Source organism: Vibrio sp. YQ_11 (assembly GCF_043103065.1).
Lineage (GTDB): Bacteria > Pseudomonadota > Gammaproteobacteria > Enterobacterales > Vibrionaceae > Vibrio > Vibrio parahaemolyticus.
In genome coordinates this window covers 230,686-288,356 of the sequence record NZ_JBICJM010000049.1, presented here as the reverse complement: position 1 = coordinate 288,356, position 57,671 = coordinate 230,686, and the positions used below count along the sequence as shown (strand labels likewise).

The following is a 57,671-nucleotide window of genomic DNA, read 5'->3' as shown; positions in this document are numbered from 1 at the left end:
GATCATGCTACTTTCCTTTACTGTGTTGTGTTGAGCCCGAGATTCTAGCCTAAGTTATAACGCATTAAAAACTCAGGAAGAGTAAATTCTTCGTTTTGTGCTTGAAGTTTAGCCGATTATCGTTTTATCGGTTAATTGCTATTACCTAATAAGGTCGGACTTGATATACTCGACGTTCTTGTATTCATTCACAATCATAGATAGAGATCATGTTAAAGATATATAACACACTCACAAGACAGAAAGAGGAATTCAAACCAATTACAGCCGGTAAAGTTGGCATGTATGTCTGTGGGGTAACCATCTACGATCTCTGTCACATCGGCCACGGCCGCACCTTCGTTTCTTTTGACGTAGTATCACGTTATCTGCGCTACCTTGGTTACGACCTAACGTTTGTTCGCAATATCACAGATATTGATGACAAAATCATCAAACGTGCAGCAGAAAACGGCGAATCTTGTGAATCACTTACAGAACGTTTGATTGGCGACATGCACGCAGACTTTGATGCATTGAACATGAAGCGTCCTGACGTTGAGCCGCGCGCAACACAATTTATCGCAGAAATCATCGAATTGGTTGAAAAGCTTATCGAACGTGGTTTCGCATACGTTGCAGACAACGGCGACGTCATGTTTGAAGTAGGTAAGTTTGACGAGTACGGCAAGCTTTCTAAGCAAGATCTTGATCAGCTTCAAGCTGGTGCGCGCGTTGATATCGAAACAGCAAAACGTAGCCCACTAGACTTCGTTCTTTGGAAAATGTCTAAACCAGGCGAGCCAACATGGGAATCTCCATGGGGTCCAGGTCGTCCAGGTTGGCACATTGAATGTTCAGCAATGAACTCTACAATCCTAGGCGATCATTTCGATATTCACGGCGGTGGCTCTGATCTACAGTTCCCACACCACGAAAACGAAATCGCACAATCTTGCTGTGCTCACGACACTAAGTACGTAAATACTTGGATGCACAGTGGCATGGTGATGGTAGATCGCGAAAAGATGTCTAAATCTTTAGGCAACTTCTTCACTATTCGTGACGTTCTTGGTCACTACGATGCTGAAACCGTGCGTTACTTCCTAATGTCTGGTCACTACCGTAGCCAATTGAACTACAGTGAAGATAACCTAAACCAAGCACGCGCTTCTCTTGAGCGTCTATACACTTCTCTGCGTGGTCTGGATTTAAATGCAGCACCAGCGGGTGGTGAGGAGTATGTATCTCGCTTTACTGCTGCGATGAACGACGATTTCAACACACCAGAAGCATACTCAGTTCTGTTTGATATGGCGCGCGAAGTTAACCGCCTTAAGACTGAAAGCGTAGAGAAAGCGAGTGAACTTGGTGCGCTAATGCGCGAACTAGCAGACGTGATTGGTATTCTTTATCAAGATCCTGAAGCTTTCCTAAAAGGTAATGCTGGCAACGATGATGAAGTCGCTGAAATTGAAGCGCTAATCAAACTGCGTAACGACTCGCGTGCTTCGAAAGATTGGGCAAACGCCGACATGGCACGTGATAAGCTGACGGAAATGGGCATCGTCCTTGAGGATGGCCCAGAAGGCACAACGTGGCGTCGTAAGTAATTGAATCTTTTAAAAGGGCTGATGATTCAGCCCTTTTATTTTCCAATTTCATCAATAAAATTTTAACTTTAGGTAATGCTCTGTGGCTCAGATGTATTTCTATTACTCAGCAATGAATGCGGGTAAATCGACAACTCTTCTTCAATCTTCATTTAACTACCAAGAACGCGGTATGACGCCAGTGATTTTCACTGCGGCGTTGGACGACCGCTATGGTGTAGGCAAAGTAAGTTCTCGTATTGGTCTACAGTCGGACGCGCATTTGTTCCGTCCAGATACGAACCTATACCAAGAGATTGCAGCCCTGCATGAAGTCGAAAAACGTCACTGTATTCTTATTGACGAGTGTCAGTTCCTATCGAAAGAGCAGGTTTACCAACTTACAGAGGTAGTGGATAAGCTGCATATTCCAGTACTTTGCTATGGTCTTCGTACCGATTTTCTTGGCGAACTTTTTGAAGGCAGTAAGTACCTACTCTCTTGGGCTGATAAGCTGGTTGAGTTGAAGACGATTTGCCACTGTGGCCGAAAAGCAAACATGGTTATCCGCACCGACGAACACGGAGTCGCAATCAAAGAAGGTGACCAAGTGGCGATTGGTGGCAACGACCGTTATGTCTCGGTTTGCCGTCAGCACTACAAAGAAGCCCTAGGTAAATAAACCTATCCATTCAGCTTCAAAGCAGTACAGAAAAGCCACCGAATTCGGTGGCTTTTTAATTGTTCATTTCGCTCAGACGAGATCAAAACCGAATCGCTCTAACAAGACTTGATAAGATGAATCCACTTGATTTGGAATGTCTTGCTTAGTTTGAAATCCTTTTTCGGGATAGCTTTTGACGCGGGAAAAATCTTCCATCAGCGCTTCTAACACCATCATTAGCGGCATGTCTTCGTTGATGTATTCGAAGAATGGATGAGCGGTAGAACTGACTTGCACTTGCGAGTAGGGCGATTGCCATTGCTTCTCAAACGTAGCGATGGCGCGGCGTTCCATAAATGGCTTTTGCACTAAAATAATAGATTCGCATTGGATGCCTTTCTCTTTAAATAACTGCTCGGTGAAACGGACGTTTTCTCCACTATTGGTTGAACGTGTTTCTACTAAGATGGCATCGCTTGGTACGCCAGCTAAACGCGCAATGTCTGCAAATGTTTCTGCTTCACTTTTTTCAAACAAACCATCCGTAAAACGGCCTTCACCACCGGAGAACACAATCAATGGTGCGAGTTTTTGGTGGTAAAGCGCAGCGGCGTGCTCAGCAACTCGCACGTCGTTACTGCACATAACAAACAAGCAGTCGGCAGGCTTTAAATCCTGTTTGAGCTGCATGTAATCCCAAAGCGTTTCTATATGTTGATATAACTTCATAGTGCATCCAGCGTTGAATTGAATCGGAATTGATACCCAAGTGAAACCAGCTTGTCCGCTAAGATGCGTTTATCGGCATCTTCTGTGACGGGAGGTAGCGAAATCTCTGCGCCACTTTTGGTGATTGCTGCTTGGTAAAACTCAGCTTTGCTCACGGTGTGAGGCGTTGTGACATTAATGATCTGGTTACTCAGGTGATCCAATGCAAATTGTGCCACAGCGACTGCGTCACTTTGATGAAGCATGTTGGCTGGGGCTTTACGGCTGACTTGTTTTAGGCGCATGGCAAAGCGAGCGGGGTGTCTGTCTGGGCCAATCAAACCACTGCAACGTAAGATGGCGTAGTGTATGCCAGAGTCGATGACGGATTGCTCCGCTTCGAGCATGATTTTCGCATTGTCAGAAAAGTGAGGGTGGGTTTGCGCGAGAGCGAGCGATGCGGATTCTTCTTTCATATCCGTTGGTAAATTAGGGTAGACCGTTGTAGAGCTGATCATGACGAGCTTTTCAATCGCATTCTGTTTTGCCGCTTTAACTAACGTTGACCATTGCTGCGCATACTCTCGACCAGACCCTTTACGAAAACCAGGTGGAAACGCACCAACAATACGTTCAATATGATTCGACTGAATTATTTCATCCAGTTTTTGCGCTGCGTTTTCATCGTTGAGATCAAGCAGGGCGGCGTTAGCAATAGTGGATGGCCGTTCATCTAACCGAGCTTGGCTACGACGCGTAATAACTACATCATGTCCCTCGACTAACAAGGCTTGCGCTAGTGGAGTACCAAGCCAACCTGCACCTACAATCAATGTGTTTGCCATTATTTATCCTACTTAACTGTTTTGCTCAAAGAGAGTAATGAGCTCTGCTTTGGCTTGTTGATGGAGGGGATCAGAATGCCATTTTTGATGTTGAATCAGGTCAACATTGACTTGCCAAGCCAGCTTTGTGAAATCATCCCCAACTTTTTTTAACGTGTTTGGTGAGTCTGCGACTAAGTGCTCCGGCAGGAAGCACCATCCAAACCCTTTGTTCGCTAATTCCAACAAAATGTAGTAGTTATCAGCGTACCAGATATCTGGGCTCAATGCTTGGTTGAGGCTACCTGGCTCTGCACTCTTTGAGCGTATCACCAGTTGGCGATATTGTTTGAGTTGATCGATATGGGTAATTCGCTGAGCCGCTAATGGGTGATCGGAAGAGACATACACATCGAATGCGATATTACCAAGATTGGTGAAATCGATATGCCTAGGCATTTGCAGATCGCTCAGAATAATTCCGGTGGTTGCACGTTCAGATTTCACCAGTTCAATAATGTCTGGGCTAGATGCCGTTAAACATTCGACTTGTAGTTGCGGAAATTGTTGCTCTAGGTTTTTAAGCACATCCGGTAATCGAGTCAGCGGAATCCCTTCATCAATCGCGAGAACAAGCTCGCTCGCCTGCGCAGAAAAGAGCTGAGTCGCTTTATTGTTTAATCGGTCGAGTTGACTGATCGCCGCTTGCGCGTAAGGCATCAGAGCATGGCCGTTCTCGGTCAGTTTGGGATAACGGCCGGAGCGATCAAACAGATCGACACCACAGTCGAGTTCCATGTTCATAATGTGTTGGCTTATCACGGATTGGGCTCGACCTAACTTTCTCGCTGCTGCGGAAAATGAGCCGGATTCGGATGTGGCAACAAACGCCTGCAATTGTTCGATAGTAAACATATCGTTTTTACCGATGGTATCTAACTTTTTATTATCTCAATCATAGATAAAATTTCAGTCATTGAGTAGAACAAATGGGTAGATAATCATGACTCGTAACGAACGAATTTTCCACGCAGTACTTTTTGAATTGATGGCGTTAGCGATCATTGTGCCTGCAGCTGCGTTGATCACAGGCAAAGGTTCAAGTGATTTGGCGTTAGTAGGGATCGGTTTGAGTTTGTACACCGTAGTTTGGAACTACATTTACAACTTGTACTTCGATAAGTGGTTTGGCAGCAACCGAGCAGACAGAAGTCTATCAATGCGCCTTGGTCACACCGTTGGGTTTGAAGGTGGGTTGATCTTTATTTCTATACCTGTGATCGCATGGTTCTTGGAGATTACGCTCCTTCAAGCATTGATGCTCGAAGCAGGGTTTCTAGTATTCTTCTTGTTTTACGCCACTGGCTTTAACTGGTTGTACGATAAAGTTCAACCGTTTGGGAAAATGAGAAAGTTACTGGTGTAGCCGAGTGAGATTCCCCAAATGCGATTGAAGTAACTAGAAAAAAGCCACCGTATTTCGGTGGCTTTATTGGTCAGTGGGCGGTAGTTATTCTGCAGAAAGTACGCGTAAGATTTTGTCTGCGTGTTCTGCAACTTCAATACCTTCGTCGGTTAGATAACCACCATCAGGTTGCGTACACAATTGCTTTTGGTAAAGACGCGCAACTGCTGTTTGCATCTCTTCTGAGGCATCTGAATGGACTTTAATGCCTGTCGCTGCACTGCTTAAATCGAATTGAAGAAGAAGGTTCAGTTCGGCGATGTGTTCAGCTGAATATTTCATAGATAATTCCTTTGCGCTTTTTTATCCAAGCTAGTCTTAAAACCAGTGTTGAGCAACACAAAACAACAAGAAGTGTTAACTGCATTGCTATCAGACTGATATAACGTGGAATTTTTGTTCGAACGCTGAGTGTCTTGTTTAATATCAATGATAGTTAAGACAACAAACTATAGTTGAGTTTTATCGATTTCCGTCTCACCAACAACATTTTTAGTAAACATGAAAAATAGCCCTTGAAAAAGTCAGGAAATGGAGCGATTATCCGCGCCTCTTTAATTGTTTCTAAATGTTACACTTCCATGAACTTCAATCAGTTTGACTCTTTATTGCCACCTCAGGCTGCTGAACGTGCCGCCGAAGTAGGTGTAGGCAAAGCAACGAAAGCTCCAATCAAATCTTTTCTGCTCGCCATTTCTGCGGGGCTTCATATTGGTATTGCTTTCATTTTCTATACCACAGTAACGACAGGCGCGGGCGATCTGCCTTGGGGCATCACACGACTCATTGGCGGTCTAGCATTTAGCCTTGGTTTGATTTTGGTGGTGGTTACTGGCGGCGAGCTTTTTACCAGTTCGGTTCTGACTCTGGTTGCGCGTGCGAGTGGCAAAATTTCATGGAAAACGCTGGTTAAAAACTGGTTTGTGGTTTATTTCGGCAATATGGTTGGCGCTATTTTGCTGGTGGCGTGTATGTTGGTGACAAAGCAATACATGTTCGATCACGGCCAAGTTGGTTTGAATGCCATGGCCATTTCACAACATAAATTGCACCATGGTTTTTTTGCGGCGGTTGCACTTGGCATCATGTGTAACGTGTTAGTTTGTATTGCGGTTTGGATGACATTCAGTGGCCGTACATTAACAGACAAAATCGCGGTAATGATTTTGCCAGTAGCGATGTTCGTCTCCGCTGGTTTTGAGCACTGTATTGCGAACATGTTCCAAGTTCCAATGGCTATTGGTATCAAATACTTTGCGCCAGAAGCCTTCTGGCAAATGACAGGTGCTGATATCGCAAATTATGCGGACTTGAACATGATGGGCTTTATCGTTAACAACCTTATCCCAGTCACGATCGGTAACATCATCGGCGGTGGTGTATTCGTCGGTATGTGGTACTGGATGATCTATCTACGTGATGAAGACAAGCATCTGCGATAGAGACCAAAGAAAGAGAAAGGCGAGCTAGGTAGCTCGCCTTTTTTGTGCATTGTAGTTGGCTTAAAGTGCTTTCTAAATCAGCTCTTCATTGATTCCAAACTCGTTTGGCAACCAGTGAGATGTGATCTCTTGTGGCTCTTGCACAAGCCATTCAACCGGCAAGTCAGACAGTAACTCATCGTGTTTTTCCGCCATGATCAATACGTCCATGATATCTGCTCCATTTTGTCTCTAAGCACAATGTAGAAGCCGAAGATGTCATTGAGTTGACTAAAATATGACCATTGTATGCTGATAAGACAGGAGACTCAGAAATGTGGCTATGTTTCTAGTTGCGTATATCTTTTGGTGGCTTATCCACATTTTCTGTGGATAACCTGTATCAAAGATCGTGAGTATCTCTGAAGATCCAGAAAATTTCATAAAATTAGGGGGTTATGTGGCCAATTACTGACCTCGCTTCATTCCATCAACTGGGCGTACTTTGACCGTAACACGGCCTTCTTTTGTTTGTACAAAGCTCAATGTCATTTCAAGTGTGATGGCAACAGAGACGCTCATCATGACAAAAATAGCTAGCATGATGACCAGTTGATATTTAATGGCAACCAATGGGCTTGCGCCCCCTAGGATTTGCCCCGTCATCATACCAGGAAGCGTGACAAGGCCCATCGTGGTCATTGAGGCTAGCGTTGGCGCTAACGATTTTCTCAGAGCTTCCTGAACGAAAGGAAAAGAAGCGTATTTAGGGGCGGCACCCAGTGAGATGGCAGCTTCGTACTCAGATTTACGCTCTTCAAAAGCAGAGAATAGGTTTTGTAGCGCGATGATATTACTGCTAAGACTATTGCCTAATAGCATGCCTGCCAATGGGATCATATATTGTGCATTGTAAAGCGGAGTAGGGCGCACCAAGCCAGCGGTGATCGCAATTAGTAATGGAAACAAGCCACATATAAGCCCGGTGAGAAGTGGCAGCATGAGCGGCTTTTTCGGTAAACGTGCTTTCCCTGCAATGGAACTTGCTCCTACGACGAGCATAATCGCAAGCCAAAGTAAGTTGATGATCAAGCTGTTTAATTGAAAGAGATATTCAAGATAAACCCCGATCAGAACGAGCTGTAAAGTCATACGCACAACGCTGATTGATGCATCTTTCGCGATGCCTAATCTATAGCGTGCATTGATCGCAAATGGCACTAATAGAATCAAACTGAAAGCCGCTAATTTTGCCCAACTAATGTCCACCACACTGTTCATAATCACTCCTTGAAATTGCCGCTTAGAATTGTAACCAACCCCATTCTCTATATGAATCTCAATGGATATTTTTTGCTTTTTTCATGGTGGAAATTGCGAGAGGTTTTATAAAATGTTTTTTATCATTTTTTTTACAAGTCATTATCTTTCTCAGGAATTTGAGTAATTTTTCGGCACGAATTTTACCGCTCAAATGTAATTTATGTTTTGTAAATGTTGTAAGCTTAACAAGTCTTTAAAAGACTTATTTTTTCATATCTGTTCATGTTTTTTAATAAATAATATCAATCCCACACAACTCTGGATGAGCTCAAAAAAGTGTTGAATTACAAGGCGTGAAGGGAGTTATTTGATTGAACCTTACTATTAGTATGGTCTAGTATTTTCAATTAGAGATTGTAAAAACTTAAGCTTGGTTACACGGGCTTTTCAATAACACTAGATACAAAATAGGCAAATGTATGAGTGATGTTAATAAAATTGAGAGTGGCGAAAAACGCTCACTGGAGTGGAAGTCTTTCCTCTTCATTGCAGTTGTTCTCTTCCCAATTCTGAGTGTGGCTTTCGTAGGCGGCTACGGATTTATCGTTTGGGCACTACAAGTGTTCTTCTTTGGTCCTCCAGGCGCACACGGCATGTAAGCCAGTGAGCTCACAACCACACTTTTGAAAAGATTTTAAGAGAGCAAATAATGAAATCATTAATCATTAAACTGTGGCGTACGATGACGCGCCCGGCAGTTCATATCAGCCTTGGCGTGCTGACTATGGGCGGTTTCATCGCTGGTGTTATTTTCTGGGGTGGCTTTAACACCGCGCTAGAAGCAACCAACACTGAAGAATTCTGTATTAGCTGTCACACCATGCGTGACAACGTATACGTTGAGCTGCAAGACACGGTTCACTGGAAAAACCATTCTGGTGTTCGTGCTACTTGTCCTGACTGTCACGTTCCTCACAACTGGACTGACAAAATCGCTCGTAAAATGCAGGCTTCTAAAGAAGTATTTGCGCAAGTTTTTGGCAACTACTCTGAACCTGGCGTTTTCGAAGAGCGTCGTATCGAACTTGCTAAACACGAATGGGATCGTTTCTCTGCAAACAAATCTCTAGAGTGTAAAAACTGTCACAACTACGAGTCTATGGACTTCGAGCAAATGTCTCCAACCGCTCGTATCCAGATGAAGCAAGCGGCAGAAAAAGATCAAAGCTGTGTTGACTGTCATAAAGGTATCGCGCACAACCTACCAGCAGGTATGGATAGCATCGGCGGCATCGTGGGTGATCTAGAGCAAATGACATCAGGTACTGACTACGCAGTAGGTCAAGAGCTCGTAAGTATTCGTCACCTTCCAATTTACTTTGACGCGCAAGGTGCGAAAGAAGCGGGTCTTCTAAACCCTGCATCAACAGTAAAAGTTCTGGAAGATAAAGGTGACTTCATCGAAATCGAAATTGACGGCTGGCGTAAAGCGAAAGGCTTTGGTCGCGTAATTCAAGAAGATTTCGGTAAGAACATTGCAACTGCGTCTCTACTTAAAGAAGCGTCTACAGACAGCAACATCGTTACGACTGGTGAAAAACGAGTGGACGAGCTGACTGGTCTTCCTTGGGAGAAAGTGGCAGCGAAAGTATGGATCAAGAAAGAGTCTATGCTGAACGACATCAACCCTGTATGGGAAAAATCGAAAGAAGCATACAAAACAAACTGTTCTGTATGTCATACACAACCAGCTGAAGCGCACTTCGATGCGAACACCTGGCCAGGTATGTTCGACGGCATGCTTGCGTTCGTTAACCTAGATACAGACAGTGAAGCACTGATCTTGAAATATCTACAGAAGCACTCTTCAGATTATGCTGAAGGCCACCACTAATAAGCGCGGATTGGAGTAATTTAAATGGCTATTACACGAAGAAGTTTTCTTAAAGGTGTAGCAACCACAAGTGCAGCGTCAGTTATCGGTCCAAGCTTATTGGCGTCAGCTTCTGCAAACGCAGCTGAGTCGACTGGTACTTGGAAAGTAACAGGCTCACACTGGGGCGCGTTCCGCGCCCACATCTATGCGGGTAAAGTTCAAGAGATCAAACCGCTAGAACTAGACAAAAACCCAACAGAAATGTTGAACGGCATCAAGGGTATTATCTACAGCCCTTCACGTGTTCGTTACCCAATGGTTCGTCTAGATTGGTTGAAGAAACACAAATACAGCGCGGATACTCGCGGTAACAACCGTTTCATCCGTGTGACTTGGGATGAAGCTCTAGACTTGTTCTACCGTGAGCTAGAACGTGTTCAAAAAGAATACGGTCCTTGGGCTCTGCATGCTGGTCAAACTGGTTGGAACCAAACAGGTTCATTCAACAACTGTACCGCGCACATGCAACGTGCAGTAGGTATGCACGGTAACTTCATCACTAAAGTAGGCGACTACTCGACTGGTGCAGGTCAAACCATCATGCCTTACGTACTTGGTTCAACTGAAGTTTACGCACAAGGTACGTCTTGGTCTGAAATCCTTGAGAACTCAGACAACATCATTCTGTGGGCAAACGACCCAGTGAAAAACCTACAAGTAGGTTGGAACTGTGAAACTCACGAATCATTCAAGTACCTTGCAGAGCTAAAAGAAAAAGTAGCGAAAGGCGAGATCAACGTTCTGTCTGTTGACCCAGTTAAGAACAAAACGCAACGCTACCTAGAGAACGATCACCTGTACATCAACCCGATGACAGACGTAGCGTTCATGCTGGCTGTGGCTCATGTTCTGTACAACGAAAACCTGTACGACAAGAAGTTCATTGATACTTACTGTCTAGGCTTTGAAGAGTTCATCCAATACGTTCAAGGTAAGACAAAAGACAAAGTAGAGAAGACACCAGAATGGGCAGCGGCTATCTGTGGTGTGAAAGCGGACAAGATTCGTGAATTCGCACGCATGCTAGTAAGCGGCCGTACACAGATCCTGATGGGTTGGTGTATCCAGCGTCAAGAGCACGGTGAGCAGCCATACTGGGCGGCGGCTGTGGTTGCGGCAATGGTTGGTCAAATCGGTCTACCTGGTGGTGGTATCTCTTACGGTCACCACTACTCAAGTATCGGTGTGCCTTCCACTGGTTTCGCGGGCCCTGGTGGTTTCCCTCGTAACCTTGACCAAGGTATGAAGCCGAAGTGGGACAACAACGACTTTAACGGTTACAGCCGTACTATCCCAGTTGCACGTTGGATCGACTGTCTGCTTGAGCCAGGCAAAGAGATCAACTACAACGGCGGTAAAGTGAAACTGCCAGACTTCAAGATGATGGTTATCTCGGGTTGTAACCCATGGCACCACCATCAAGATCGTAACCGCATGAAGAAAGCGTTCCGCAAACTTCAAACGGTTGTAACGATCGAGTTTGCTTGGACTGCAACATGTCGTTTCTCTGACATCGTTCTACCTGCGTGTACGCAATGGGAACGTAACGACATCGACGTGTACGGTTCATACTCGAACAAAGGTCTGATCGCGATGCATCGTCTCGTCGATCCATTGTTCCAATCTAAGCCTGACTTCCAAATCATGAGTGAATTAACTCAGCGTTTTGGTCGCCGCGAAGAATACACTCGTGGTATGAGCGAGATGGAGTGGATCGAAAGCCTATACAACGATTGTAAGAAAGCGAACGAAGGTAAGTTCGAAATGCCAGAATTCAATGAGTTCTGGGAGAAGAGCGTACTAGACTTCGGTGAAGGTAAACCTTGGGTTCGTCACGCGGACTTCCGTAAAGACCCTGAGCTTAACCCTCTAGGTACACCGTCTGGCTTCATCGAGATTACATCACGTAAGATCGGCCGTTACGGTTACGAACATTGTCAAGAGCACCCAATGTGGTTCGAAAAATCAGAGCGTTCACACGGTGGCCCTGGTTCAGACAAATACCCATTCTGGTTGCAGTCTTGTCACCCAGACAAGCGTCTGCACTCTCAAATGTGTGAGTCTGAAGAGTTCCGCGCGACATACGCGGTGCAAGGTCGTGAGCCTGTTTACATCAACCCAATCGATGCAAAAGCAAAAGGCATTAAAGACGGTGACTTGGTACGCGTATTCAACGGCCGCGGTCAGCTACTAGCTGGTGCTGTTCTAACTGACAGCTACCCACGTGGCGTTATCCGTATCGAAGAAGGCGCATGGTACGGCCCTCTAAACGAGAAAGAAGGCGCAATCTGTACTTACGGTGACCCTAATACGCTAACGCAGGACATCGGCTCTTCTGAGCTTGCTCAAGCGACTTCTGCGAACACATGTATCGTAGACTTCGAGAAGTTCACAGGCAAAGTACCGCCAGTAACTTCATTCGGTGGTCCAATCGAAGTTGCTTAATTAGTGCAATTTGCATAAATCGAAATACCAGCCTTCGGGCTGGTATTTTTTTAACCAAAATTTCAGTGAGCGTTATCTCAATAACCGTTTTTGAGCGTCAGAGTGCATGGATTCGTGACGAAAATAACGAATTGCTCGCATCATTCACAGGATAATGAAGTCATATTCAAAAGGCTTCACGCGCAACCAAGCATCGTGGGGTCAATTGGACACAAAACAATAATAATCAGTGAGTAGATGCAATATGGCTCAGACCATTCAGTTAGCCAACCATTCCGAAATGACGATCATCGATAACGATCTGCACGTGGATGTGATTGGTAATCAAGCCCATTTCTCCTTCTCTGGGCTTCACAACAAAACCTTTACTGACCGTGAAGTGCTGTTCGAAATGCCGTTTTTATACGAGCACGAAGCCAACGTGATTGGTGATGGTTTTCAAATGTTGGCACAAACGTCAGGAACGATCACGCATCCTCTTGAAATAGGTCGCTGCCCCGACAACATTCCCCCATACCGCGTGTACTCGCAACATGCATCCAAGCGTTACTACAACTATCTAGTGATTGAGGATTCTGCTGGTTACACCTTGTTTGGCTTCACGACGTGCCGTCGATTTGCTGGTTACTTTGATATACAACAGCGAAATGGGCAGTGGATACTGACCGCAGCAATCGATGGCGAACACACGCAAGTGGCGGATTGGGAACACAATCAACTTGAGTCCATTACGATTTTAACTGGCAACTCGCTATCCGATCTGTATCAAGAGTTCAGCGAGATGATTGCCGTGCATCATCCTATTCGCAACGGTGTTACGCAGGATGCACCGATAGGCTGGTGTTCTTGGTATGCGTACTATGCCGATGTGACCGAGCAAAATGTTTTAGAAAATGTCGATTGCATGCAAGACAAGCTCGAAGACTTAGAATGGGTACTTCTGGATGATGGCTATCAAGCGTTCATGGGGGATTGGCTTACGCCGTCGGATAAATTCTCTGGCGGTGTGAAGGAGCTGATTCAAAACATTCGCGCAAAAGGCAAAAAGCCGGCGATTTGGATGGCTCCTTTCATAGCGCAGCCAGAATCTGAGGTCTTTAAGCAACATCCTGAATGGTTTGTTCGTCATCCTGACGGTCAGCTCCTTAAAGCCGAAGATGTTACCTACGGCGGCTGGCGTTGCACGCCTTGGTATATTCTCGATACGTCTAACCCCGAAGTGCAAGATCATCTAACGCACGTTGTGTCAGTGATGAGGCTAGAGTGGGGCGTAGAGCTGTTTAAGCTCGATGCAAACTACTGGGGAACACTAAAAGGAAAACGTAGTCAGTCTGGTATTACGGGTGTCGAAGCGTATCGATTAGGGATGGAGGCGATCGCCAGAGGCGCAGGAGACGCTTGGTTGCTTGGCTGCAACGCGCCAATGTGGCCATCTTTGGGGCTGGTGGATGCGATGCGCGTGTCTGATGACGTCGAGCGCCATAGCCACCGTTTTGAACAGATCGCTAAAGAGACGTTTTTCCGTAGTTGGCAGCACCGTAAGTTGTGGCAAATTGACCCAGACTGCGCGACGTTTACTTCTCTTGCTAATCAAGCTGCATCACGTGAAGACTACGAGTTTCACCGTACCGTATTATTGGCGTCTGGCGGCTTGCTTTTGTCTGGCGACCCTCTCCCGGAAATCACGCCATTTGCGAGTAAAACCTTGGCGAAGCTGATGTTGCGACAACGACGCAGCCAAGAATCTGCTAAGTTCACGGCGTTAAGTTTGAGCCATGCTTTTTTGAAACTGACGGACAAGAATGATCTACATTGTTTGTTCAATTACGCGAATCACAATGCGACTGAATTTACTCTCACAGCGGATCAGCCCGTTGATTGGTATGACTACTGGACCGGAGAAAAGCTCAACCAAGATCCTTGTCAGTTGCTTCTAGTGAGTGTCGATAGAGGTCTGAATGCCAAAGCAATAGTGACCGCGTAAAGGTCATTGAAAACGACGTACTAAACGAAAAGAGCCACTTGGGCTCTTTTCTTGTTTTTACGCGTTCTTTTTTGAGAGCGGAATAACTAAAACTCAAACATAAAGTAATAGCCATAGCCCACAATGAATGCAGGGATAGAAGAATAGACCGTTGCCATCAATGCCGCTTTGGGAGCCATGGCAATCGCGGGGAACAGTGCATCACCATCGTTAGAAATCGCATTCGCAATCTGCGCGGATAATGGTGCGGCACCAGTAATGTACAAACTGGTGACGAGAATCTGTGGGCCGCAGCCTGGTAGCATACCGATGGCTAAGCCAGCCAATGGCATCCATATGCCCCAATTTGAGAAGGTAGCAGCCAAATCGATGCCTGAAAAATAGGTCGTTAATTCAAACGCAAGAAACGCCACGATAACCCACGCGCTGACAAAGTTTGTGTCTTGAGCTGCTTTTTGAATCGGGTGTGAATCAACGATTTTTTCATCTTCTGACACCGTCGATTGATAATCTCCCAGCTCTTTTGTCATTGCCCACAACGACATGGAGACCACCGCAAATATCGCTCCTAACCATTCAATGCTACTTGGACTCAAATTCAGTAGCTGATTGATATCCACTTGGAATGAGGTCAGTACGGCAACGATGCTCGCAGGGACTATCAACCACTTCCAGAATGCACCTTGAAGATTAATCGCACGTTGCTCTAAAGGCGTGTATCGCTCGCTTTGATGCTGACAACAATGGTGGTGAGCGCTCGCTTGCTTTGGCTCGGGGCGTAGAAAATCATCAGGATGAAATGCGTTGACGCTCAAACCCGAAATCGTACCTACCACAATGCCAAGTGCGACGACGCCAACGCCGACGGACGGTTTTGCCGCGAGTAACAAGAATGCCGCATCGCCCATGGTTGATGTCAGTACGGCTACGATTGCGCCAAATCCTACTCGTCCACTAATAAATTGAGTCGTAACAACAATAGCTCCGCCACAGCCTGGAAGCGCACCGAGTAGGGCTGCAAAAAACACCTGATGATGACGAGAGCGATGATAGAGTTGAGTGATGCGATTCGTCTTCGACATAAAGTTGGAGAGGTAATGATAAATCGCCAAGGTTGCTGCGACATAACAAGATACTGCCCAGAAAGAATCGGAAAGCGTGGTCACTGTGATCTCTCGGGTGTTCTCATTCGCTAATAAGACAAGCATGATAATGGGGATAAACAGTCGCTTATAAGCTAACTGGAACTGAGTTGGCTGAAATAGCTGCTGTGCGGAGTGCAAAAATCGGGTCGCGTTCATCGTTAACTCAAATGCAAATGGTAATAATTATCATTATATGTAAATGAGATTTATTCGCAATAGGGTTGTGAACTTTTCTTCGTGTCAAATTCCCTCAAATCAGGTAAAGTATCGGCCTTTGTGAGCAAACAGCTTCCACGGCACACCGTGCCATTGTTCGGAAGCGTATCAAATTGACTTGGATAGGAAGAAACATGATTCTAGTTGTAGGTCATAAGAACCCAGACAGTGACAGTATTTGTAGTGCACTAGTTGCAACAGAACTTCTAAAGGCGCGTGGCGTTGAAGCAATGCCAATTCGTCAGGGCGAAATCAACCGTGAAACTCAGCACATTCTTGAAGTAGCTGGCGCAGAAGTTCCAGAACTTCGCACTTCAGTAGCGGGTGAAACCGTTTGGCTAGTAGACTACTCAGATCTAGCGCAAGCACCAGACGACATCGCTGAAGCTGAAATCGCGGGTATCGTTGACCACCACCGTCTAGGTGACGTGATGACAGTGAACCCAATGGAAGCATGGATCTGGCCTGTTGGCTGTACTAACACAGTACTATTCAACATGTTCAAGATTGAAGGTCACGAGATCAAGCCTCAAATCGCTAAGCTAATGATGTCAGCAATCCTATCTGACACAGTAGGCTTCGCTTCTCCAACTTGTACACAAAAAGACAAAGATGCTGTTGCTGAGCTAGCTGCAATCGCTGACGTACAAGATGTGGATGCATTCACGAAAGATCTTCTAATTGCTAAGACAAACATCGAAGGTCTATCTGCGGCTCAACTCGTTGAAAAGGACCTTAAAGGTTACCCATTCAACGGTCGTGACGTAGTGGTTGGTCAGGTTGAACTTGCAACTCTTGAGCAAGTTGACGGTATGATCGAAGCACTAGAAGCAGACCTAGAATCTCGTTGTGAGAAAGATAACCTAGCGTTCGCTGCTGTTATGCTAACAGACATCACAACTGCTCAAACTCGTCTTCTATACAAAGGTGAGTGGGCTGAGAAACTTGTTAAGCACGAGAAAGACGGCATGCTAATGATGGAAAATACACTAAGCCGTAAGAAGCAAGGTTGGCCTTGGCTTCAAACTGAGCTAGCGTAATTTCATTATTACCAGCATATACTGTAAATGCCCGCTTAGCTGCGGGCATTTTTCTATGGGAAACAGGAGACTGATATGTCTGAGCAACTCACCCAAGAACAAATTGATACGATTAATCGCTACAACGAAGAGCAGCGCCTAAAGTATTGTGTCAAAGAGATTGTCGCGAATCGTAAAGTTTGGATTCTTAAAGATGAGCACGGCTGTGTCATGTTAAACACAGAAGACGATGATTGCGTTCCTGTGTGGCCAAATGAAGAATTTGCCAAGCAGTGGGCAACGGGTGACTGGGAAGAGTGTGAACCAGAAGCGATCTCTCTTAACAAATGGCATAGCCGTTGGACTACTGGCCTAGAAGATGATGAGCTATCGGTTGTTGTATTCCCGAATCAAAACGAAGAAGGCGTGGTGTTGTTTCCCGACGAGTTTGATTTCGAACTGCGTAAACAAGCAAGCCGTCGTTAATCTGACTGTACTCGCTTCACCCAATAGAAAAAGCCTGCATGAAAGCAGGCTTTTTGTTTTTCGTGAGTCGTCTGTTTAGTGGCTTGGCGCTTTGTAGAAATGGCTTTCTACCAAGCGCTGGGTAATTGCATGTTCTGGATTAGTAAGGACTTGGTTTGTCTCTCCAAACTCAACCACTTCGCCTTCGTGCATTACCATCACTTTGTCGGTGATGTGTTTTACGATACCGATATGCTGAGACACGTACACAAACGACAAGCCCATCTCTTCTTGCAGCTCCAAGAACAAGTTGATGATCTGTGAGCGCATCGCCATATCCAAACCGTTTAGCGCTTCATCCGCCACAATGATTGATGGCTGAAGGATGAGTGCACGAGCCAAACAGACACGCTGTTTTTGACCAGCAGCAAGCATTTGAGGATAGAAGTAGGCGTGCTCCGGCAGAAGCCCTACGCGAAGCAACGTCTCTTTTACACGTTTCATTCGTGCATCTGGCGGCATGTTGGTGTTTCGTTTCAACGGACCTTCCAAGATTCGTCCAATTTGAATACGAGGATTCAATGACGTGTTTGGGTCTTGGAAAATCATGCGAATCAACTTACATCGCGTTGCGTAATCTTTGTGTTCTAAACGCTCACCATTGACTCGGATCTCACCAGAGCTCGGTTCAACAACGCCTGCGAGCATACGTGCAAGTGTTGATTTACCGGAGCCATTCTGGCCAATAAAGCCAATAGTTTGCCCCGGTTCCAGCGTAAAGCTCACGGGTTTAACCGCTTCATTAACTTGACGTCTGAATAGTCGAGAACGCGTGACAAACTGCTTCGATAAGTTATCGACTTCGAGTAACGCACTCATGACTTCTTCTCCGTGTTCAATGGAAAGTGGCAGTTAAACTTATGGTTTTTAATGCGTCGCGTGTGTGGAATTTCAACACACTGTTTTTGCGCGTACGGACAACGTGGCCCTAATCGACAACCAATTGGCAGGTGCTGCAAAGGAGGGATCGACCCAGGTAGCGATTGCAGTTTTTGCTTGTGCGGTACCCAATCATTAAAATCTGGCATCGCTTTTAGCAGCGCGTCAGTGTAAGGGTGTTTGGGTGCTTCGATTATTTTGTCGGTGTCGGCAGATTCAACCGACTGACCACAGTACATGACGGTAATTCGGCTTGCCCATTGCGTGATGGTAGCCAAGTCGTGACCGATCAGCAAAATCGTGGTGTTGTTGAGCTGGTTCATTCGGCTCAACAAACGCAGAATCTGCGATTGAGTGATGGGGTCCAAGTCGTTAGTTGGTTCATCGGCAATCAACAATTTAGGTTTGGTTGCGATGGCCATGGCGATCATGACTTTTTGACATTCACCATCTGTTAGCTCGTACGGGTAGCTGCCCATCAAGCGTTTGTGATCTTTGATACCAACTTTGTGCAGTAGCGCAATGGCCTGTTTTTTACGCCATTTGAATCGCTCCCACCACTTGCCTTCAAAGGCGCGAGAGGGGATAGACTCAATTAACTGACGTCCTACTTCTTCGGAAGGGTCCAAACAGGTTGAGGGTTCTTGGAATATCATCGCGATATCGCGGGCAATGACGCGTCGACGCTCTTTCGGCGTAAGCTGTAAAAGGTCGATGTTACCCAAGCGCATTCGGTCCGCGGTGATTCGCCAGTTGTCCTTACAAACCCCCACGATCGCCTTCGCAACTAAGCTTTTACCTGAGCCAGACTCGCCCACCAAGCCTCGGATTTCACCTTCGTTGAGCGTTAGGCTCATTCGGTCGACGGCTTTCACCATCCCTTGTGGTGTTTCGATCTCGATAGTCAGATGTCGAATATCTAATAACGGCATTATTCGATCCCCGCATTCAGCGCTTGGCGTACACCTTCACCTACTAAGTTTAAGATAATTACGGTGAACATGATGGTCAGACCCGGAAGCGTCACGGTCCATGGTGCGATGTAAATTAGCTCGACTGAATCGCCCAAAATGGCACCCCATTCGGTACTCGGTGCTTGAGCACCCAAGCCAAGAAATCCAAGAGCTGTAATATCCAAAATGGCCGCCGACAGAGCGAGAGTAATCTCTGCTGCGATGACGGTTAAAATGTTTGGAAGAATCGAGCTCCACAGCAAGTAGAAGTCATTTGCGCCATCTAGGCGGGCTGCCATGATGTAATCTTTTTCTACCTCGGTATGCACGGCAATATACACCGAGCGAATAAAACGTGGGATCAGGGCTAAACAAATCGCCAGCAAGATATTAAATTCACCAAAGCCAAGGAATGCCACAAAAATGATCGCGAGCAATAGCGATGGAATCGACATAACGGTGTCGAGAAGGTGGTTCAAAGTACTGGAAAGCAGACCTTTCGTCATCCCCGCCAGCACTCCGATAAAGCAACCTACGATGGTCGCAATCGCAGTAATGCCAACTGCTGCGCCAAAAGTCAGTTGAGAGCCCATGATCAAGCGCGACAGAATATCACGACCTAAGTCATCGGTTCCTAAAAAGTAATCGACAGTGCCCGCTGGTGCCCATGAAGGGGGAACGAGTAACTCACCAGATTGTGCTTGTGGATCAAACGGGGCAAGCCACGGAGCTAAAATGGTGATCAATACAATCAAGCCTAAACACCACAAGCCAAACATCGCTAACCCGTTAGCGCGGTAACTACGCCAAAATCGCTCGAACTGAGTTGGAATACGTTCTTCCTGATAAACGTTATTTGTTAGCATACCATTCCTTTCTCACCAGAGGGTTGATCATGGCACCAATCAAGTCCGAAAGGATATTGGCAGTTAAAACGAGTGTCGCAAGCACCATTACTCCTGCTTGGATTGAGGCGTAATCTTGGTTGGCAAGCGCATCCAGCAACCAGCGACCAATGCCCGGCCAGTTAAAGATCGACTCGGTGATGATCGCTAAAGTGATCATGCTAGATAGCTGAACCCCAACTTTTGGAATGATAGGCGGAATGGCGTTACGCATTACGTGCTGAGTGACGATCTCACGATTCGATAAACCTTTGATTCGGGCTGCGCGAATGTAGTTTTGGCTCATAACTTCTGCAACAGAAGCGCGCATCAAACCAACAACTTGAGTCGTAGGTGCCAACGCCAGAACCAAACACGGCAGAACCATGTGCTCGATGACACTTTGCAGTGCGTGAGCTCGGTATTCACCTTTCGCCATAAAGGCGTCAATAATGGCAAACCCAGTCACATGGTCGATTTCGTACAGCAAGTCGTAGCGTCCAGCAACAGGGAAGATATGGTATTCCAACGAGAAGACCATGATCAGCAGTAGTGCCACCCAGAAAATCGGAGCAGAGTAACCCGACATCGAAAGAAACGAGATACCAGTGTCTAGCCACTTACCCTGTTTCATCCCTGCAATCGTACCAAGCGGGATACCGATTAAGAGCGAAACCAGGAAGGCGAAAAAGCACAATTCTAATGTGGCAGGAAAAACAACGGCGAGTTCGTCGTAAATCGCATTGCCGTTTTTGCTCAAACCAAAATCGAGCTGAGAAAGGTTAATTAAGTAGCTTTGCCAGCCAGACCAGAACTCCACATTTGCCCAATGTGAAAGCGGGTCAAGGCGCAGCAGAGAAAAGCCCACCAAAGTGAGAATCATCAAAGTGATGAAAAAGAGGTTAAATCGTCGAATGGTGTACCAAAACATCAGTGGATTCTCTCAACTCTATCAAACGGTTGGGCATTGAAAGGGCTCGATTTGAAGCCAGTTAATGACTTGTCGTGCACACGGAATTGAACCCCATGTGCCAACGGAATAACTGGAAACTCTTCATTCAAAATATTTTGCGCCTGACGATACAGGTTTAGGCGGTAACGTTGCTCTTGCGTCTCTAGCGCGAGATCCAGCAAAAAGTCGAAATCATCGTTACACCACATCGAAACGTTAAGGCCCACTCGGTCTGATTCGCACGATAGTAAAGGACGGAAGAAGTTATCCGGATCGCCTGTATCGCCAATCCAGCCAGTAAGGAGCAAGTCGATATCGTTGATATTTTCAAGATCCACTCGCTCGAAACGGTCGTCGGTGAGCAGAGTCAGCTTAATGCCGATATCGGCGAAGTTCGCCTGAATGAGCTCAGCAGTTTTGCGTGGACTTGGGTTGAATGCTCTTGGCTCTAGCGGCACCCACATCGACAGTTTTAGACCATCTTCGTATCCCGCTTCACGAAGTAGAGCGAGAGCGTAATTTCGGTCATAACGAATTTTCGCACTGTCTTTTTGATACGCCCAAGAGTTCGGCGGCAGCAATGTATAAGCTAGGGTTCCTGTACCGTAATAAACCGAATCCAAGATATTTTGACGATTGATCGCAAGGTTCAACGCTTGGCGGACTCTTGGGTCGCGAAGTGCTGGAGTCTCGGTATTAATCGCAATAAAGGAAACGTTATTTGCTGGTGTCGCCGTCAACTCAAGGTTTTCATCTTCTTGAATGATTGGGATCTGGCTAGAGATAGGTGAAGACAAAACATCGCATTCATTGCGCAGCAACTTAGCTAACGTGCCAGTACCACGGTGTGAAATGTCGAACACTACTTGTTCCATTTTCGCTGGCGAGTTCCAGTAGTTCGGGTGACGTTCCAAGCGAATCAAATCGTTTACTTGATACTCTTTGAGCTGGTAAGGCCCTGAACCAATAGGGAGTTGGTCGATTTGCTCTTTGTTGTCTTTTGCCGCCAATTGTTGACCGTATTCTGCTGACAGTATTACCGCATGGCTGGTGGCGATGTTTGCCAAGAATGAAAAGTTTGGCTGCGCGAGTTTAAACGTCACTGTGTAATCATCGACAGCAATCACATCTTGCAATAGATTTTGAAAATCTAAACCAGCAAACCATGGATAAAAACCACCACCAACTTGATGAAAAGGATGGTCTACATCAATGATTCGCTTAAAGCTGAATTCCACGTCTTTTGAATTTAACGGGCGAGTCGGAGAGAACCACGGTGTCGTTTGGAACTGAACGCCATGTTTGAGTTGGAATGTGTACTCAGTACCTTCCTTGTTCACAGACCAACTTTCCGCAATGCTTGCAATAGGTTGGTGTGTTTTAGGATCAAGCGTGAGTAAGGTGTCGTACAACTGAGGGCTTAACGCCTCGGCTGTAATACCACTGTCTATAAGCTGAGGGTTAAATGTTGTTGGTTTACCTTGCCCACAAAACACAAAACCTGCTTGGCGAATATCGTTGTGATCGATTTCTTCACCACAGGCAGTCAGTAAGCTAATACCAATAAGGCTCAGCGATAATCTTATAAAAGCATTCATAATATGAAATGTTCATTGGACTTTGCTTGTTTCATTTGATCTTACTCGTCCAGAGCTCACAAGCGAAAATGATCTCGCTAATTTAACATCTTTGTGAACTCGCTCCAAACACAAAATCTTTTGCTGGTAGGGTGTTAGATCAAAATACGATGTCTATTTAACACTGTAGCCCGAATTTTGCAGACATGAGTTGCGTTATCTATAGCTAGTGGTGTTTTTGGTTGTGTTAACTTTGTCCGACCAAACCGTACTTTCTGACCATACCTCGTAGCTGGTGATAGCTTAATCCCAGCAATTCGGCTGCTTGTCGTTGGTTGAATTTTGCTTCCTCCAAGGCACGATTGAGAAGATTGATATCTTGCTCCTCTTGCCACTGTTTGTAATCGAGAGGAAAGTGGATCGAAGTCGTTTGAGACGAGGCTTCTTCGTGAGGATCTTCGTTTGCCGCAGTATGACCAAGCGCATTGTTCCAGCCAGTGACAAAAGGGTTAAAAATCAACTCATCAATCGGTTCTGCATTTAACCCGTGTTGATAGATAGCGCGCTCAATTACGTTTTTTAGCTCACGCACATTACCTGGCCATGAGTAATCGAGCAGGGCTTGTTGCGCTTGATGAGTGAAACCAACGAAGTATTCGAGTTGCAACTCTCGACACATTTTCATTGCATAATGTTCGGCAAGCGACAGGATATCTTCTTTGCGCTCTCGCAGTGGTGGCAACATGATAACGTCAAAGGCTAGACGATCGAGCAAGTCGGCGCGGAAATCACCTTGCTCAGCCAGTCGTGGCAAATCTGCATTGGTAGCACACACTAAACGCACATCCGCGTTAAGAGCGGTATGACCACCGACGCGTTCGTATTCACCGTATTCAATCACTCGCAGCAGCTTCTCTTGCACAAGTAAAGGCGCAGTTGCCAACTCATCCAAGAACAAGGTGCCACCTTCCGCACGTTCAAAACGACCTTTATGCTTGCCTTTTGAACCAGTGAACGAGCCGGATTCATGGCCGAACAACTCGGAGTCAATCAAACCTTCGCTTAAGGTCGCACAGTTGAGAGAAAGAAGTGGCTTATCCCAACGTTTTGATAAGTAATGCAAACGTTGAGCGATCAGTTCTTTACCGGTACCTCGCTCGCCAATAATGAGGACCGGACGTTCAATTGGGGCGAGTTGTGATACTTTATCCAATACAGCGAGAAAAGCGGGAGATTCACCAATAAGGTTTTGCTTCATAAAATCCTTCTTATTTTTGCTACCTAGCCTAATTTAAGCGCAGAGTTGGTGAATTTTACCAACTGTTGGTGAAAAACATCATAGCATAACGGTGCATAACAACAAGATTACTGATAACTTGTTGATTTTAATGGATTATAAAAGTTGGCATGGTACTTGTTATATATTCAGGGAGACACAAGGTGAATCACCACCTTGTCGAGTTTTAATAGGAAAAAAGAGGAGTTCCGTTATGGGTATTTTTTCTCGTTTTGCAGATATCGTTAACTCAAACATCAGTGCATTGCTAGACAAGGCGGAAGATCCTGAAAAAATGATCCGTCTTATCATTCAAGAAATGGAAGACACACTTGTAGAAGTGCGTACTAACTCGGCTAAAGCGATTGCAGACAAAAAAGAGCTGGCTCGTAAAGTTGAGATGCTAGAAGAGCAAATTGGCGAATGGGGTCAAAAAGCGAGCCTAGCGTTGGTTAAAGAGCGCGAAGATTTGGCGCGTGCAGCCCTAATTGAAAAGCAAAAACTTGAGCAAGTCGTAAAAGCTTTGCACACAGAGCAAACGCTGGTGGAAGAAACGATCAACAAGTTGACTGGTGAAATCGGTAAGCTTGAGAACAAAATCGCAGAAACACGTGCAAAGCAACAAGCGCTAGCGATTCGTAATCAAACAGCGTCTAACCGTCGCGATGTTCAAAAGCATCTGCATACTAGCCGCACAAATGAAGCAATGGCGAAGTTCGATCAATATTCTCGTAAAATTGACGAAATGGAAGCGGAAGCCGATTTGTACGCTCAAACTGGGAATGCAAAATCGCTAGAGCAAGAGTTTGCAGAGCTTCAGGCTCAAGACGAAATTGAAAAAGAGTTGGCAAAACTGAAAGAACAGATGTCATCGCAAGATAAATAAGAGAGGAGCCATTTATGTCGGCATTTTTATTAGTAGGACCAGTGATTGTCTTTTTAATCTTTGTCGCTCCACTATGGCTCTTCTTACACTATCGCAGTAAACGCAAAACGGATAGTGCACTGTCGAGCCAAGACTTAGAGCGCCTTCAGGTACTGTCTGAAAAAGCGGAAGCGATGCAGTCTCGAGTTGATACATTGGAGCGCATCTTAGATGCTGAGTCACCAACATGGAGACGTAAGTATGAATAATCGAGAACTGTATCGTGATCCAGTAAATGGCAAAATCTCCGGTGTTTGTGCCGGATTTGCCAACTACTTTGGTGCAGAAGTTTGGTTGATTCGTATTGTAGTGATTTCTGCTGCCCTATTAGGTGGTACATTCTTAGTGGTGTTAGCGTATGTCGCGATGGCATTTATGCTCGAAAAGCAACCCGTGAGATATTCTGAAAACATAAGAGAGCAGCAAGAGCATACGCTTAAAAGTAAGCCTTGGCAGAAAGGACAAAGTCCGGATCAATTACTCAGTGTTTTGGAAAGAGATTTTGACCGTCTTGATGGCAAAATTCGTAACATGGAAGCGTATGTGACGTCCGATACATTTAGGGTGAACCGAGAGTTCAGCAAACTCTAAACTTGATGCATCTATCAATGATTTAAATAAAGCAGGCGACAAGCCTGCTTTTTTGTCACAAATTACTAATTTTTAAGCATAATTAATCTTTTGTGCTCTGGAAGTTAATTCATAATTCATCTACTTTAAATGTAATCACTTACTTTTTATGGATGAATGTGATGAGAAAACTGCTCATTCCGATAGCCGTCACGGCTGCATTGTCGGGTTGTGGTAAAGAGCTTCCACCAGTTCCTGAGCCAGAATCTCGCCCCGCAAAACTTTTTACTGTTTCTGTTGGCAACGCACAATTTGAACGCCATTTCCCCGCCACCACAGAAGCCGGTGACAGAGCTGTACTCGCATTTCGTGTCCCTGGATTGCTTCAATCTATCGAAGTTAATGAAGGGCAAGTCGTTAAAAAAGGCGATGTGCTAGCAGTTCTTAACCCAGATGAATATTCCTTATTGGAAAAGCAAGCAAGAGCGAATTTTGCGTTAGCTGATGTTCAGTACAAGCGCTATAAAAAGCTGCGGAAAGACCAAGTGGTCTCTGAACAAGATTTTGATGAAGCGAAAGCCAATCATAACTCTGCTAAAGCCCAATGGGATCAAGCCAAAGCGAATTTGCGCTACACCCAACTCGTTGCTCCTTACGATGGCACCATTTCTTATCTTCCTGCCGAAAATCATGAATACGTTGCCGCCAAAGAAGGGGTGATGAACATTCAAACCAATCAGGTAATGAAGGTGATTTTTCAACTGCCTGACTATTTGCTCAACCGCTATACGCAAGGCGTGAATGTTTCAGCAAAAATGATATTCGACGCGTTTCCCGAACGCTCTTTCGATCTGACTTTCCAAGAAATTGACACCGAAGCCGACCCAAAAACAGGCAGCTATAAAGTGACGATGGTGATGGAAAGACCGCCAGAGCTAGGCATTCTTCCTGGTATGTCAGGCAATGCGTATCTCGTGTCACAAAACTCCGGAGCGACCAAAATTCCAGATTCTGCGCTCTTTGAAGAAAATGGAAAAACTTACGTTTGGCGCGTCGATGACCAAGGTGTGGTTGCGAGAGCCGACATTACGATGAATGACAACGGACAGATCTTGCAAGGGTTAGCGGATGGCGATCAAATCATTATCTCAGGCATTAATGTCATTGAGCCGGGAATCAAAGTCCGGGCTTGGGTGAAGGAGCGAGGGTTGTAGTATGAAAGGAATCATAACCTTAACCACGATTTTCGCGGCGCTTACTTTGACTGGTTGTGGTGAAAAAGGGCCAGAAAGAACCGTCGAAACTCCCAAAGTAAGAGTGGTTTCGCTGGAAGGTAATCGAGTTGATGACAATCTGTATTTTCCTGCTGTTGCGAACGCCGCGGACCGCTCTCATTTGAGTTTCCGTGTGGCGGGCGAAGTGAGTCGCGTGATGGTGCGAGAAGGGGATAAAGTACAAAAAGGCGCTGTTATCGCCACCCTAGACCCAACGGATTATCAACTGGATGTCGATAATGCTACGGCGAGATTTTCTGTGGTCGACAGTCAATATCGCCGCTCTCGACCTTTGGTGGATAAAGGTTTGTTGGCGAAGTCGCAGTTTGATGAAATTGCTGCGCAGCGCCAAATCGCGTTGGCGGAGTTGGAACTCGCTAAGTTGCGTTTATCGTTCACCACATTAAAAGCGCCGGTTGATGGCATCATTTCTCGGGTCAATATTGATCAATTTGAGAATGTTCAAGTTGGGCAACACATCGTCAATATCCACAGTCTGGATCGCGTAGAAGTTCTGATTCAATTGCCAGATCGCTTGTACGTCAAACAGCCTCCTACAGAAGAAAGATTAACGGCAATTAATGCGGTGGTTCGTGTTCCTAGTGGCAACGAGTACAAGGCGACGGTTAAAGAGTTCACCACTGAGCCTGATCCAACCACGGGAACGTTTACCGTGACGCTTTCTTTACCGATGCCAAAAGAGGAATACATCCTTGATGGCATGGCCGTTGAAGTGACCTCGAAAGATGAAAAAGTGGGTTTAGAGCTGAACGTTGGGATCAATGTGCCGATTGAGGCGATTTTCAATGCCGATGGTGACGAGCTTGGACGTGAGAACAAGTTTGTTTGGGTGCTGAATGACGACAGTACCATTTCACGAAAACAAATCCGAACCGGCAAAGCCTCTAAAACGTCGATTCAAGTGCTTGATGGATTAGCGCTTAACGACAAAGTGGTGGTTGCTGGCGTTTCGCGACTCAGAGATGGAATGAAAGTGGAAGTGGTTAAGCAGGAGGCTGGTTTATGAGCGAGCAAAATAAAGTGCCTCAAAGTGATGATGACGTAACGGGCATTGCGGCTTATTTCATTCGAAATCGCGTGATTAGCTGGATGGTGTCTTTGATCTTCTTGATTGGTGGTATTGCTGCCTTCTTCGGGTTGGGACGTTTAGAAGATCCGGCCTTTACTATCAAAGATGCGATGGTAGTGACGTCATACCCAGGTGCGACGCCGCAACAAGTAGAAGAAGAGGTGACGTACCCGCTGGAAAAAGCCATCCAGCAACTGACTTACGTTGACGAAGTGAACTCCATTTCCAACCGTGGCTTATCTCAGATCACCGTGACGATGAAAAACAACTATGGTCCCGATGATTTACCACAAATTTGGGATGAATTGCGTCGAAAAGTGAACGACTTAAAAGTCACCTTACCTCCAGGTGTTAATGAGCCTCAGGTTATTGATGACTTCGGTGATGTGTACGGCATCTTGTTGGCAGTGACAGGGGATGGCTACAGCTATAAAGAGTTGCTGGATTATGTCGACTACTTACGCCGTGAGCTTGAACTGGTCGATGGCGTCAGCAAGGTTTCTGTCTCTGGTCAGCAGCAAGAGCAAGTCTTTATTGAAGTTTCGATGAAGAAGCTAAGCAGTATTGGTTTGTCGCCAAATACGGTTTTTAACTTGCTGTCCACGCAAAATATTGTGTCTGATGCTGGCGCTATTCGTATTGGTGATGAGTACATTCGAATTCAGCCTACGGGTGAGTTCCAAAGCGTTGATGAGTTAGGGGATCTGTTGATCACCGAATCTGGCGCGCAAGGGCTTATTTTCCTCAAAGACGTAGCGGAAATTAAACGTGGCTATGTTGAAGTGCCGAGTAACATCATCAACTTTAACGGCAGCTTAGCGCTGAACGTTGGTGTGTCGTTTGCTCAAGGTGTCAACGTGGTTGAAGTCGGTAAGGCCTTTGATCGTCGCCTTGCCGAGTTGAAGTATCAACAACCGGTTGGTGTCGAAATCTCAGAGATTTACAGCCAACCGAAAGAGGTAGATAAATCGGTCAGCGGCTTTGTGATCAGTTTGGCGCAGGCGGTTGGCATCGTAATTATTGTATTGCTGTTCTTTATGGGGCTGCGCTCGGGTCTACTGATAGGCCTGATCTTGCTACTCACGGTTTTAGGTACGTTCATCTTCATGAAATATCTCGCGATTGACTTGCAGCGCATCTCTCTGGGTGCGTTGGTTATCGCACTCGGTATGTTGGTGGATAATGCCATCGTGGTGGTGGAAGGGATCTTAATCGGCACTCAAAAAGGGCGAACGCGATTACAAGCCGCGACGGATATTGTCACTCAAACCAAATGGCCGCTATTGGGTGCAACTGTAATTGCGGTAACGGCATTTGCGCCAATTGGTTTGTCTGAAGACTCCACGGGTGAGTACTGTGGCACCTTGTTTACGGTGCTGCTGATTTCCCTCATGCTGAGTTGGTTTACCGCTATTTCTCTAACGCCGTTCTTTGCCGATATTTTCTTTAAGGGACAGAAAATCAAGCAAGGTGAAGGTGAAGAAAACGACCCATATAACGGCATTATTTTTGTGGCATATAAAAAGTTTTTAGAGTTTTGTATGCGTCGCGCGTGGTTAACGGTCGTGGTTTTGATTGTTGGGCTTGGTGCAAGTGTTTATGGGTTTACCTTGGTAAAACAATCGTTTTTCCCATCTTCAACCACGCCAATTTTCCAACTGGATGTGTGGCTACCGGAAGGTACAGATATTCGTGCGACTAACGATAAGCTAAAAGAACTGGAATCTTGGCTTGCTGAGCAAGAGCACGTAGATCACATCACAACAACTGCGGGTAAAGGTCTGCAACGCTTTATGCTGACGTATGCTCCGGAAAAAAGCTATGCCGCTTATGGTGAAATCACTACGCGAGTTGATAACTACGAAGCGCTTGCGCCGTTAATGGCACGGTTTAGGGATCACCTAAAAGCCAACTATCCAGAGATCAATTACAAGCTCAAACAGATTGAATTGGGCCCTGGTGGCGGCGCGAAAATTGAAGCGCGTATTATCGGCTCTGATCCAACGGTGCTTCGCACGATTGCGGCGCAAGTAATGGATATCATGTACGCCGATCCGGGTGCGACCAATATTCGTCACGATTGGCGTGAGCGTACTCAAGTGCTTGAGCCTCAGTTCAACGAAAGCCAAGCGCGTCGTTACGGTATCACTAAATCTGATGTGGATGATTTCTTGTCGATGTCGTTCTCGGGAATGACGATAGGTCTTTACCGCGACGGTACTACGTTGATGCCGATTGTGGCGCGTTTACCAGAAGACGAGCGTATCGATATTCGTAACATCGAAGGCATGAAAATTTGGAGCCCTGCGCAGAGTGAGTTTATCCCACTCCAGCAAGTCACAATGGGTTACGACATGCGTTGGGAAGATCCTATCATCGTGCGTAAGAACCGTAAGCGTATGCTTACTGTGATGGCGGACCCTGATATTCTCGGTGAAGAAACCGCATCGACGTTGCAAAAACGCCTACAACCGCAAATCGAAGCGATTCAAATGCCACCTGGCTATTCTCTAGAATGGGGTGGTGAGTACGAGTCTTCAGGTGATGCTCAAGAGTCTCTGTTCACAACGATGCCGATGGGCTACTTGTTCATGTTCTTGATCACCGTGTTCCTATTCAACTCGATTAAAGAACCGCTGATTGTTTGGCTCACTGTGCCACTGGCATTGATTGGTGTCACCACGGGCTTGTTGGCACTCAATACGCCGTTTGGCTTTATGGCGTTGCTAGGCTTTTTGAGCTTATCCGGTATGGTACTTAAAAACGGCATTGTTCTGCTCGACCAAATTGAAATTGAGATGAAGTCGGGGAAAGAGGCATATGACGCAGTGGTTGATGCGGCAGTCAGTCGTGTTCGCCCAGTGTGTATGGCAGCGATCACCACCATTTTGGGTATGATTCCTCTTCTACCTGATATCTTCTTTAAACCGATGGCGGTAACGATTATGTTTGGTTTAGGTTTTGCCACCATCCTGACACTTATTGTCGTGCCAGTGTTGTATCGTCTGTTCCATAAAGTGTCGGTGCCGAAATAGGCTTAATGTAAAGTAACGATGTAAAGTTCAGCGCCTCTAGCTGGTGAGTTAGAGGCGCTTTTTATAAGGACGAAAAATGACAGAACACAAAACGTGCGCGTGGGCGATGAACCACCCTCTAGAGCGCGAATATCACGATGCAGAGTGGGGCGTTCCGGTTTATGACGACACAGTGTTGTTCGAATTTATTACGTTGGAAGGTGCGCAAGCGGGATTGAGTTGGATTACGATTCTGAAAAAACGTGAAGGGTACCGAGAAGCGTTTGAAAATTATGATTTGGACGCGTTGGAACAGAGAAATGAAGAGCGCGCCGAGTACATCGTCGAAAACTTCGATGTAGTGAAGCATCGCGGCAAAATCAATTCAGTATTTAGCAACGCTAAAGCAGCCAAAGCACTTATTGCTGAATATGGCAGCTTATCAGAGGCGTTGTGGCAGTTTGTCGATGGCAAGCCTGTGGTAAATCAGTGGCATGAAATGAGTGACGTACCTGCTTCAACAGAACAGTCCAAAGCCATGAGCAAGTTTCTCAAAAAGAAAGGCTTTAAGTTTGTCGGTGAAACCATCTGTTATGCCTTTATGCAAGCCGTTGGCATGGTGGATGACCACATCGTTGGATGCCCTAAAAAACAAAACCAGTAACGTTTCGTTTATATAATTGTTCAGTTTATACAGCTAGTTCTGGCTGTCATGAATACGTTCCAAGGCTTCGATACGGCGCCATTGAGTTGTCTCGAAGCTTTGCTTTCTCAAATTAGCAATTTCTAACTGCTTCTGTTCGCGACCCAAAAATTCATCATCAAGAATATCTGCACGTTTTTCTAGGTAATTTGTCAGCTCTATTTCAAACGTCGCTCGTTGTTCATCCAATGTTTGCAGCCTTTGCGCACCTTCTTCTCCTACCAACTCGACGCGAGCAAGATACTTATCCTGTGAACTGAGTAATGCGGTTTGGTCGAGTTGCCTCGTTAAGGCATTGTTGCGTTCACTTTGCTGGATGTACTCAGGTTGTTCAGACAACGCTTGGTTGAGTAGTAGTTGCTGAGAATCAGAGTCTTGCTCGTACGTTTTAATCACCAGTTTCTCTATTGCGAGTTGGCGTAGTCGATTTTCTTCATCAAATAGTTGGGAAATTTGTTGATCGTTAAAGTATTCAAGTTGCAAATTTAGAATGGCTTCATTCAGCCGTTGCAGTTGGTTCAACGACAACGTCGTATCTTCAAGTGGTTCTAATTTAGAAAGCGCCCGTTTGTACGCGAGATAGGTTTGAAACAACTCAACATCAATGCCTAGTGAGTTTTGCTGCGAGATACTTTCTTCAATATTTTCTTGGATTTCTTCAAGGCTATGTTCCCCCAAACCACTTAATGAGTACTCAAAAAAGTCTTTCTGAGAGGAGAGGTCGATAGTAGTGTCATGTTGCGATTGAGCCATCTTGGATTGTGGTGAGTCCGATACGTAGAGGGAAGCCGCTCCCACACCGAGAAGCGAAAGAATGGGCACAGCGATAAGAGCGACTTTCTTCATGGGGAACTCCTGTTACAGACCTTGCAGTTTCAAACGATTCGCATGCTGGCGATACAGCGTGACGGGGTCGGTTTCAAAAAGATGGTGGATACCGAGTAAACCGTTTATTTCGTCCAAGTGATTCATTTTGTAATCATCACGAATGACTTTTCCTAAATGAGTGCTGCATGCGCCAACGAGCCCATCGTTTGGCCCATCGAATGCCAAGCCGAGTACCATCATGGCTGCGTCTGTCGGATCGAAAACGTTGGAAAAAGTGGATGATCCGGTCCATGAGTAGTAATACACGCCGTTTGGTGCCAGTAAATCACCGTCGCCACATTCGCTGGTTGGAGTACCTTCAGGGTAGTGTTGGTTAAAAGCTAGCGAGCCTTCCGTCGTTAATGCGGCTAACGAAGCCAGTGGATCTTGATCAAGATCTGAACCACCTGAAAGCAGATTGATCAGAGTGGTTAACCCCTGCGCGAGTTTAACGGCTAACTGTTCTGTCCCCGATCCTTCTGGAACGGTGCCGCGTACTAAGTCTGCGACTTTTGAGCCTTTGTTCACTCCGCCGATACTGGTGACAGAAGCCACTAAATCAGGGCGTACAGAGGCTACATAACGCGCTGTTGGGCCACCATGGCTGTGACCAATGAGGTTCACTTTGCTAGCACCTGTGGCGGCGAGTAAGGTTTCGACTTGAGAAAGAAGCTGCTCACCGCGGGCTTCGCTACTGTTTGTCGCAGAAACTTGTGCCACATAAACTGTAGCGCCATCTTTGGTTAATGAGTGAGGGATACCAAAGAAATAATCCACGCCAGCCAGCGAGTCAAAGCCGAACAAACCATGAACCAACACAATGGGGTATTTGGTTTGCGTATAGCCAGTGGCGGCGTTGGCTGAAGCAATCGGCAGGGTAATTAGAGTAAAAAGCAACACTGCTATGAGTTTGAGTTTCAAAGTTATCTCCTTGTGGTATGACCTCTTATGAGTGATAAAAGGTAGGAGACAAATTGAGAAGATGGGAAGTCTTCATGTAGCACATGTTTTTATTCTGTGATTGCTCAAATGAAAAACAACACAAATGATGAACATTGAAGGAGAGTAAGGTGGGAGGCGGTAGATCTCCAGTTATTTCATTAGCTTATAAAAAAGCCCTGCTGAGCAGGGCGATAACATGAGTTATTTCAGAGAGACTTCTTTTTCAAGCACTAGGGCGTTGTATCGAGCAAATCCGGCTTCTAAATCGGCGATTAAGTCTTCAACATCTTCCAAGCCTACATGAATACGAATCAGAGTGCCTTCAAAGTTCGGATTGGCGACCGTGCGTAAGCTGTTAAAGCTGCGAGGTTCGTTAGCCAAAATCAAACTCTCATAACCACCCCAAGAGTAACCCATGCTGAAGTGTTTCATGCCATCAAGCAAAGCTGTGGTCGCTTTTGGATAAGAGGTTTTCAGCACAAATGAGAACAAGCCATTGCCGCCAGTAAAATCACGCTCAAAGAACTCATGACCAGGGCAAGTATCTAGGGCAGGGTGACGAACATGATCCACTTCAGGGCGGTTTGCCAACCACTGTGCGACTTTCAAACTGTTTTCAGCATGCTGGCGTAAGCGAACATCCAAAGTGCGAATGCCACGTAGGCCAAGGTAAGCGTCATCAGGAGAAACGCATTGACCCATCAGGTAGCTTTGTTCGCGAAGTTGATCCCAGTATTTCTCAGACGCCACTGCGGTGCCGAGCATGACGTCAGAGTGTCCAACGATGTACTTTGTCGCCGCTTGAATAGAAATGTCCACGCCATGTTCGAAAGGTGAGAAGTTCACGCCTGCGCCCCACGTGTTATCGAGCATCACAATGATATCGTGCTCGTGAGCGATGCGCGCCATAGTTGGAACGTCTTGAACTTCCATCGTGATTGACCCCGGCGATTCAAGAAACAGTATTTTGGTGTTTGGTTGAATCAAATCACGAATGTTTTCGCCGATCATCGGATCGTAGTAAGTGGTTTCTACGCCCATCTTTTTCATGATCACGTTGCAGAAATCACGTGTTGGTTCGTAACACGTATCAACCATCAAAATATGGTCGCCAGCTTCAACGAAAGAAAGGATCGCGTTAGAAATAGCTGCCGTTCCGCAAGGGTAAAGAGCACAACCCGCACCGCCTTCGATCTCGACCATTGCGTCTTGAAAAGCAAAGTGAGTGTTAGTGCCACGACGTCCGTAAAACAGCGTTTTGTTTGCGCGGTTTATTGCGGCTTGGTTTTTCTCTGCAACAGTATTAAACACGACAGTAGAAGCGCGTTGTACTGGTGGGTTTACCACGCCGTTGGTCCACTTCTTATCGCGGCCTGCGGTAATGAGTTTGGTCTTTTTGCCCTCTGACATAAATATTCCCTGTCTTAAATATTACAATTTGGATTATTTAAAACATGGACGACATAGGGTTTGCAAGGGAAAAGTCACATATCGACCAATAACCGTTTGGATTGAACGTTTAGAGCGCCGTGTGGTAGCGATGATTACATGAGATGTACTTGGGAAAGCACAGAATAGTCGATGCGAAAAGTAAGACGCAGATAAAATAAACCTCCAGCATGGACTCTCATTACTGGAGGTTTGAACTGAAATGGTTGCTGATTTAGAGCAATGGGTTGAAGAGGTAGAACACACGCTCAAGGAAACGAGAATAAAGGCTACGTTTTTCCCACTCGTCCAAAACGACAGGATGAGATTGCTTGATATAACCATCTTGCAACCATGACAATTGCTTAGTGAACTCTTCATCGTCGACAGCCAGAGTGACTTCAAAGTTCAGCCACAGGCTGCGCATGTCCATATTCACCGTACCCACCAAACAGAACTGGTCGTCGATAACGACCGATTTGGTGTGCAGCAAGCCACCATAGAACTCGTAAATTTTCACGCCAGCGGCCAAAAGCTCGCTGTAGAAAGCGCGCGATGCCCACTGAACCATAAGTGAGTCATTTTTGTGCGGTATGATCAGCTCAACATCAATACCGCGCTGCGCCGTCATTTTTAACGTCTCAAGCAAGTCGGTATTAGGTACAAAATACGGTGTTGTGATTCGTACCGAACGATTGGCTTGGTTAATTGCCAAAGTAAGCACTTGATAAATCAAATACTCTGGCATGCCGGGGCCAGATGGAACCACCTGAATCGGATGTTGGTATTTGCTGTTGTCAATTTTGCACTCCGGCAACTTCGGCAGATAACGTTCGCCCGTTTCTACTTCCCAGTCCCAGCAGTGAATCGCACTTAACACGTTTACGGTTGGCCCTGTAACTCGCACCATGATATCTATCCAACGCCCAACGCCGCTGCTCTGTTTAAAGTATGCAGGATCGACAAGGTTCATTGACCCTGTATAGGCGATTTCATCATCAATGACGATGATTTTTCGGTGCTGGCGAAGATCAAGACGACGTAAGAACATACGCCACATCTTCACTTCGAGTGCCTGAATAACCTCGATACCCGAATCTTTCATCATTTTGTACCAAGGACTTCTGAAGAAGCGTGGGCTACCCGCAGAGTCCAATAGCAGCTTCACATCCACACCGCGTTTGGATGCTTGGATAAGAGCGGATGCTACCGAATCGGCCAAGCCGCCTGGGTGCCAAATGTAGAACACCATTCGAATGCTCGTTTTGGCGTTCTCGATGTCTTCGATGATGGAGTGCAGAATTTCATCAGGAGATTGTTGCAAGGACAGAGTATTCCCGCTCAGAGCAGGTAGCCCAAGACGGTTGTTACACAGTTCATCGATGCGGTAGATATGGCGACCCATGGTTTCAGGCATGTGCGCGTGGCAATCATTGAGTTGACTAAACCACTTGGCAAAAGGGGTAAACATCTCTTTTGCTCGTTCAGCTCGTTTTCTGCCTAAGTTCAGCTCACCAAATAGGAAATAGCACGCGACGCCAAGCACGGGAAGGATATAGATGATCATTAGCCAAGCTAAAGACACGCTTACCGCACGACGCTTCAAAACAACGCGTAAAGTAACACCAGCAACTAAGAACCAATACAGTCCAATGCCAGTAAGAGTAAGAAAATGATAGAACTTGTCCATATACGCTCAAAGTAATATGCCCATCTAGGATATTAAGCATAAAAGTGGGTTGGGGGAACAGATTTCCCAATGAGAAGTGGGATTGACCCTACATGAGGAACAAATTTCATAACAGGTGATTCTGTTATTTTAATGTGAAAAATAAGGCTATTCTTTAACTTTTGAACAAAAAAGCAGCATTTAACGTGCGTAATACTACACTTGTGCGATAAATGTACTTTTTGGGGTTCCAATTCTAATGGGGAACTGCTTTACTTGCTATACATAGAGCGTCGAACAAACTTCTTATAAGTGTATATAAAAATTTACACAAACATTTTAGACGCCTATCTCTATGCATACACAACACAACAAATCTTTGGAGAATAAGCGTGGCTACAACTAATACAGCAGCACCACGTGATACGTGGGGGTCTAAATTAGGCTTCGTAATGGCAGCAGCGGGTTCCGCTGTTGGTTTGGGTAACATCTGGAAGTTCCCGTATACAGCAGGTGAGAGTGGCGGCGGTGCGTTCGTTGCGATCTACCTTTTCTTTGTTATTTTTATCGGCTTTAGCGTCATGCTTACTGAGTTCGCTATTGGTCGTAAGACAGGTCTATCAGCAGTAGGCGCATTTAAATCTACTGACCGACGCTGGACGTTCACCGGCGTAATTGGTGTATTTAGTGGGCTACTTATCATGGGTTTTTACCCTGTCGTAGGTGGTTGGGCGTTAGCGTACATTTTTAAAGTCGGTGGTGGTCTACTAAGTACGCCGGAGGCAATCGGGGACAGCTTTGGTGGCTTCATTTCTGATCCGCTACAACCGCTGTTCTGGATGGGTGTGTACCTTTTCCTTAACGTACTGATCGTAATGAAAGGTATTTCTGGCGGTATCGAAAAAGCGGGTAAAGTTCTTATGCCGCTGCTGTTCATCATCTTGATCATCGTATCGGTGAAAGGTTTGATGCTTCCAGGCGCGATGGCAGGCCTTGAATTCTTGTTCATGCCAGACTTCTCAAAAGTAGACAGTAACGTGGTACTTGCAGCATTAGGTCAGGCGTTCTTCTCATTGAGTCTTGGTATGGGTTGTATGATGACTTATGGCTCTTACTTGAAGAAGAAAGAAAACCTCGTTCAAACAACAGGCATGGTTACGGCAATGGATACCGGCGTAGCGATCCTTGCTGGTGTCGCGATGTTCCCTGCAATGTTTGCTTTCGGCATGGAGCCAGCAGCAGGCCCAGGTCTGGTGTTCGTCGTTGTTCCTCAATTGTTCGCGGAAATGGGCGGTGTGATTGGTTTGCTACTTGCGCTTCTGTTCTTCATCGGATTAACGGTAGCGGCGCTTACCTCTTCGGTTTCATTGTTAGAAGTAGTGGTTTCTTACCTTATCGATGAGAAAGGCATGAAACGTTCTAACGCAGTAGTTTCAGCAAGTGTCGTGATGGCATCACTTTGTGTCTTTGCATCGCTTTCGCTAGGCGGTATGGGACCAACGCTATTTGGTACCGGCGCATTCGATATCTTCGACCTACTGACAGACAAAATCTTCCTAGCGGTTGGGGGTATGTTGGTATGTATCTTTGCTGGCTGGCGTTTAAACCGTGCAGAGCTTGAAAAAGAAATCACGAATGATGGCGAAGTATCATTCCCACTATTTGGCTTATGGTACAACCTCGTTAAATACGTCATTCCGGTAGCGATTGCTATTGTTGCCTTCATGGGAATTAAGTCTGGCTTCGATAGTGGCAAAGGCGAAATCATGGTTTTAGGTATCGCGATTATTGGTTTTGCAGGATTACTTTCGAAGAAACTGTAAACGACTTAAAAAGATAAAGAAAAGCGGGGGCTTAGTAAGGCTCCCGCTTTTTTTGCGTCTGTAGGATAAGACTGACATTTTTAGATTAATTGTGTCTTTTTATAAAACTTTAATTGCAATGTGATGTTTGTCACATAAAATGCGCAACCACTGCAAAGGGGTGTCTATCGTCCCGAAATAATTCATGTGCAGATTGATACAGCAATGTCTGCACAGAACATAATTTATAAGGAACCTTGTCAGTGAAAATGTCAGTTCGTAAAAAGTTATATGCGAGCTTTGGTGCCATTTTGGCAACAATGTTGGTGATGATCGCGATTATTACGTTTGAAGTGATTAATTCACATAAAGTGGCACAAGAAGTCAGAACAGACGACGTCCCAGAGACCATCGGATACATGGCTTTGATCGATGAAGCTGGGGATATTTATCGAGATGCTGTCGGTATGATCATCAATACCAGTGGTGCACAACGTGAATATCAATCGAACAAGAAAGAGTTTGCCTCTGCGTTGGCTGATGTGAAACGTCTTGAAACCGCTGGTGGAGAAGACTATCGCAATATCGAAAAAATTGAGCAGCTTATGGCGAATTTTACGTCGAGCTTTGAGAGCCAAATTCAGCCGAATATTGGGCATCGCAGTTTAGAAGAAAACGTTGAGCAAGTCCGTCAGTTGTACGAGGTGAATCTAGCCCCAATTGAAGACATGCTCAATGCGGCGACGGCAGAAGGCCGACAAAGCACACATGATGCGCTTCTCCAATTGACCGATTCATTCAACGATATTGAGAACACCATTTACGCGCTAGGTACGCTTGCGGCGATCGCAACAGTGTTCATTGCATACTTGTTGTCTAATTCAATCACAGGGCGTTTGACCGCACTGGATACTTTGGCACAACGTGTGGCGGAAGGCGATTTGACAGCTTCTCCTATCAAAGACGAATCGGGTGATGAGCTTTCTAACTTAGCGACCTCTTTAAATAAAATGCAGGCATCTCTAACGGGGTTGATCGGCTCTATTTCAGTCGTGTCTGAAGAAGTTAAGTCGGTCACGAGTGAGTTGTCTGTTGTTAGCCAAGACATTGTTTCTGGTGCGAGTAGCCAAGCCGACAAAGCGAACCTCATCGCAACGGCAGCAGAAGAGCTGAGTTTGACCATTTCACAAGTGGCGGAACAAGGTGCGTCTACCTTTGAAGAAGCTCGTAAATCAGAAGCCACAGCCGAACAAGGCCGTACTGTCATTGTTGAAATGGTAGAGAGCATTCAACAGGTATCGAAGCAAATGGCGGACATGTCGGTTCAGATGAATCACCTTGGTGCTCATGGCGAGAAAATTGGCGCAGTCATTAAAGTGATTGAAGACATCGCAGAGCAAACTAACTTGCTTGCGTTAAACGCGGCAATTGAAGCTGCACGTGCGGGTGAGTTTGGTCGCGGGTTTGCGGTTGTGGCTGATGAAGTCCGTGCACTTGCCGAGCGTACGACGAAAGCAACACAAGAAGTAGGCGAGATTATCCAAGCGATTCAAGTTGGCACGCAAGAAGCCGTGACTTACACCGAAGATGGTTGCCGTTTGGTGGAAATTGGTGTTAGCCAAAGCTCGGGAGCGGTGGAATCATTGGAAGAAATCGTTGCTGGTGCAGGGCACGTGCAAAGCATGGTGAACTCTATTGCAACCGCCGCCGAAGAGCAAACTGCGGTGACAAAAGAAATTGCCGCAGATATTACGTCGATCAGCGACATTTCGGTTCGCTCACTGCAACTAGCGAATGACAGCTCACAAAGCGTAGAAGGTTTGAACCGCAAGGTACACGAGTTGGAAACACTAGTGGGTAAGTTTAAGCTCGCCTAATCAATCAGAATCGGTATACTTCTGGCTCCAAACGTGGAGCCAGTTTTTTATGTTCGATATTCTACATACCCATCCCGATTTTCTGATCATCAATAAGCATCCCAACGTCTCTGTTCATAAAGACGATGGCGACACAATGCTGTTGCAAGAAGTGGCTAAGCAGAGTGGTGATGAGCAGCTCTATCTTATCCATCGCTTGGATAAAATGACATCGGGTATTCTGCTCCTCGGACGCAACGCTAAAGCGGCCAGTACGTTATCGCAAGCCTTTGCTGACCGACAAGTAGAAAAGTTCTATCTGGCGATTGGCTCTAAAAAGCCGAAAAAGAAACAAGGTTTGGTCGTTGGTGATATGGAGCGTTCGCGCCGTTCATCATGGAAGCTGGTCAACAGCAAAAACAACCCAGCCGTCACCCAGTTTTTCTCTCTTGCGGCAGAGCCCGGAGCGCGCCTATTTTTATGTAAGCCACACACTGGTAAAACGCATCAAATCCGCGTGGCATTAAAATCGGTTGGCTCAGGTATTGTTGGCGACCCGATTTACAATGCAGGTAATGAGGCTGATCGCGGTTACCTGCATGCATTTTCACTTTGCTTCCAATACCGAGATGAGCAATATCGCTTTGTTTGCGATCCACGAGAATACCAAGTGCTGGGTAACAAATGGCACAGTGAAATCGTCTCTCAGGGTTTGGATACTTGGCTTTCCCCTTGGGAACTGAACTGGCCTACGATCAAATAACCGTCACAAAGAAAACTAATAAGAGAACTCGATGCAAGCATCACAACTTCCGCTGTTTTTTCAGCATCTAGAAACCGAGCTCGCGCAAGCTCCGAACGAAATTCGTCGACTGTTTCATGGTCGTGGCCGTCGTTTTGAGGGCCTAGAGCAAATCACCTGTGACTGGTTACAAGGTCAGTTGATCATCAACTTGTTTAAAGAAGTCGACGACGCGTTTCTCGCTGAGCTGAAAAGCGGCCTCAATGCGTTGGCACAATCACAACTGTGGGCAGATAAGCAAGGTCGCACTATGGTTCTTCAGCACCGTTATGCCGATGGTGCGCCTTCAGAAGTGCTTGTCGGTGAATTAGACGCTCGCCCTGTCGTTGAAGAAAGCGGTTTGAAATACCAATTGGATATTGGCCGTAACCAAAACTTCGGTCTGTTTTTGGACATGCGCTACGGTCGTGATTGGGTACGCGAAAATGCTAAGCATAAAAACGTGCTCAACTTGTTTGCTTACACGTGTGGCTTTTCTGTCGCTGCCATTGCGGGTGGCGCGGATAAAGTGGTTAACGTCGACATGGCAAAAGCGTCGCTGTCTAAAGGTCGTGAGAACCACAAGCTAAATGGTCATAACATCAACCAGGTAAGCTTTATGGGGCACGATATCTTTAAATCGTGGGGTAAGATTAAAAAATCTGGTCAGTATGACTTGATTATCATCGATCCGCCTTCATTCCAGAAAGGCAGCTTTGCGCTGACGAAAGATTACAAAAAGATTCTACGTCGATTGCCGGATTTGTTGGCAGAAGACGGTCAAGTGATGGCATGTGTGAACTCGCCATCTGTGACAAGCGACTTCTTGATTGAAAGCATGAAAGAAGAAGCGCCAGAGTTGACATTCCGTGAGCGTCTGGATAACCCACCAGAGTTTATGGACGTAGACAGCGAAGCAGCATTGAAAGTGTTGTTATTTAGCTAAAAGACTTTTGTTGCAACAGAAGTAACATCAAAAAAAGCGCCGCGAAACATCTAGACAGACGTATCGCGGCGCTTTTTTGTATTTGGAAAACTAACCAATCTGCACTTCAAGATCCGCTTCGATGGTTGATGAGCAGGCGAGCACATAGCCTTGTTCAATTTCTTCTGGCGTTAATGTTTCTAGGCTGGTGGAAGAGACGCTGCCTTGACGAACCTTGCATTTGCACGAGCCACAAATGCCGCTACGACAAGCGACGATTAATGGTAAACCTGCGCCTTCAAGCACATCGGCCAGTACCTGACCTTTTTGCGCATCGATGGTTTGAGCAAAGTCAGGAACAGAAACATGAACAACTTTATCGGAGACCGATGTTTCTGCGCCAGTCGCTGGCGTAAAACTCTCTTGGTAGAAGTTCGTCATGTCAAAACCAAGGTCATTCAAATAGCCGTGAACATCTTGCATGAACTGACTTGGACCACACAGGTAAACGGTGCGTTGCTTGAAATCAGGAACAAGCTCTCTAAGCCAGTCGGCATTCAAACGACCTTGTGGGTGTGACGTTCCTTCGCGGTTTTTCAGCAACAGCTTTAAATGGAAGTTGGGATACACAGCGTCGAACGTTTCTAGCTGATCGTAGTAAATCGTCTCTTCAGGGCTGCGTGCGATATGAAGAAATGCGATGTCTACATCGTTGTCGTTTTCATCTTGATTACTCAGCCAGTGTTTTGCCATCGAAAATACGGGCGTGACGCCGCAACCTGCACTGATAAGTAAGGCTTTTGTTTCGCCATCACGTAAAACGGGTGGATGGTCAATGCAGTTAAATTCGCCCGCTGGTGGTAATGCTTGAACGGTATCACCAAGCAGCAGCGAGTCAACGATGTAGTTCGATACTTTACCGCCAGATACTCGTTTGATGGTGAGTTGAAGGTGATCGTCTTCATTGATCGAGCTGATTGAATAGGCACGAAACTCCATTTTTCCATCAATTTCGACGCCCAAGTTAATAAACTGGCCAGGCTTAAACTGAAACAGAAGTGATTCGGTTAGTTCGGCCAATTTGATGCTGACGGTGTCGTGTGTTTCGAAGTATTTGTCGATGCAACGGAGTGTGACGGGTTGGTTACCTTGCCATTCAAAAAACATAACAATCTCTTTGGTTGTGGCTATTTTTAGTTCGAAATAGATAGCGCCTCCACGTAAGGAGGCGCGTAACAAGCAGGTTTATTAGGCTGCTAGGATGGCTTTTAGATCATCCTGAACATTGCCAATACTGCGCATATCGAACTTCTCTTGGATGATGGCGATTAGGTTTGGCGTTAGGAATGCCGGTGCAGTAGGGCCTGTGTAAATGCCTTTCACGCCCAATGCAAATAGCGTTAGCAAGATAACGATCGCTTTTTGCTCGAACCAAGAAAGCACAAGCGTGAGTGGTAGTTCATTGATGTCACAGTCAAACTCTTTCGCCAGTGCAAGTGCAAGCTGGATTGCAGAGTAAGCATCGTTACATTGGCCCACATCCAATAGGCGAGGGATGCCGTTGATATCGCCGAACGTATTCTTGTTGAAGCGGAACTTACCACACGCCAAGGTCAGGATTAGCGTGTCTTCTGGCGCTTCAGCCGTAAAATCGGTGTAGTAGCTGCGTTCCGCTTTATCACCATCACAACCGCCGACTAGGAAGAAGTGTTTGATGTTGCCTTGCTTCACTTGGTCGATAACCGCAGGGGCGGCGTTCATCAGTGCATTGCGACCAAAACCAACCGTGATGTGGTGTTCGATTTCATCGTGTTGGAAACCGTCTTGCGCTAGCGCACATTCAATCACTTGGCTAAAATCATCGCCTTCGATGTGAGCCACTCCAGGCCAGCCAACAATACTGCGGGTGAATAGACGGTCTGCGTATTGACCCACATTTGGATTCAACAAACAGTTTGACGTCATTACGATTGCGCCAGGGAAGTTTGCGAATTCTTTCTGCTGGTTTTGCCATGCGCTGCCGTAGTTACCGACAAGATGAGGGTATTTCTTCAGCTCTGGGTAGCCGTGTGCAGGCAGCATTTCACCGTTGGTGTAAACGTTGATGCCTTTGCCTTCGGTCTGTTGCAGGATTTTTTCTAGGTCATGCAAATCATGGCCAGAGACAAGAATACATTTGCCTTTTACTGGTTTGACGTTCACCGTGGTTGGTTCTGGATGGCCGAAGGTCGTTGTTTCGCCTTGGTCGAGCATTTCCATCACTTTGTAGTTCATCAGGCCAATGCGCATTGAGCAATCAAGTAGTTCGCCAAGATCTTCAGGATCTGTGCCCAACCACGCCATGATTTCATGGTATTCGGCATAGATATCGTTGTTGGTTTGCTCAAGAACGCGTGCGTGCTCCATGTACGCGGCTGCTCCTTTAAGTCCGTATAGGCAAAGTAGGCGTAGGCCAATAACATCTTCATGTACTTGGTCTTTACCACGGTTAACCGCGACTTGCGGAGCAAAAGTTAAGATTGCTTCTGCGCTGTTTGGTAGCTCAAAGTGAGCAACCGCAGGAATGTCAGCGACTTCGGTATCGGCAAGCGTTGCTGCAGACATCACTTGCTCTTTTAGCAATGTTTTGTACGTTGCAGCTTGAGAAGTTAACTCCAGGATGCGTTCAGGGTCGAAGTTAACGTTCGTCAATGTAGAGAAAAATGCCTTGGGTGCCCATTGGTTGATTTCATCGTTAATGATGTTGAATTCAAGTGCTTTTGATGCCCAAAAAGAAACCCCTTGCAGTGTGTAAACCAACACGTCTTGTAGGTCTGATACTTCAGAAGTTTTGCCACACATGCCTTGTGCAAAAGAACAACCTTTGACAGCAGGGGTTTGAATTGTCTGTTCACATTGAATACAGAACATATTGGGTTCTCCAGTGATTGTTTTAATAGTCGTGATGTTGACCACTAGAGAGCAGAATGCGTGCCAATTATTATCTTGTTGATTTTTAATGGCTTTGTTTGTTTTTGATAGAGGAGGTGATGTAATTAAGACAACGCAAATGATGTCTTAATTACATCAGCTTCTTGTGGTTGGTTATTTATTGATCCCAAGTTTTTTACCCATCCGATATAAGTTCCCGCGATCCATTTGCAAAAACTCCGCTGCTTTTGCCCAAACGCCACCAGTTTGGCTCAAAGCATGTTCAATTAAATCACGCTGATAGCTTTCTATTAGCTCTCGCATTGGTTGGCTTTCTTTGGGTAAATAATGTGATGTGTTTTTTACATCATCGAGAGCCAATGAGGTGTCGAAATGGTTAAGCATGATCGTGCTTGCGCCTTGTTGAATGGCGTGTAAAGCCGCGCGAGTTAAAGTGTGTTCGAGCTCGCGCACGTTTCCGTACCAAGGTAAAGATTCCAATTGAGTCAACACTTTAGGATGAACGTGCAGATTGGGTGCATTGAATTGTTGGCGTACTTTTTCTAACAGGTATCCTGCTAAAACAGGAATGTCACCGTCACGGACGCGCAGTGGTGGCACTTGGATTGGGAACACGTTCAGACGATGGAAAAGGTCTGCTCGAAACGTGCCAGCTTCGACCTCTTTTTCTAATTGTCGATTGGTCGCGGCGATGATGCGCACATTGACCATCAAATGCTGATCGCTACCTACACGTTGCAGCTCGCCTTGCTGGATCACACGCAGCAATTTTGCTTGCAAAATCAAAGGCAGTTCGCCCACTTCATCAAGGAAAATCGTTCCACCGTCTGCCAGTTCAAACTTACCGGCACGGTGGCTATTAGCACCTGTAAATGCGCCTTTGACATGGCCAAACAGTTCACTCTCAGCCAGACCTTCAGGCAGGGCCGCACAGTTGACGTAAATCATCGGCTTATCGCTACGATGAGATTGCGCGTGCACCGAGTGCGCGACCAGTTCTTTACCCGTACCGGTCTCTCCTGTGATAAGTACCGCGTAATCTGATTGAGCAACGGTCGCAATGTTGTTTCGTAACTGGTTAATCTGCGGACTCAAACCCACCATTTCGCCATGTTGAGAACGGGCTTGCTGGATAAGGGTTTGAGTGACGCTTTTTTGCTTCTGGTTTTGCGCTTTGAGTGCTTTTAATTGAGCAATGTTACGCAATGTCGCAGCGGTCAAAGCCGCAAAGGTTTCGATAGCGACAGGGTCAATGTCATCAAACGCGCCCACCGTTAGGGCATCCATAGTTAGTGCGCCAACAAGTTGGCCTTCTACATACAAGCTAAAGCCCATGCAATCGTGTACATCAATGCACTGGTCTTCGGTTAATAGTGTGCCGTCAAAAGGATCAGGCAGTGAACAATCGGCATCGAAACGCACCGGTTCACGGCTATGAATAATGGCATCTAAGCGTGGATGTGCTTTGGGGAAATAGCGACGACCTAAGACCGAGCTGGATAAGCCTTTTACCGCGACAGGAGTCAGAAACCCATCCTCATCGAAGATAAACAGGCAGCTCGCATCACATGGGAATACTTGCGCGACCCCATCAATGAGGTTTTGATATTGCTGCTCGTGAGAACGATTAGAGCTGAGGTTTAGCGCGATATTAAGGAGTACGTGGTCAACAGTCGGTGTCATAACAAGCCCAAAGTTATCTGGAATGGGCCCATGCTAGCAATTTGATGTCATTTGAACATCAAAAGGTGTGGGAGATTGATGTTCCATTGACGACAATCAAATTTGACTCAAATAGAACCGCGCAAGCCGATGAGTAAGCAACGTACGCTTGCGCGGATTAAGCTCTTTGAGCCAAAACAGCAGACCAATGGAACGGAGTCATCGTGTTCAAATTAGCGAGGTACAACCCTTGCGTCATTACCAGACATGTTGATTTGAACGGCTTGGCCTGGCTGGAAAATCATGTTTGGGTTTGCTTCTTGAACGACAGATATGATCTTTCCATCCTCTAAGCGAATAGTCAGGTTCACACCATTTCTTTTCGCGGTTGCTCCGGCGGCTTTACTACCTGCATAACCACCTAATAAACCACCACCAATGGCTGCGATATCCGAGCCAGAACCGCCCCCAATTTTCGAACCCAAAATACCACCAACGGCAGCCCCTGCTATTGTACCGATGGCGTTGGATTGGGTAGAGGCATCAATGGTTACGGGTTCTACTTTTTCTATCGTGCCGTAGTAAACCTGCTGAACTTTGCGAGTGTCGGACGAGCCGTATGCATCTCCGTACGGGTTAGGTGAGCTACAGCCGCCAAGCACGATCGCACAAGTAATGGTGAGCAACATGCCTAACTTGATGTGTTTTTTCATATAGCCTCCGAATGCTTTCTCCACCCAAAGAGTATATACCTCAATTTAGCATGTGCTTTGATGCGTTAATAAACAGCCGTTTAGTGATGTTGTTTCTCAAGAATACGTACATTTCTGAGCGATGTTAACGGCCTTTTAGCGTATGAAACCCAGAGTAAATTCGCGTGAATGTGGTAAACCAACATGCCGCACCAAAAATGTAAGCAATGACCGAAAAGTGCTGTGGCATCAGGCAAAACAGCACAAAACAGCCGATGGTTTCCGTGCCTTCGGTTAAACCGCTCATGTAGTAGAGGGATTTGTGTTTATACACCGGATTATCGATGCCTTGTTTCCCAGCCATGATGGCAAAAGCTAAAAAGCTGCTTCCCGTTCCGACAAAGGAAAAAATCAAAAATGCCCCAGCAATGGCATTTTGTTCTGGATTTGCTAACACAAAACCAAAAGGAATTAGGGAATAGAACAGAAAATCCAAGCTAATATCGAGAAAACCGCCCGCATCGGTAATGCCTTGAATCCTCGCCAGTGCGCCGTCTAATCCATCACAGATTCTGTTCAGCAAAATAAACAGCAATGCCAACAAGTATTGTTCGGTGATCAAAGCCGGTAGGGCAAAGCAGCCAAGCACAAAACCAAATACTGTCGTTTGGTTTGCGGTGATGCCACATTTGTCGAGGTATGTCGCACTGAGTGCGAGCGGTTTGCGGATGAGCTTTATACTCAGGCTATCAAGCATGATTTGTCTCCCACGGCCAGTTTAGGCAGCGGCTGCCATTGGGAATGTCGTCTTCATCGTGCGTTACCATCAAAGTAGGGATGTTCGCTTGCTGCAATTGCTCGACCACCCAATTGCGAAATTGTACGCGTAGATCTTTATCTAACTTGCTGTAGGGCTCATCGAGTAGCGCAACTTTCGGCTTTGCCAACAGCATACGAGTCAAAGCAATACGGGCACGTTGTCCTCCGGAGATTTGATCTGGGAAGGATTCGGCAAGTTTGGTCAATGCAATGTTCTTCAGTGCTTGCATGGCGTGAGCTTTACGTTCTTCACCTTTGATTGAGTTTGGTAGCGCGAAGGCAAGGTTCTCCCACACCGTCAAGTGGGGGAAGAGCAAATCGTCTTGGAATAGAATACCGACCTGACGCTTATGCGCAGGGAGGGCATCCAACTTTTCGTTATCAAGCGTAATGGATCCAGAGTAGTTGAACTCGGCGGATAGGTGCCCAGCAATAGCATCCAACAAAGTGGATTTACCACAACCACTTGGTCCCATCAGAGTAACAATTTCACCTTTCTCTACGGTCATGTTGAACGCTGAAAAAAGCGTGTCGCCATTGGCTTTACGGATGGCGAGGTTTTCGAGACAAAGACTCATTCAGTAGTAAACCTTTTATAGACAAGCGGCGATACTTCACGTGTAAGCGGCTTAGTAGTATCGCAAAAGAGAAGAACAAGAACGGCAAGAGTGCTTGCCAAATGGCGTAAATCGCGGTGACACGTCGGTCAAAACCACTGGATAGCGCAACGGCTTCGGTGGTGATGGTGCTAATGCGCCCAGCCCCTAGCACCAATGTCGGCAGGTATTGCGCCAGACTTACGCTAATCCCGACAGCCCATGCGAATGCAATCGCAGGTAGGAGGATTGGCAGTTTCACTTTTAACCAAGCTTGCATCGGTGATTTACCCAAGCTGAGTGCGACGCGAGTTAAGCCGTTATCGAAGCTGCGCCATGGACCGTCTAGCGAGAGGTAAATAAATGGGAACGCGAAGAATACGTGCGCCCAGCATACCCAAAAGAAATACGCGTTACTGTTTAAGTACAGCGTCACTACTTGCATACCGAATAGCACGGATAGCTGAGGAATCAGCATTGGGATGGCGATGATGTAACCGGGCACCTGCCAGCGATAACGAAGGCGATACTCATGTGCGATCAAGGCAAGGGCTAGAGCGACGGTCGCGCTGATAACGGCAATTAGCATGCTCTGTTCCAGCGTGCCAAGAATGCTGTGCCATTCGTATTCCCAAAAACGCAGGCTATAGCGGCTCGGTAGTAAATCTGGAAAGCGCCAGCGTTGAGCAAAGCTCCACACCACCATGAGTGGAATCATTAGAAGTGCGAGTAGCGCAATCAGTGAAAATAGGGTTTTACCGGGTAAACGAAACCCGTTTCGACCAGAGTACTGCCAGCGTTTGAAGCCTTTGGTAATACACCATTCCATCAAGCGTGCAAATCCAATCAAAAGGCTAGCGATTGCAAACAACACGACCGCGCCTGCGGCAGCTCTTGGTAGTAGCGATAAATCTGGGTCGTTAAACCACTGCCATACCAAAACCGCAAACGTTGGTGGGTTGGTAGGGCCAATAATTAATGCAACATCGACAACCGACAAGCTGTAAGCCAATACCGCCAGCATTGGAAAGCGCAGTTTTGCTATCCATTGTGGGAATACGCATTTCCACCACGCTTGCGCCGAACTGTAGCCCATCGAATGACTGACTTTTTCAATCTTATCGACTTTCAATTGCTGAAGAATTGGAATACTCATCAACAATAAAAACGGCACTTCTTTAATCGCAAGCATGATGACCAAACCGAGTGCATGCGGGTCTTTAATCAGCAATGATAAGTCATTCACCGTTTGTGCATTGGGATCGTAACCAAACAGTTGGTTGAGAACACGAACGCCCATACCTGTTGGTGCAAACAAGAACGCAAAGCCAATTGCAAACGCGACATGCGGCATAGCGAGAAGTGGCGAGAGGCTAACTTCAATTTTTCGCCAAAACTTGCTGCCCCACGATGCTTGCAAAATTGCAAATGTGATCAAGCAAGCCAAGTAGCTACTAAAAATGGCAGAGTAGAAAGTCAGCCCGATGGATGTCCAAACACCCTCCCAATCAAAAACAGCGTTAAAGCCATCCAAAGAAAAGTGGTGCAAGCCGATAGGAGGTACATAACCGAGCGCAGAAACCACCACTCCGAGTAGTCCCGGAATGGTAGGTAAAATACAAACAGCGATAATGATTAAATATAGCGCTCTTAACATGGGCTCTTATTAATTCCCGTAGCGTTTCAACCATTCTTTTTCTAAGGCAGATTGCCAACTCGGATGCGGCTCAGCGATAGATTTGAATTGTTGAGTATTTTTAGCCGAACCTGTTAGGTATTGGCTGCTTAGCACTGAAGGATCGCCCCAGATGTTAAGGTTACCTTTGCGAGATTGTGCTTCAGGGCTCAATAAAAAGTTTATCGCAACTTGCGCACCGGCACTGGCATTTGCGTTCCAAGGAATCGCTAAGAAGTGAATGTTTGAGAGTGCACCTGCGTCCATCGCATACGCTTTGGTGCTTTCTGCAAGATTACCACTCGATTGCGCAGAAAAAACCGCGTTTGGGTTAAAGGTAATCGCAAGATCAATCTGACCATCATCCAGTAATTGAAGCGTTTCAGCCGTCCCTCCTGGGAATTGCTTACCGCCACGCCAAGCAACTTTATGGAACTCATCTAGGTAAGCCCATAGCGGTTGAGTGATTTGCTCAAATGTTTCACCAGTGACTGGTTTTTGCAAAGCGGGATCGTTGTTGGTCAACTCAATCAACAGTGCTTTAATAAAGCTTGTCCCATGAAACTCTGGTGGGCGAGGGTAAGTTAGGCGATTTGGAAACGCTTTTGCGTAACTCAGCATTTCAGCAAAAGATCGAGGAGGGTTATGCAGGGTTTGCTCATCATGAATAAACACTAATTGCCCCACACCCCAAGGTGCTTCCAGACCTTCAGTTGGCTCTGAAAAATCCACATCAATTGGCAATGATTTATCAACGTACTGCCAGCTTGGCAAACCTTCAACAAAAGGACCAAACAGTAATTGGTTATCCTTCATTGATTTGAAGTTCTCGCCATTGATCCAAACCATATCAACACTGCCACCGCTGTTTTTGCCTGCGGCTTTTTCTGCAATTAGGCGAGTGGTGGTTTCGGAAATATCAGTGACTTTCACGTGATTTAACGTCACGTTGTAGCGAGATTTAAGCTCTTTGCCTGCCCATTGGATATAGCGGTTGATCTCTTGGCTACCACCCCAAGCATGAAAATAGACGGTTTGTCCGTCAGCTTGTTGTTCGATTTTTTGCCATTCACTAGCGGCCGATGAGTCAGCAAAAGATGAAGTTGCAAAAGTGGTGGCTAAAATGCCAATGGTACTGAGTAGCTTTTTCATACGTAGTCCGTGTTTTTCTTCTGGTTCTTGTTTGAAGCTTCGCTGAGTTTGTTCACGAATAGCCTCTGTCCTTCACAAGGATAGTAATCTATCTCGCGGTATTATCAATGTGAATCCCAATAGGATTTATTAATTGATTCAGGGAATTACTATCAATGATGTAAAGGGTAGAGCGCAGCACGATAGCTGCACTCTTTTAGCATCAATGTTGGATAGACCGGACTACTTCGCTAATTCTTCCATGTTGATGCCTTTTTTCTTCGCGATGTATTTTGGAACCAGAGACATACCAAACAGCACAAGACCCGCAACCGCAAATTTCACTAGCAACATCACAGACACGCCGTTTGTCGCAATATCCCCCGCCATGTAAGCGAAGATGAATGCGCCTGGTGCCATGGTCAACAGAGAAACCAGAGCGTAAGTGCCAAGGTTGAGGCTGGTTAGACCGTAAGCGTAGTTTTGTAGGCTGAATGGGAATACAGGCACAAGACGAGTCAGAATCAAGAAGCTGGTGCCGTTTGCTGCTACACCGTCATCGATTTTCTTGAAGATTGGGTTGTCGCCAAACTTCTTCATGATGGTATTACGCAGTAGGAAGCGCGCCACGATGAATGCCGCCACCGCGCCAAGCGTTGCAGAAAACAGCGCCAATACGCCACCTTTGATAGGACCAAATACGATACCTGCCACAATGGTGAACGCGCTGCCCGGTAGTAGGAAAACACACGCAAACACGAATGCTGCTACGAATACGGCGTAACCCCATACCCCAAAGCTTGCGATCCAATCTTGTAGGCTCTTGATGTCAGTGATGATTTCAAGAATACCAGTTTGTTTTGCCGCGAACAGAGCAATAGCTACAACAGCGACGATAAGAGCGATTTTTACGAATTTCATAAGTTCAACTTCACTTAAACCTAATAATTAAAAAGATATAGCTACAAAGAAGTAGTTACATAGACATAGCTACACAGACATACACTTGATCAGACCCGCTTTTGATTTGTAGCGGTTGAACCAAGCTTTCACAGGGCTAGCGAGTACGTTGACTGGCGGTTCATCGCCTTGCATGATCACCGGGCCGAACATTAGATCTAGAATGTGCCAAGATTTCGTACCAACACCCATCATGGATGCACGACAAGCCGAGCAGTAAACCACAACGTAGTCTGTCTCAAACTCTTCAACACGGCGCTTGATTACGCGCGTTGCCACGTCAGGGTTTGCAGGTACAACCATGCCGCCGAAACCACAACAGCGCGTGTTTTCACGTGTGTGTTCTGGTTCAGAGGTTTTGTAGCCAAGCTCGTTTAAGATCCAGCGAATGCCGTCTTGCAGTTCTTTCTCGTAGCGAGTCGAACAAGAATCATGAATGGTAAACACCACGTCACTGTTTTTTGCTTTGCCGCGTAGCGCTTCTGGCAAACCGATTTCTGGAAGCAGTTTCCATAATGAAACCGGCTTTTGTGTGCCGCCAGACTTCTTGATCATGCCGTAGCAGCTTTGGCACGCCACGATGACTTCTTGTGCATCTAGCTTGTCGAAGTCTGCTTGAAGCTGGCCGTTGCGTTCTTTGAATTTCTCTGTTTGGCCGATAGCCGCGGTCGGTTTGCCACAGCATTTCTGTACTGCGCCCATTTCTGGGAATACTTCTTTTAGGTAGCTCGCAATGGCCGCTACGCCTTCTGGTGAATAGGATGGCAAACTGCATCCTGGCATAAATACTTTATTACTCATTTTGTCGATACCGCTCGTTTTGCCATAGTGAAGATTTTTGAGAAGCCCAGTTTCTGGTGCATATTGATCGCTTTATGGCCCGGCATTGGTGATTCACCATTGTTTGCCTTAACAAAGTCAGCACGTGCGCCTAGGAACATTTCCTTCATCGGGAAGTCTTTCGGACACACGATGGTGCACTGGTCACAGGCGTTACATGAGTAAGCCAGCAATGGATCCATCGACTTGTTGTTCACGAAGTCAGAGAAGATGGTCTTTGGACAGTCGCTGAAGTCGTTCATCATGATGCACTCGGTCATACATAGCTTGCAGCTACATTGCAGACAGCGAGATGCTTCTTGTTTGATTTGTTGTTCAGTAAAGCCTAAATCCACTTGGGCAAAATCTTGCTTACGCTCTTCTGCGTCACGTAACTCACCGTGTAGGCGAGGGATATCTACCGTACCTTTTGGTAGTGGTACGTCTAGGCGAGATGAGTAGCTGTATTCTTGCTCGAAGTCGCGGTATTCAGTTAGTGGGCGAGTCGTTAGGAAACGCTCAACACTCATTGCGGCTTTACGACCTAATGCCATCGCTTCAATCACGATGTTACCGCCACACGCGTCACCGGCTACGAAGACGTCTTCTAGGCTCGATGCTAGTGTTTGTTTATCGACCACGTAACGACCACCGCGAGTTTGCTCTAGTGCACCGTCAGTAATGTCTGCCACGATTTGACCGGTTGCAAAAACGATGGTGTCTACAGAGATGGTTTTGCTTTCTTCGCTGTACTGAGGTGCAAAGTTGCCTTGCTCATCAAAGATAGACAGGACTTTCTTGATAGTGATGCCGGTTACTTTGCCGTTCTCGTGTTCGATAGCAACTGGGCCCCAACCTGCGTTGAACTCGACGCCTTCTTCTAGTGACTCGTCGATTTCGACTTGGCTTGCTGGCAGGTTTTCAATACTCTCAAGTGAGCATTGGTACACGTCGCTTGCACCAATACGCCATGAAGAGCGCGCACAGTCCATTGCAACGTCACCACCGCCGACAACCATCACTCGTTTACCTGCACGTGGAAATTGGCGAGTTTCAGAAATCTCTTTTAGGTATTCAACCGCAGAAAACACGCCATCGTTGTCATGACCCGGCAGAGGGATGATCGAACCGACGTGTGCACCGTGAGCCAGAATCACAGCATCATGTTCGCTACGTAGAGTGTCGAAGCTAATGTCTTTGCCGATCTCAACGCCGAACTGAGTTTTGATACCCAGCATCGCCAAGTAGCTGTATTCGAAGTCGATAACGTCGCGCGGTAAACGGTATTCAGGGATACCCACACGCATCATGCCGCCGTATACGTCTAGCTTTTCGTAAATCGTTACTTCGTGGCCTTGACGACGAAGCTCAATAGCCGCTTGCGCGCCAGCAGGGCCTGCACCTACGATCGCAATGTGTTTGTTCGTCAGAGGCGCAATGTTGAGATCCCAGTGATCTTGGTTATCCATTTTCTCTGCAACGAAACGTTTGATGCCCGCTACGCTGATTGGTTGACCGAACTCTGTGTTGCGACGACAAGACGCTTCACAAGGGTGGGCACAAATACGACCAAGAGTTTGAGGAAGGAATAATTTGCTGCGGATCAGATCCAGAGCACCTTGGAAATTCCCTTCGCCTGCCATGCGAACGTACTGCTTTACGTCCGTGTGCATTGGACATGCGGTTTGACATGCCGGATCGGCATCACCCATACAACCATCGACAATCGTTTGAGCGGTGTCGAATAGCTTTTGGCTAAAAATTACATTGTTCATTCACTGTGGTTCCGTGTTGATTAGCTCTTGCCGTTGATAACTTTCACTTCAGGATTCTTTTGCTCGTAGTGAGCATGGCTGTACTCGATCCATGAGCCGTCGTAGTTGTAGACGCCTTCTGCACCTAGTACTTCAGTAAGAATCATGGTGGTGTGGGCAGAGCGAACACCAGACTGGCAGTAAGCGATAACTTTCTTACCTTTGATGATGTCGCTATAAAGGGCTTGCAGTTCTTCTGCTGATTTCAGCGTTGTGTCTTCGTTCAACGCTTTGGTCCAGTTAATGTGAACACTGCTTGGGATAGTGCCCGGACCGTATGCGCCAGAAACCGCAACTTCACCGTTGAACTCGTCGTTGCCGCGAGTATCTAGGATCACCCAATCAGGGTTGTTTTGCGCTGCGATAACCATGTCTAGAGTTGCTAGGGCATTGTTCTCTTGTTGTGTGTTAGGTGCGTTGTATTCAACCGCTGCAACGCTTTGGTTTGCAGAGCCAGTTGGGTAGCCAGCGCCCATCCAAGCGTTCAAGCCCCCGTCAAGGTAACGAACATCTTGATGGCCAAGGTTATGGATTTGCCAGTAAAGACGCGCAGCATCGTGGTGTGAGCCCGCAGCGTAGACGACGATTGTGCTGTCTGTTGTTGCGCCGAAGCTGCCTAGGATTGTCTCCATTTCTTCTGTGCTATTACTCATACCGCCGAAGTCGTAGGCGTCTTCAGTCGCTGAGTAATCGTTACGCCACATAGTGTAAGAACCAGAAATAGGACTATCTGGTTTGATAGGGTTTAGCGCACCGATCACAACCACGTCTTTGTCACCATCCATCAGCGATTTCAGTTGTTGTGCAGAAATGAAGTGTTCTGGGTGAGCGTATTGTGTGAACTTCTGCTCTTGAGCAGCAGCATCCACTATTACAGCCTCAGCTGAGAACATCGTATTGTAAGCTGAGTAGCCAACCACTGCGACAGCGGCCAACACACCCAACGCAATTGTCGATTTTTTCATGAGTTGCTTCCGTATTTTAATTTAAAGTTTTGCTGCCGAATCCTTGATGTTTCGACAGATAGAATGCTTTTGAAGGGGGAGTACAGGCATGAACGTTTCTTAATCATTTTTGGTGTTCATGGCTTAAAATAAGCGGAAATGCACTCTACCCCTTTGTGGGTAAGGCATTCTGAGGAAATCAATAGTTAGGTGGTATTGTGGTTTCCCACAATAATGATGTGGGATTGATCTAAAGCAACAAAGTTAGAGAGGGGAACGGTGCTAAAATGCGAAACCAATACGCTGTCGTTGTGCTTTATTAAGTGACTAAAAATTATTTTCAGAAACTCCTTTATTCTATTGTATTTGTTTGTTTTACCTGTATTTCTCAAGTCAAAGCAGAACATCAGTCTGATAGGACAACATTTGATGTAGGTGTGCTGGCATTGAGAGGGCATTCTCACGCTAAAGAATCTTGGCAACCCACAATGACATGGTTGGAAGAACAAAACCCCAGCTATGAATTCAACTTACATACTTACGATTTTGACCAACTAGAAGAAGCCTTTTACACGGTTGGTTGGATTTCATATTAACGAGTCCAGGACAGGCAACTAAGCTTGCTCGTGAGTACCCTATTAACTGGCTAGCAACGCAGAAAACGGCTTACAGCAATGTGCCGAACAAGTCGATAGCATCAGTCGTTGTTGTGCGTGAAGAATCGCCTTTTAAAACACTGAGAGACATCAATGAAGCCAGTATCGCTGCTGTATCAGAAAAGGCGTTTGGTGGTTTTCTTGCTCTACGTTATGAGCTCGACAAACTTGGGTATTTCAACTCATCGTTCTTTGAAACAATCCACTTTACTGGCCCACCGACCGATCAGTTGATTCTCGATGTGATCGACGACCAAATTGATGTTGCAATTGTTCCTGCTTGTACGCTGGAAAACATGGCGGCCGAAGGCAAGATAGAGCTGCATAATTTGCGAGTGCTCAACGAAAGAAGGCCTGCTGATTCCGTTTGCGCAGTTAGTACTCCTCTGTACCCAAATTGGACCATGGCCATGACGGAGCGTGCTCCGGTAGATGTTGGGCAAAAGGTCGCACAAACCCTGTTTGCAATGCCTGCAGATCATTCAGCCGCTATTGCTGCCAACAATGTGGGTTGGACGCTACCTGCGCCTAGCGTTAACGTAGATAAAGTCTACAAGCATTTGGACTTACATCCCTTACAGAAACCTTGGGCGCAAAAAGTTCAAGAGTGGCTACATAAAAACCAAGCAGTCGCTATCGCAGCGCTGCTAACATTGGTGTTACTGACTATCTATCACTTTTGGCTAGAGTGGACGTTCAAACGTAGTAGAGAAAAGTTGAAAGCTACCCTCAATGATTTACGTCGCAAGAGTAGCATGTTGGAACATGCTCAACGTATTACGATTGTGGGAGAATTAGGCAGCAGTATCGCACATGAAATTAATCAACCATTGGCTGCGATTAAAAACTACAGTCAAGGTGCAAAGATGCGGATGGAGCAAGGCACTACACCCGAGGAAATGTTGCCGATAATAGAGAAAATTCAACAACAAGTGACGTCTGCGAGTGACATAGTGCAGCGTTTACGTAGTTTGATTCACCGGACGCCAATCGAGAAAAGCTGGGTTGACTTACCTGCCGTCATCAATGATGCAATGAAGTTGGTGGATTATGAGTTCCAACGTCACAATATCCAACTAGGTGTGATGTATTCTGGCGAGGTACAAAACGTTTATGCGGATGTGACCGGATTGCAACAGGTGATCATTAATGTGCTTAATAATGCCAAAGATGCTTGTCTTGCTCATTCGACTTCGCAAAAAGAGTTGTTTGTTGATCTCCATATCAGCTTTTGTGATGACGTTGTCATCATTGATGTCATGGATAACGGGGTCGGGTTCGAAGAGCAAAATACCCCTCTTGATCAGCCTTTTTATACCACGAAGGAAAATGGCCTAGGGTTAGGGCTTGCTATTTGTCGCGATGTAATTGAAGCGCACCAAGGTTCCATCAATTTTAGGTCAATTGACCCATCTGGGT

At 46.2% G+C, this 57,671-nt stretch carries 51 protein-coding genes and 1 pseudogene (2 of these 52 only partly in view); 22 read left to right on the top strand and 30 right to left on the bottom strand.

Going from position 1 to position 57,671, the window contains the following annotated elements:
• Positions 1-6, bottom strand: the 5' portion of a protein-coding gene (locus ACF8EG_RS21590; RefSeq protein ID WP_005487618.1) for a peptidylprolyl isomerase. The gene continues 489 nt to the left of window position 1, outside the view; only the first 6 of its 495 coding nucleotides appear in the window; the start codon lies at positions 4-6; its stop codon lies beyond the left edge, outside the window.
• Positions 7-209: 203 nt separating this feature from the next.
• Here ACF8EG_RS21590 and cysS point away from each other — a divergent pair, with 203 nt between their 5' ends.
• Both cysS and ACF8EG_RS21580 read left to right on the top strand, forming a co-directional pair.
• Positions 210-1,592, top strand: a complete 1,383-nt coding sequence (gene cysS / locus ACF8EG_RS21585; protein WP_005478905.1) for a cysteine--tRNA ligase — start codon at positions 210-212, stop codon at positions 1,590-1,592.
• Positions 1,593-1,674: 82 nt separating this feature from the next.
• Positions 1,675-2,253, top strand: coding sequence for a thymidine kinase (locus ACF8EG_RS21580; protein WP_005450744.1), 579 nt, complete (start codon positions 1,675-1,677; stop codon positions 2,251-2,253).
• Positions 2,254-2,325: 72 nt separating this feature from the next.
• On the opposite strand, the gene ACF8EG_RS21575 is transcribed toward ACF8EG_RS21580, so the two are convergent.
• Genes ACF8EG_RS21575 through ACF8EG_RS21565 form a run of 3 tightly spaced genes read right to left on the bottom strand, consistent with a single transcriptional unit; the run spans position 2,326 to position 4,682 of the window.
• Positions 2,326-2,964, bottom strand: coding sequence for a YdcF family protein (locus ACF8EG_RS21575; protein WP_020840392.1), 639 nt, complete (start codon positions 2,962-2,964; stop codon positions 2,326-2,328).
• A complete protein-coding gene (locus tag ACF8EG_RS21570) occupies positions 2,961-3,788 on the bottom strand; it encodes an NAD-dependent epimerase/dehydratase family protein (protein WP_020840393.1) in 828 nt (275 codons plus the stop codon). Before ACF8EG_RS21570 ends, ACF8EG_RS21575 begins: the two co-directional genes overlap by 4 nt.
• Positions 3,789-3,800: 12 nt before the next feature.
• On the bottom strand, positions 3,801-4,682 hold the full coding sequence (locus ACF8EG_RS21565) for a LysR family transcriptional regulator (protein WP_053816279.1): 882 nt from the start codon (positions 4,680-4,682) through the stop codon (positions 3,801-3,803).
• Positions 4,683-4,770: 88 nt separating this feature from the next.
• Here ACF8EG_RS21565 and ACF8EG_RS21560 point away from each other — a divergent pair, with 88 nt between their 5' ends.
• Positions 4,771-5,193, top strand: a complete 423-nt coding sequence (locus tag ACF8EG_RS21560) for a PACE efflux transporter (RefSeq protein WP_031813451.1) — start codon at positions 4,771-4,773, stop codon at positions 5,191-5,193.
• Positions 5,194-5,277: 84 nt separating this feature from the next.
• Here the strand turns inward: ACF8EG_RS21560 and ACF8EG_RS21555 are convergent, their stop codons facing one another.
• On the bottom strand, positions 5,278-5,514 hold the full coding sequence (locus ACF8EG_RS21555; RefSeq protein WP_069505022.1) for a TIGR02647 family protein: 237 nt from the start codon (positions 5,512-5,514) through the stop codon (positions 5,278-5,280).
• 299 nt (positions 5,515-5,813) lie between these two features.
• On the opposite strand from ACF8EG_RS21555, the gene focA reads away from it, so the two are divergent.
• On the top strand, positions 5,814-6,674 hold the full coding sequence (focA, locus tag ACF8EG_RS21550; protein WP_005462425.1) for a formate transporter FocA: 861 nt from the start codon (positions 5,814-5,816) through the stop codon (positions 6,672-6,674).
• 72 nt (positions 6,675-6,746) lie between these two features.
• Here focA and ACF8EG_RS21545 read toward each other — a convergent pair whose 3' ends face one another.
• Both ACF8EG_RS21545 and ACF8EG_RS21540 read right to left on the bottom strand, forming a co-directional pair.
• Entirely contained in the window at positions 6,747-6,884 is a 138-nt protein-coding gene (locus ACF8EG_RS21545; protein ID WP_005462421.1) for a hypothetical protein, read from the bottom strand.
• A gap of 237 nt (positions 6,885-7,121) precedes the next feature.
• Entirely contained in the window at positions 7,122-7,934 is an 813-nt protein-coding gene (locus ACF8EG_RS21540; protein WP_031416325.1) for an ABC transporter permease, read from the bottom strand.
• Between the two features lie 461 nt (positions 7,935-8,395).
• On the opposite strand from ACF8EG_RS21540, the gene torE reads away from it, so the two are divergent.
• The 4 genes from torE to ACF8EG_RS21520 all read left to right on the top strand — a co-directional run bounded on the left by torE (position 8,396) and on the right by ACF8EG_RS21520 (position 14,281).
• Positions 8,396-8,575 carry a trimethylamine N-oxide reductase system protein TorE gene (gene torE, locus ACF8EG_RS21535; protein WP_005450728.1) on the top strand — a complete coding sequence of 60 codons (180 nt, stop codon included), beginning with the start codon at positions 8,396-8,398 and terminating at the stop codon, positions 8,573-8,575.
• A gap of 50 nt (positions 8,576-8,625) precedes the next feature.
• Entirely contained in the window at positions 8,626-9,810 is a 1,185-nt protein-coding gene (gene torC, locus ACF8EG_RS21530; protein WP_005462368.1) for a pentaheme c-type cytochrome TorC, read from the top strand.
• A gap of 24 nt (positions 9,811-9,834) precedes the next feature.
• A complete protein-coding gene (gene torA, locus ACF8EG_RS21525; RefSeq protein WP_005462326.1) occupies positions 9,835-12,297 on the top strand; it encodes a trimethylamine-N-oxide reductase TorA in 2,463 nt (820 codons plus the stop codon).
• A 244-nt stretch (positions 12,298-12,541) separates the two neighbouring features.
• Positions 12,542-14,281, top strand: a complete 1,740-nt coding sequence (locus tag ACF8EG_RS21520; protein WP_069505023.1) for a glycoside hydrolase family 36 protein — start codon at positions 12,542-12,544, stop codon at positions 14,279-14,281.
• Positions 14,282-14,367: 86 nt separating this feature from the next.
• Here ACF8EG_RS21520 and ACF8EG_RS21515 read toward each other — a convergent pair whose 3' ends face one another.
• Entirely contained in the window at positions 14,368-15,582 is a 1,215-nt protein-coding gene (locus ACF8EG_RS21515; RefSeq protein WP_069505025.1) for a putative manganese transporter, read from the bottom strand.
• A gap of 194 nt (positions 15,583-15,776) precedes the next feature.
• On the opposite strand from ACF8EG_RS21515, the gene ACF8EG_RS21510 reads away from it, so the two are divergent.
• Together ACF8EG_RS21510 and ACF8EG_RS21505 are read left to right on the top strand one after the other, a co-directional pair.
• Entirely contained in the window at positions 15,777-16,682 is a 906-nt protein-coding gene (locus ACF8EG_RS21510) for a manganese-dependent inorganic pyrophosphatase (protein ID WP_005462364.1), read from the top strand.
• Positions 16,683-16,757: 75 nt separating this feature from the next.
• Complete coding sequence (locus ACF8EG_RS21505) at positions 16,758-17,147, top strand: DUF2750 domain-containing protein (protein WP_005478908.1); 390 nt, start codon at positions 16,758-16,760, stop codon at positions 17,145-17,147.
• Positions 17,148-17,222: 75 nt separating this feature from the next.
• Here the strand turns inward: ACF8EG_RS21505 and ACF8EG_RS21500 are convergent, their stop codons facing one another.
• The 6 genes from ACF8EG_RS21500 to pspF form a co-directional block, all read right to left on the bottom strand.
• Complete coding sequence (locus ACF8EG_RS21500; RefSeq protein ID WP_005462331.1) at positions 17,223-18,005, bottom strand: ATP-binding cassette domain-containing protein; 783 nt, start codon at positions 18,003-18,005, stop codon at positions 17,223-17,225.
• Entirely contained in the window at positions 18,002-18,997 is a 996-nt protein-coding gene (locus tag ACF8EG_RS21495) for an oligopeptide/dipeptide ABC transporter ATP-binding protein (RefSeq protein ID WP_005462378.1), read from the bottom strand. Before ACF8EG_RS21495 ends, ACF8EG_RS21500 begins: the two co-directional genes overlap by 4 nt.
• Entirely contained in the window at positions 18,997-19,884 is an 888-nt protein-coding gene (locus ACF8EG_RS21490; protein WP_005462338.1) for an ABC transporter permease subunit, read from the bottom strand. Before ACF8EG_RS21490 ends, ACF8EG_RS21495 begins: the two co-directional genes overlap by 1 nt.
• Entirely contained in the window at positions 19,871-20,833 is a 963-nt protein-coding gene (locus ACF8EG_RS21485) for an ABC transporter permease subunit (protein WP_005462367.1), read from the bottom strand. The genes ACF8EG_RS21490 and ACF8EG_RS21485 overlap by 14 nt, the downstream gene beginning before the upstream one ends.
• On the bottom strand, positions 20,833-22,452 hold the full coding sequence (sapA, locus tag ACF8EG_RS21480; RefSeq protein ID WP_069505027.1) for an ABC transporter substrate-binding protein SapA: 1,620 nt from the start codon (positions 22,450-22,452) through the stop codon (positions 20,833-20,835). Before sapA ends, ACF8EG_RS21485 begins: the two co-directional genes overlap by 1 nt.
• A gap of 226 nt (positions 22,453-22,678) precedes the next feature.
• Complete coding sequence (gene pspF / locus ACF8EG_RS21475) at positions 22,679-23,689, bottom strand: phage shock protein operon transcriptional activator (RefSeq protein WP_053340581.1); 1,011 nt, start codon at positions 23,687-23,689, stop codon at positions 22,679-22,681.
• A gap of 232 nt (positions 23,690-23,921) precedes the next feature.
• Here pspF and pspA point away from each other — a divergent pair, with 232 nt between their 5' ends.
• The 7 genes from pspA (at position 23,922) to ACF8EG_RS21440 (ending at position 31,244) form a co-directional block, all read left to right on the top strand.
• Positions 23,922-24,593, top strand: a complete 672-nt coding sequence (gene pspA, locus ACF8EG_RS21470) for a phage shock protein PspA (RefSeq protein WP_065969542.1) — start codon at positions 23,922-23,924, stop codon at positions 24,591-24,593.
• 14 nt (positions 24,594-24,607) lie between these two features.
• On the top strand, positions 24,608-24,841 hold the full coding sequence (gene pspB, locus ACF8EG_RS21465) for an envelope stress response membrane protein PspB (protein ID WP_015296543.1): 234 nt from the start codon (positions 24,608-24,610) through the stop codon (positions 24,839-24,841).
• Positions 24,834-25,223, top strand: a complete 390-nt coding sequence (gene pspC, locus ACF8EG_RS21460) for an envelope stress response membrane protein PspC (protein ID WP_021485402.1) — start codon at positions 24,834-24,836, stop codon at positions 25,221-25,223. The genes pspB and pspC overlap by 8 nt, the downstream gene beginning before the upstream one ends.
• 161 nt (positions 25,224-25,384) lie before the next feature.
• Positions 25,385-26,416 (top strand): efflux RND transporter periplasmic adaptor subunit VmeG, encoded by a 1,032-nt coding sequence (vmeG, locus tag ACF8EG_RS21455; RefSeq protein WP_031854080.1) that lies wholly within the window; start codon positions 25,385-25,387, stop codon positions 26,414-26,416.
• A 1-nt stretch (position 26,417) separates the two neighbouring features.
• Complete coding sequence (vmeH, locus tag ACF8EG_RS21450; protein WP_021453990.1) at positions 26,418-27,503, top strand: efflux RND transporter periplasmic adaptor subunit VmeH; 1,086 nt, start codon at positions 26,418-26,420, stop codon at positions 27,501-27,503.
• Positions 27,500-30,601, top strand: coding sequence for an efflux RND transporter permease subunit VmeI (vmeI, locus tag ACF8EG_RS21445; RefSeq protein ID WP_005462306.1), 3,102 nt, complete (start codon positions 27,500-27,502; stop codon positions 30,599-30,601). Before vmeH ends, vmeI begins: the two co-directional genes overlap by 4 nt.
• Positions 30,602-30,677: 76 nt before the next feature.
• Positions 30,678-31,244 (top strand): DNA-3-methyladenine glycosylase I, encoded by a 567-nt coding sequence (locus ACF8EG_RS21440; protein ID WP_053340580.1) that lies wholly within the window; start codon positions 30,678-30,680, stop codon positions 31,242-31,244.
• 33 nt (positions 31,245-31,277) lie between these two features.
• Here the strand turns inward: ACF8EG_RS21440 and ACF8EG_RS21435 are convergent, their stop codons facing one another.
• From ACF8EG_RS21435 to cls, 4 genes are all read right to left on the bottom strand, one after another.
• Entirely contained in the window at positions 31,278-32,129 is an 852-nt protein-coding gene (locus ACF8EG_RS21435) for a lipase secretion chaperone (protein ID WP_069505030.1), read from the bottom strand.
• 12 nt (positions 32,130-32,141) lie between these two features.
• Complete coding sequence (locus ACF8EG_RS21430) at positions 32,142-33,071, bottom strand: triacylglycerol lipase (RefSeq protein ID WP_045546126.1); 930 nt, start codon at positions 33,069-33,071, stop codon at positions 32,142-32,144.
• A gap of 222 nt (positions 33,072-33,293) precedes the next feature.
• On the bottom strand, positions 33,294-34,502 hold the full coding sequence (locus ACF8EG_RS21425; RefSeq protein ID WP_031821709.1) for a cystathionine beta-lyase: 1,209 nt from the start codon (positions 34,500-34,502) through the stop codon (positions 33,294-33,296).
• A 253-nt stretch (positions 34,503-34,755) separates the two neighbouring features.
• Positions 34,756-36,210, bottom strand: a complete 1,455-nt coding sequence (gene cls, locus ACF8EG_RS21420; RefSeq protein WP_005462347.1) for a cardiolipin synthase — start codon at positions 36,208-36,210, stop codon at positions 34,756-34,758.
• A 371-nt stretch (positions 36,211-36,581) separates the two neighbouring features.
• Here cls and ACF8EG_RS21415 point away from each other — a divergent pair, with 371 nt between their 5' ends.
• The 4 genes from ACF8EG_RS21415 (at position 36,582) to ACF8EG_RS21400 (ending at position 41,574) form a co-directional block, all read left to right on the top strand.
• The gene (locus ACF8EG_RS21415; protein WP_005462328.1) at positions 36,582-38,012 is read left to right on the top strand and encodes a sodium-dependent transporter; all 1,431 of its coding nucleotides are present in this window, start codon (positions 36,582-36,584) and stop codon (positions 38,010-38,012) included.
• 242 nt (positions 38,013-38,254) lie between these two features.
• Positions 38,255-39,868 carry a methyl-accepting chemotaxis protein gene (locus ACF8EG_RS21410; protein ID WP_015296549.1) on the top strand — a complete coding sequence of 538 codons (1,614 nt, stop codon included), beginning with the start codon at positions 38,255-38,257 and terminating at the stop codon, positions 39,866-39,868.
• Positions 39,869-39,917: 49 nt separating this feature from the next.
• Positions 39,918-40,610 (top strand): TIGR01621 family pseudouridine synthase, encoded by a 693-nt coding sequence (locus ACF8EG_RS21405; RefSeq protein WP_069505031.1) that lies wholly within the window; start codon positions 39,918-39,920, stop codon positions 40,608-40,610.
• A 31-nt stretch (positions 40,611-40,641) separates the two neighbouring features.
• Positions 40,642-41,574: a class I SAM-dependent methyltransferase gene (locus ACF8EG_RS21400; RefSeq protein WP_069505033.1), complete on the top strand. Its 933-nt coding sequence runs from the start codon at positions 40,642-40,644 to the stop codon at positions 41,572-41,574.
• 90 nt (positions 41,575-41,664) lie between these two features.
• Here ACF8EG_RS21400 and ACF8EG_RS21395 read toward each other — a convergent pair whose 3' ends face one another.
• The 12 genes from ACF8EG_RS21395 to ACF8EG_RS21340 all read right to left on the bottom strand — a co-directional run bounded on the left by ACF8EG_RS21395 (position 41,665) and on the right by ACF8EG_RS21340 (position 55,617).
• Complete coding sequence (locus ACF8EG_RS21395; protein ID WP_069505035.1) at positions 41,665-42,720, bottom strand: hybrid-cluster NAD(P)-dependent oxidoreductase; 1,056 nt, start codon at positions 42,718-42,720, stop codon at positions 41,665-41,667.
• 81 nt (positions 42,721-42,801) lie between these two features.
• Entirely contained in the window at positions 42,802-44,463 is a 1,662-nt protein-coding gene (hcp, locus tag ACF8EG_RS21390) for a hydroxylamine reductase (protein WP_069505037.1), read from the bottom strand.
• A 174-nt stretch (positions 44,464-44,637) separates the two neighbouring features.
• A complete protein-coding gene (norR, locus tag ACF8EG_RS21385) occupies positions 44,638-46,167 on the bottom strand; it encodes a nitric oxide reductase transcriptional regulator NorR (RefSeq protein ID WP_025630891.1) in 1,530 nt (509 codons plus the stop codon).
• A 212-nt stretch (positions 46,168-46,379) separates the two neighbouring features.
• Positions 46,380-46,859, bottom strand: a complete 480-nt coding sequence (locus ACF8EG_RS21380; protein WP_025524931.1) for a glycine zipper 2TM domain-containing protein — start codon at positions 46,857-46,859, stop codon at positions 46,380-46,382.
• A 124-nt stretch (positions 46,860-46,983) separates the two neighbouring features.
• Positions 46,984-47,595, bottom strand: a complete 612-nt coding sequence (locus ACF8EG_RS21375) for a CDP-alcohol phosphatidyltransferase family protein (RefSeq protein WP_005495656.1) — start codon at positions 47,593-47,595, stop codon at positions 46,984-46,986.
• Complete coding sequence (locus tag ACF8EG_RS21370) at positions 47,588-48,235, bottom strand: ATP-binding cassette domain-containing protein (RefSeq protein ID WP_020903950.1); 648 nt, start codon at positions 48,233-48,235, stop codon at positions 47,588-47,590. The genes ACF8EG_RS21375 and ACF8EG_RS21370 overlap by 8 nt, the downstream gene beginning before the upstream one ends.
• Positions 48,201-49,910, bottom strand: coding sequence for an ABC transporter permease (locus ACF8EG_RS21365; RefSeq protein WP_069505039.1), 1,710 nt, complete (start codon positions 49,908-49,910; stop codon positions 48,201-48,203). Before ACF8EG_RS21365 ends, ACF8EG_RS21370 begins: the two co-directional genes overlap by 35 nt.
• A gap of 9 nt (positions 49,911-49,919) precedes the next feature.
• Positions 49,920-51,080 (bottom strand): ABC transporter substrate-binding protein, encoded by a 1,161-nt coding sequence (locus tag ACF8EG_RS21360; protein ID WP_017448685.1) that lies wholly within the window; start codon positions 51,078-51,080, stop codon positions 49,920-49,922.
• A gap of 222 nt (positions 51,081-51,302) precedes the next feature.
• The gene (locus ACF8EG_RS21355) at positions 51,303-51,980 is read right to left on the bottom strand and encodes a TVP38/TMEM64 family protein (RefSeq protein ID WP_069505041.1); all 678 of its coding nucleotides are present in this window, start codon (positions 51,978-51,980) and stop codon (positions 51,303-51,305) included.
• A 69-nt stretch (positions 51,981-52,049) separates the two neighbouring features.
• Positions 52,050-52,820: a (Fe-S)-binding protein gene (locus ACF8EG_RS21350; RefSeq protein WP_069505043.1), complete on the bottom strand. Its 771-nt coding sequence runs from the start codon at positions 52,818-52,820 to the stop codon at positions 52,050-52,052.
• Entirely contained in the window at positions 52,817-54,613 is a 1,797-nt protein-coding gene (locus tag ACF8EG_RS21345) for an FAD-dependent oxidoreductase (protein ID WP_069505045.1), read from the bottom strand. Before ACF8EG_RS21345 ends, ACF8EG_RS21350 begins: the two co-directional genes overlap by 4 nt.
• 20 nt (positions 54,614-54,633) lie before the next feature.
• Positions 54,634-55,617: a sulfurtransferase gene (locus ACF8EG_RS21340; RefSeq protein ID WP_069505047.1), complete on the bottom strand. Its 984-nt coding sequence runs from the start codon at positions 55,615-55,617 to the stop codon at positions 54,634-54,636.
• A gap of 467 nt (positions 55,618-56,084) precedes the next feature.
• On the opposite strand from ACF8EG_RS21340, the pseudogene ACF8EG_RS21335 reads away from it, so the two are divergent.
• A pseudogene (locus ACF8EG_RS21335) lies at positions 56,085-57,671 on the top strand (PhnD/SsuA/transferrin family substrate-binding protein); it runs 50 nt beyond the window's last position.

Bases quoted from the DNA above. Each gene is read 5' to 3' on its own strand.
- cls (WP_005462347.1), bottom strand. From the start codon at position 36,210: ATGGACAAGTTCTATCATTTTCTTACTCTTACTGGCATTGGACTGTAT.
- torA (WP_005462326.1), top strand. From the start codon at position 9,835: ATGGCTATTACACGAAGAAGTTTTCTTAAAGGTGTAGCAACCACAAGT.
- ACF8EG_RS21495 (WP_005462378.1), bottom strand. From the start codon at position 18,997: ATGCCGTTATTAGATATTCGACATCTGACTATCGAGATCGAAACACCA.
- ACF8EG_RS21575 (WP_020840392.1), bottom strand. From the start codon at position 2,964: ATGAAGTTATATCAACATATAGAAACGCTTTGGGATTACATGCAGCTC.
- ACF8EG_RS21360 (WP_017448685.1), bottom strand. From the start codon at position 51,080: ATGAAAAAGCTACTCAGTACCATTGGCATTTTAGCCACCACTTTTGCA.
- pspB (WP_015296543.1), top strand. From the start codon at position 24,608: ATGTCGGCATTTTTATTAGTAGGACCAGTGATTGTCTTTTTAATCTTT.
- ACF8EG_RS21345 (WP_069505045.1), bottom strand. From the start codon at position 54,613: ATGAACAATGTAATTTTTAGCCAAAAGCTATTCGACACCGCTCAAACG.
- ACF8EG_RS21395 (WP_069505035.1), bottom strand. From the start codon at position 42,720: ATGTTTTTTGAATGGCAAGGTAACCAACCCGTCACACTCCGTTGCATC.
- pspA (WP_065969542.1), top strand. From the start codon at position 23,922: ATGGGTATTTTTTCTCGTTTTGCAGATATCGTTAACTCAAACATCAGT.
- ACF8EG_RS21485 (WP_005462367.1), bottom strand. From the start codon at position 20,833: ATGTTTTGGTACACCATTCGACGATTTAACCTCTTTTTCATCACTTTG.
- ACF8EG_RS21510 (WP_005462364.1), top strand. From the start codon at position 15,777: ATGATTCTAGTTGTAGGTCATAAGAACCCAGACAGTGACAGTATTTGT.
- ACF8EG_RS21515 (WP_069505025.1), bottom strand. From the start codon at position 15,582: ATGAACGCGACCCGATTTTTGCACTCCGCACAGCAGCTATTTCAGCCA.
- ACF8EG_RS21440 (WP_053340580.1), top strand. From the start codon at position 30,678: ATGACAGAACACAAAACGTGCGCGTGGGCGATGAACCACCCTCTAGAG.
- sapA (WP_069505027.1), bottom strand. From the start codon at position 22,452: ATGAATGCTTTTATAAGATTATCGCTGAGCCTTATTGGTATTAGCTTA.
- ACF8EG_RS21505 (WP_005478908.1), top strand. From the start codon at position 16,758: ATGTCTGAGCAACTCACCCAAGAACAAATTGATACGATTAATCGCTAC.
- cysS (WP_005478905.1), top strand. From the start codon at position 210: ATGTTAAAGATATATAACACACTCACAAGACAGAAAGAGGAATTCAAA.
- ACF8EG_RS21570 (WP_020840393.1), bottom strand. From the start codon at position 3,788: ATGGCAAACACATTGATTGTAGGTGCAGGTTGGCTTGGTACTCCACTA.
- ACF8EG_RS21375 (WP_005495656.1), bottom strand. From the start codon at position 47,595: ATGCTTGATAGCCTGAGTATAAAGCTCATCCGCAAACCGCTCGCACTC.
- ACF8EG_RS21500 (WP_005462331.1), bottom strand. From the start codon at position 18,005: ATGAGTGCGTTACTCGAAGTCGATAACTTATCGAAGCAGTTTGTCACG.
- torC (WP_005462368.1), top strand. From the start codon at position 8,626: ATGAAATCATTAATCATTAAACTGTGGCGTACGATGACGCGCCCGGCA.
- ACF8EG_RS21560 (WP_031813451.1), top strand. From the start codon at position 4,771: ATGACTCGTAACGAACGAATTTTCCACGCAGTACTTTTTGAATTGATG.
- ACF8EG_RS21555 (WP_069505022.1), bottom strand. From the start codon at position 5,514: ATGAAATATTCAGCTGAACACATCGCCGAACTGAACCTTCTTCTTCAA.
- vmeI (WP_005462306.1), top strand. From the start codon at position 27,500: ATGAGCGAGCAAAATAAAGTGCCTCAAAGTGATGATGACGTAACGGGC.
- ACF8EG_RS21545 (WP_005462421.1), bottom strand. From the start codon at position 6,884: ATGGACGTATTGATCATGGCGGAAAAACACGATGAGTTACTGTCTGAC.
- ACF8EG_RS21425 (WP_031821709.1), bottom strand. From the start codon at position 34,502: ATGTCAGAGGGCAAAAAGACCAAACTCATTACCGCAGGCCGCGATAAG.
- norR (WP_025630891.1), bottom strand. From the start codon at position 46,167: ATGACACCGACTGTTGACCACGTACTCCTTAATATCGCGCTAAACCTC.
- ACF8EG_RS21540 (WP_031416325.1), bottom strand. From the start codon at position 7,934: ATGAACAGTGTGGTGGACATTAGTTGGGCAAAATTAGCGGCTTTCAGT.
- ACF8EG_RS21400 (WP_069505033.1), top strand. From the start codon at position 40,642: ATGCAAGCATCACAACTTCCGCTGTTTTTTCAGCATCTAGAAACCGAG.
- torE (WP_005450728.1), top strand. From the start codon at position 8,396: ATGAGTGATGTTAATAAAATTGAGAGTGGCGAAAAACGCTCACTGGAG.
- ACF8EG_RS21350 (WP_069505043.1), bottom strand. From the start codon at position 52,820: ATGAGTAATAAAGTATTTATGCCAGGATGCAGTTTGCCATCCTATTCA.
- ACF8EG_RS21380 (WP_025524931.1), bottom strand. From the start codon at position 46,859: ATGAAAAAACACATCAAGTTAGGCATGTTGCTCACCATTACTTGTGCG.
- ACF8EG_RS21435 (WP_069505030.1), bottom strand. From the start codon at position 32,129: ATGAAGAAAGTCGCTCTTATCGCTGTGCCCATTCTTTCGCTTCTCGGT.
- ACF8EG_RS21365 (WP_069505039.1), bottom strand. From the start codon at position 49,910: ATGTTAAGAGCGCTATATTTAATCATTATCGCTGTTTGTATTTTACCT.
- pspF (WP_053340581.1), bottom strand. From the start codon at position 23,689: ATGAAGCAAAACCTTATTGGTGAATCTCCCGCTTTTCTCGCTGTATTG.
- ACF8EG_RS21490 (WP_005462338.1), bottom strand. From the start codon at position 19,884: ATGCTAACAAATAACGTTTATCAGGAAGAACGTATTCCAACTCAGTTC.
- ACF8EG_RS21405 (WP_069505031.1), top strand. From the start codon at position 39,918: ATGTTCGATATTCTACATACCCATCCCGATTTTCTGATCATCAATAAG.
- hcp (WP_069505037.1), bottom strand. From the start codon at position 44,463: ATGTTCTGTATTCAATGTGAACAGACAATTCAAACCCCTGCTGTCAAA.
- ACF8EG_RS21355 (WP_069505041.1), bottom strand. From the start codon at position 51,980: ATGAAATTCGTAAAAATCGCTCTTATCGTCGCTGTTGTAGCTATTGCT.
- vmeG (WP_031854080.1), top strand. From the start codon at position 25,385: ATGAGAAAACTGCTCATTCCGATAGCCGTCACGGCTGCATTGTCGGGT.
- ACF8EG_RS21565 (WP_053816279.1), bottom strand. From the start codon at position 4,682: ATGTTTACTATCGAACAATTGCAGGCGTTTGTTGCCACATCCGAATCC.
- ACF8EG_RS21370 (WP_020903950.1), bottom strand. From the start codon at position 48,235: ATGAGTCTTTGTCTCGAAAACCTCGCCATCCGTAAAGCCAATGGCGAC.
- ACF8EG_RS21520 (WP_069505023.1), top strand. From the start codon at position 12,542: ATGGCTCAGACCATTCAGTTAGCCAACCATTCCGAAATGACGATCATC.
- focA (WP_005462425.1), top strand. From the start codon at position 5,814: ATGAACTTCAATCAGTTTGACTCTTTATTGCCACCTCAGGCTGCTGAA.
- ACF8EG_RS21340 (WP_069505047.1), bottom strand. From the start codon at position 55,617: ATGAAAAAATCGACAATTGCGTTGGGTGTGTTGGCCGCTGTCGCAGTG.
- pspC (WP_021485402.1), top strand. From the start codon at position 24,834: ATGAATAATCGAGAACTGTATCGTGATCCAGTAAATGGCAAAATCTCC.
- vmeH (WP_021453990.1), top strand. From the start codon at position 26,418: ATGAAAGGAATCATAACCTTAACCACGATTTTCGCGGCGCTTACTTTG.